Below are 47,857 nucleotides of genomic sequence, written 5' to 3' on the forward strand. Positions count from 1 at the left end.
ACCCATGTGAGAGTAAGTCATCGCCAGCTCATTATTCTAAACACCCCCTTCAATAGAAGGGGGTGTTTTTTTATATCAAAAAATTGAATTTGAAAATAATTTAAGTAGTTATCGCGAAATTTTCGGATTTAATCTAATATTTAATGTACTGCTGAAATTTTCTCTAAAAAATACTTTGTTCTTTCATGTCGCTCTTGTGGCTTATTAAAGAAGTCATCAGTCGGGCAATCTTCTAGAATTTTGCCTTGATCCATAAATATCACTCGATCTGAAACTTTTTTTGCAAATCCCATTTCATGCGTAACACACATCATCGTCATGCCTTCTTTTGCAAGTTGGCTCATGACTTCAAGCACTTCACCGACCATTTCAGGATCTAATGCGGAAGTGGGTTCATCAAAAAGCATACAGACTGGGTCCATACAAAGACCACGTGCAATCGCGACACGTTGTTGTTGACCACCTGATAATTGTCCTGGAAATTTATCTTTGTGTGCTGTCAAACCGACTCGATCCAAATATTGTAAGGCCTTTATTTTAGCTTCTTCAGTTGAGCGATTAAGTACTTTGATTTGTCCTATTGTTAGGTTATCTAACACAGTCATATGAGGAAAAAGTTCAAAATGTTGAAATACCATACCTACTCTAGATCTGAATTTTGCTAGATTCGTTTTAGAGTCTTTTAAAGCGGTACCATCAACGATAATATTTCCTTGTTGAATAGGTTCTAAAGCATTTACTGTCTTAATAAGTGTGGATTTACCTGAGCCAGATGGACCGCATACAACGACAACTTCACCTTTGTTGATAGTGGTTGAGCATTCGCTAAGTACCTGAAAATCTCCATACCATTTGGATACATCTTGAATTTCAATCATTGGCATTTTGATTCTCCTTATCGAATAATGGCTATTTTTTGATGTAAGCGTTTAACTAGTCGTGAAAGTGCAAATGAAATGACAAAATAGACGACAGCAACAACTAGATAGAAAACGGCTTTGGTTTCCGAACCATAGGTATTAGCTAAAGTATTTGCATTGCCTAAGAAATCTGGTGCACTGATGACATAAACCAAAGACACATCTTGAAAAAGAACAATGGATTGCGTCAATATCACGGGTAACATATTTCTAAAAGCTTGGGGTAAAACTACGTATGACATCGTCTGGCGATAATTAAACCCCAAGGCGTAACCTGCATTCACTTGTCCTTTAGAAACTGATTGAATGCCAGAACGGACAATTTCTGAAAAAAAGGCAGCCTCAAAAATGGCGAAGGTTACTACACTTGAAAATAAAGGTCCCCAATAGGTGTGATATTGGAAATCGAAAAACTTAGGAAGTAAAAAGTAAAAGATAAAAATAACTTGAATGAGGGGAACACCTCGAAAAAAGTCGACATAAAATTTTGCAAATCCACTGGCAATTTTATTATTCGATAGACGCATCATCGCGATTGGTGTACCAAGAAGAATTCCACCAATAATCGAAAGAATGGTTACTGTAACTGTAAATTTAAAACCAGCGATCAAACTTGCAACGACATCGGGATGAGTTAGAACACTAAAGTCCATTTTATTTACCTCCCGAACCTAGACCTGGTACAGCCATCCGTTTCTCAATCCATGCCATCAGGTATTTAATTGAATAAGTGATGATGAGGTAAACAGGTGTTGAAAGAATTAAAATGACCACGTCTTGAGAGGTTTCTTCTCGCATTGTTTTGGTATATGCAAAAAAATTCAAAACACTTAAGGCAAAAAGCACGGCTGAATTTTTAAATACATTCATTGCTTCCGATGTTAGTGTTGGCCAAACGATTCGATAAGCCACTGGCAGAATGACATAACGATAACTTTGGTTTAAATTTAAACCGATCGCATAAGCTGCATTTTTTTGACCTTGTGAAACGGTATTAATACCTGCTCGAACCTGCTCAGCAATCCTTGCAGCGGTATATAGACCCAGCGCAAATACACCAATAATTGCTGGATTATTATTTAAAATATTTTGCCACCATCCGCCAGAAACCATTTCACCACTTCCAGTACTCATACTCAATGGTAGAAGTTGAGGGAAAACGAATGCCCAGAAAAATAATTGAACAATTAAGGGTATATTTCTGAATAACTCTACATAACAAGTCCCAATGAATGAAAGTAACTTATTGGGTAATGTACGCATAATGCCAATAAGTGAACCAAGTAAAAATGCGATGAAAAAGGCAATGACAGCAGTCCAGATCATGGTCCAAATACCTGATCCAAGTATTTGTAACCAAGTCGGTGCATCAGCAACAGCTGAATAACTTGAACCTCCAATCGCACTACAGATAGACTCAGCCCAATCTTTTTTATCAACGCCATATTCGTTAGATGCCAAGCAAAATGACGTCCAATTTAAAGAACCAACAGCCATTGAAATTCCCTGCAATGGTTATGAGAAAAAAGGGCTTAAGTGTTTCTATTTAAGCCCTCATAATTTTTGTTATTTAATCCCTGCATCATTCGGAGATGCTTTTAATTTTTTAAATGAGCCACTCATAGGCATGTTTAGATTGATATTGCGTGGTGGAATAGGTGATAAGAACCATTTTTTATAAAGGGTATCCATTTGACCATTTTTCCACATTCCAGTTACCACACGATCTGCAATCGCTTTAAACTTGGCATCCCCTTTAGGCAGCATAATTCCGTAAGGTTCTGACGAAAGGACTGGACCTACAATTTTAAAATCTTGAGGTTTTGATGATTTGGCAATGAGCCCTGCAAGAATATTGTCATCCATAACAAATGCAGCTGCACGTCCCGAAGCGACCATTGCAAAAGAATCAGCATGATCTTTACCATAGACATTGGTAACTTTTATTTTTTCTCCTCGTGCACCCATTTTAATATATTTATCCGAGGTTGTTCCTTGCGTTGTGGCAACGGCTTTACCATTTAAATCACCTAAATCTTTGAAAGGCGCTGAAGCTTTGACTGCCATACGTACTTCAGTGGCAAAGTAATTTGTAGAGAAGTTGACTTGCTGTTGTCGCTGGACAGAGTTGGTTGTCGTCCCGCATTCCATATCAATGTTTCCAGCGAGCATTTCAGGAATTCGCGTGGAGGAAGTAACCGCTTTATATTCAACTTTTAAGTTGGGGAGTTTTAAGTCTTTTTTTAATTCGTTAGCTACGTTATTACAGATATCGATGGCATATCCCATAGGTTTACCACCCACGATATATGAGATTGGATCAGAAGATTCACGATACCCGATGATCACTTTTCCATTTTTTTTGATTTTCGCAATGGTGTCAGTGGCATTGGCTTGACTCATTGTTCCGCCAGCGATGATGAAGCCTAATGCGCTGAGAAGGACTTTACCAGATAGACTTTTCATCAAGAAATCTCCATGTCTTTTAATATATCGTTCTTATAATTTTGACAGTTCTCAAATTTGGTTGAAATCTATTCAAAATAAGCTATTAATTATTTTTATACTTTCTATGAGAATAAGTAAAGAATAAAAAATAATCGAAATTCGAATGAATTTAGATTTTTTGATCAACGTGAAACAAATCATGAGCTTATAAAACCTTGATCATGAGTAAGTGATTTATTTTTAATCAACTATAACTGCAGATAACACTAAAAAATTATTTTTTTAATTTAAACTGAGTGCTCATATTTTTTTTGAATATTAATTAAAAAAAAGTGTTTGAATTATAATGTATTTTATTCTTATTTTTATTAAAAATTAAGACTAATTGCTTAACCTAAGACTTGAAACTTATGTTATAAGAATTGTAGGCATGATTATTGCTTAAATAATAACGATGTTAGGGGGTAATGATTTATGAAATTAGCGTTAGGACTAAAAGTATCCAATTCTTTGTCTTTGACACCCCAGCTCCAACAAGCGATCCGACTTTTACAATTATCCAGCTTAGAGTTGGAGCAAGAAGTTCAATTGCAGTTGGATAGTAACCCTTTACTTGAGAAGGTGGATGATGATTCTCCAATGCAAAGTTTGGAGGACTTGAATCAGGAAAATTCTGCTAGTGATCTTACTCGAGAATTAAATGCAGATCATTTACCAAATGATTTACCTGTAGATACGGAATGGGATGATGTCTATACCCATCAATCATCATCAATGGAATTACCAGAATATGAAGAACGTGAGGATAATCGTTCAATTCAAAATACACTGAAAGATCATATTTTAGAGCAAGTTAATCTTCTAAATTTCTCCCAAACTGATCTTTTGATTGCCTATTGCATCGTAGATGGTTTGGATGAAAAAGGGTTTTTAGATGAGAGTGTTGAAGAAATTCACCACGCAGTGCTGACTTTACTCGCACAGATGGATATTGAAGAAGATGTTGAGATTGATGAAATTTTAGTGGTTTTGAAACATATTCAAAGACTAGAACCGATTGGGGTTGGTTCACGCAATCTTGTGGAATGCTTATATGTTCAGCTTCAAGTATTGCCTAATACAATACCTTGCCGTAATGATGCGTTAGTATTATTGCAGCATTATGAATTATTGATTGCCAATGACCTAAATAAATTACTGAAGCAAACAGGTTTTAAACTTGAACAGTTAAAAGCAGCGATACAACTTTTAAAATCATTACAACCCTATCCAGGGTTAATGTTTGAAAATAAAGAATCTGAATATCAAGTGCCTGATGTAGTGGTGGCAAAGAAAAATGACAGTTGGCATGTGCACTTAAATCCGGATATTTTGCCAAAATTACGCATCAATCCTTATTACGCAAATATGATTCGTCGAGCTGATCAAAGTGCAGATAATCAATACTTACGCAATCAAATGCTTGATGCTAAAAATTTTATTAAAAGTGTAGATGAGCGCCATAAAACGCTTTTAAAAGTGGCGACATGTATTGTTCAGCATCAACGAGATTTTTTAGAGTTGGGTGCTGAGGGAATGAAACCTTTGGTATTGAGAGATGTTGCTGAGGAAGTTGAGTTACATGAATCAACAGTATCTCGTGTAACGACCAATAAATATTTGCTTACTCCGAGAGGGTTGTTTGAACTTAAATATTTTTTCTCAAGTCATGTTGGAACAACGTCAGGTGGTGAAGCGTCTTCAACTGCGATCCGAGCAAAAATTAAAAAGTTGATTGCTGAAGAGAACCCAAGAAAACCATTATCTGATAACAGTTTAGCTAAGTTGTTAAATGAGGATGGTATCGATGTTGCACGTCGTACAGTCGCAAAATATCGCGAATCGTTACATATTCCTGCATCATCCGATCGAAAAGTCTTGATCTGAAATTTGAAGTGTGATTATTCTAGAGGTTCATTATGACGAAATAATGAATCTCTTTTTTTTAGTTACACGAGGTTTAGCCAGCATGATTTCATGACTTAAATTTGCAGAATAATTCTATGTTGAATGTTCTGTCATGCAATCACATGGCTTAACTCAATCAAATCCTTTAGAAGGAGAGGGATAGGATTATGCAAATAACAATTCGTGGACATCATTTAAGTATTACTCCTGCAATAGAAGAGAATATTCGTTGTAAATTCGCCCAAATGACCAAGCACCTTGATCAGGTCAATAGTATGCAGGTGAAACTCACAAAGGATCACCAAGTCGATAAGCGTTCGAAAAAAGGAAGTTCGAATCATATCGCTGAAGCAATCGTGCGTTTACCAGGCGTCGAATTATTTGCTCAGGCATCTGGCGATGATATGTATGCATCAATTAAAAAATTGACTGAGAAAATAAAAAGACAGTTAATGAGATATCGTAAAATGCAAATGGCTTTTCAGCCGCTGCCTATATGACGGTATGTAGCTGAAAATAAAAAAAGAGGTATATTGCCTCTTTTTTTTATAGATAAATTGTATAGCAGATGAATTCATTGAATGAGTTATAGTAAAATAATCCGTTTTTACACAATCGATCGTCCCATGAGAGGTCTTTGCAATGAATAGTGAACAGCTCACTGAAATCTTAAAAGCTGCTTTCCCTTCTGCTGATGTTGCTGTAAGTGGACAAGGTGGGAAATTTGACCTCCGTATTGTAGATGATCTGTTTGAAGGTAAAAGAACAGTTGCTCGTCAACAAGCAGTTTATGCTCCTCTTAACGAATATATTAAAAGTGGCGCAGTTCACGCTGTAACCATACGCGCAATGACAAAAGAAGAATGGCGCAAAGCTAGTCTTTTCGGAGCTTAAGGAATAAATGGATAAATTTCTAATCACTGGTGGTAAAAGACTAGAAGGCGAAGTTCGCATCTCTGGTGCAAAAAATGCTGCATTGCCACTTTTAGCAGCAATGATTCTTGCTGAAACACCAATTACGCTCAGAAATGTACCCAAGCTTAAAGATGTTCATACGCTTGTAAAATTAATTGCAGGTCTTGGGATTACTATGAAGTATGAAAGTGACACTGTTGTCGCTGATACTTCAACCCTTGATAATCAATTTGCACCATATGAACTCGTAAAGACTATGCGAGCGTCTATTTTGGTGCTTGGCCCATTGCTGGCGCGCTATGGTAGTGCAAAAGTATCTTTACCTGGTGGTTGTGCTATTGGCTCACGTCCTGTTGACCAGCATTTAAAAGCATTAGAAGCTTTAGGTGCGGAAATTGAAGTCGAAGCAGGCTATGTCAATGCAAAAGTTGATGGTCGCTTAAAAGGCGGTGAAGTTGTTTTCGATATGGTCACTGTAGGCGGGACAGAAAACATCCTCATGGCTGCTGTTTTAGCAGAAGGTGTTACTACCATCCGTAATGCGGCTCGTGAACCTGAAATCACTGATCTTGCACAAATGCTCATTAAGATGGGTGCGAAGATTGAAGGTTTAGATACGGATACATTAATCGTCACTGGTGTAGAAAGTTTGCATGGTTGTGAGTATTCAGTTGTTGCTGACCGTATTGAAACAGGATCTTATTTAGCGGCTGCTGCTATTACGGGTGGACGAGTTAAAACGACACATACAGATCCATTGCTGATGGAATCAGTGTTGGATAAATTTGAAGAAATGGGTGCAGAAGTTACGCGCGGTGATGATTGGATCGAACTCGATATGATGGGTAAGCGTCCTAAGGCTGTTAGTTTCCGTACATTGCCTCATCCAGATTTTCCAACAGATATGCAAGCACAATTGATGGCGGTCAATGCAATCGGTCGTGGGTTTGCAACAATTTCAGAAACGATTTTTGAAAACCGTTTTATGCATGTACCTGAATTGTCACGTATGGGCGCTAATATTCAGGTTGAAGGTAATGATGCAGTTGTAACAGGAGTTGAAAAACTTTCAGCTGCACCTGTTATGGCAACAGATTTGCGTGCTTCATTTTCTTTAGTTTTGGCTGCTTTAGCTGCTGAAGGAGAGACTTTAATTGACCGTATTTATCACATTGATCGCGGTTATGAAGATGTTGAAGCAAAATTACAAGGTTTAGGTGCCCAAATTAAGCGAGTGAGCGAGTAAGTTAATGAGCGATATGAGAAACGATGATCCTAATTTTGACGTAATGGGCAATTTTGATCATGGTTTAACCTTAGCATTAAGTAAAGGTCGTATTTTAAAAGAGACATTGCCATTGCTAGAGACAGCAGGCATCAATCTTTTAGAAGACCCAGATAAATCGCGTAAATTAATTTTTCCTACGACGCATAAACATGTTCGAATTTTAATTTTACGTGCATCTGATGTACCAACTTATGTAGAAAATGGTGCGGCTGATATTGGTGTTGCAGGTAAAGATGTACTGATGGAACATGGTGCACAAAATGTCTATGAACCATTAGATCTTAAAATTGCAAACTGTAAGTTAATGACAGCGGGCAAAGTGGGTATGGAGCGTCCGAAAGGTCGTTTGAAGATCGCGACCAAGTACGTGAATTTGACGCGTCAATACTATGCGAGCTTAGGCGAGCAAGTAGATGTGATTAAGCTTTACGGTTCGATGGAGCTTGCACCATTGGTTGGTTTGGGTGATTACATCGTCGACGTCGTGGACACAGGTAATACACTTCGCGCGAATGGCTTAGAGCCTCTTGAAGAAATTTGCAAAGTGTCTTCTCGTTTAATCGTGAACAAAGCGAGCTTTAAGCGTAAGCAAGCCTTACTTAATCCGATTCTTGCACAGCTTGAAAAAGCGGTGGAAGAAAGAGAAGCGAAAAAAGCTTAAGCTAGTTTAAAAAAAAACCGCCTTATTAGGCGGTTTTTTTATGCGGTTTAATAATTTTAACTAGTTCTTGAACTAAATCATTAAAAGATTGATCGTAATCTTTTTTGTGCTCTGCAAAAGTTTTATCTGATTCGTTTATTTCTTTTGATAATGGATCGGTGATAGTAACTTTAATATTTTTTGTAGTTATCATTTCATATAATTGATCGCTGAATTCTCTTCGAGCAGCATTTCCGATTATAGGTGGTGAATTTTCGAAATTCGTACCAAAATTATGTAGATCAATGATCTGAGTATTTGGGGTCACCTTAAATGCGTCATTGATGTGTCTGTAATAATTATTTAAATAACTTTCTTCAATATAAGTTATAGATTGATCGAAAAAATGAAAATGCATATAGAACTTCTTGTAGAGCTGTTCATTAATACGATCTTGGTTGTTTAAGATTTTGTTTAATAGTTCTAAGCCTTGTTGAATTAATTCGATCTCATTAATTTGAGACAAGCTTACTCTTTCATGCTCAAGGCTTGGATGATTACAATGCTTTCTTTAACAGAATTAAGTGATTCAATTAATTTGTATTTTTTGTCAATTTTAAAATTCACTTCAATTAAAAGACTTATTAGTTTCTCAGCTTGTGATTTTTCTAAATCATATTGTTTTTCAATCTTCCAATTTAAGAAACCAATAATTGCAACTATTGGCGTCAGTACATATGCGGTTAAAGTTACTATATCTTGGATTCCTTGTTTAGTAACGGCACACATCAAAGACTGTCCCTGACAGTAATAAAAGTATTGAAAAAATCCACAAATAGTTAAAACAACGACATAAATACCTAAATAGTAACCGGCATATTTTTCTATTTCTTTCATCTAAAATCCCCCCGAATAAAATCAAATTATGATAAGAACAGAGCTCAATAGAAAATTCAATTTAATCAAAAGTTATTTTCAATCATTTCTATCTGGGTTGCTTGAATGAAGATGCCCACAAATCAACAGAAAACAGGTAAACTAAAGCTTCCCTTTAATTTCATTGTGGATAAATTGATGCGACGTTTATCGACTCAAGATCAAAATTTTAAGCAAGACTTTGCTGACTTGCTCGCTTTTGAAACCGTGAGTGACCCAGAACTTTTAAAAACAGTAGACCAAATCATTGCCGATGTTCGTCAACATGGTGATGCTCATGTTCTCAAACTCACACAACAGTTCGATCGACATCCAGCGCATCAATTTTCAGATTTAGAACTGACACAAGAGCAACTTAAAGCTGCATTTGATCATTTAACGACTGAAGTTCGAGAAGCTTTAGAGTTAGCTGCAAATCGTGTCCGTGAATTCCATCAGGCACAAAAACAAGATGGTTGGACCTATATTGATGCTTTGGGTAACACCTTAGGTCAAAAAGTAACGCCGCTTGACCGTGTTGGAATTTATGTGCCAGGTGGTTTGGCTTCATACCCATCATCAGTACTCATGAATGCGGTTCCTGCTCACGTCGCAGGAGTACCTGAAATTATTATGGTTGTGCCTGCACCAAATGGTGATTTAAATCCATTGGTGTTGGCAGCTGCGTATTTGGCAGGCGTCACTCGAGTTTTTACGATTGGTGGTGCACAAGCGGTTGCAGCATTGGCCTATGGTACTGAAACTATTCCAGCAGTAGACAAGATCACTGGACCGGGCAATCGTTTTGTTGCAGCAGCAAAACGCGCCGTATTTGGTCAGGTAGGTATTGATATGATTGCAGGTCCTTCAGAAATTTTAGTGTATGCTGAAGGGGAAAATAATGCAGAATGGCTTGCAATGGATCTTCTGTCTCAAGCAGAGCATGATACTGTTGCTCAAGCTGTATTTATTACGCCAGACGAGCAACTGCTTCATGATGTCGCGATTGCAATTGAAGAGCACTTAAAAGCACTTCCTAAAGCAGAAATCGCGCGAACTTCTATTGCTAATCGTGGTGCACTCGTTTTAGTTAAAGACCGTGCCGAAGGTGTGGAATTGATTAACCAAGTTGCCCCTGAACACTTGATGCTATGTTTAGATGAAGCACAAGAAATGGCTGAAGGTATTCGCCATGCAGGTGCTATCTTCATGGGGCGTTATACGCCTGAAGCAATTGGTGATTACTGTGCAGGTCCGAACCATGTATTGCCAACCTCGGGTACGGCACGTTTTTCATCACCACTCGGGGTGTATGATTTCCAAAAGCGTTCAAGCTTAATCATGTGTTCAGAAGATGGCGTGAAAACTTTAGCGAAAACAGCAGATATTCTTGCACAGCAAGAAAACTTAGATGCTCACGCTCGTTCAGCGCGATATCGTTATCAGTAATTTAAACCATAAATTTGGTATGAATATTCCTCTCTAAATCTGTTTTTAAGCATTGCTTGAAATCGAAATGCAAGTGGGGTTGGGTGAGGGTAATTAAAAAATCTCTCCCTAACCTCCTTAGTCAGTGAGGGGAATTTAGAGAATTTAAAAATGAATATTACAGTAGAACAAATGCGTTTTTGGAGTCCAGAAGTACGTGAACTAGAGCCATATGTGCCTGGTGAACAACCCAAAATCCAAAATCTTTTAAAATTGAATACCAACGAGAACCCGTATCCACCATCTCCAAAAGTTGTAGAAGCGGTACAACAAGTTTTAGCAAATGGCGCGGATGTTTTACGTTTGTATCCTGACCCTGACGCATCGGAATTAAAGCAAGCAATTGCGAAACAGCAACATGTTCCAGTGGGACACGTGTTTGTTGGTAATGGTTCTGATGAGGTTTTAGCTCATATTTTTAAGGCATTTTTTGTTCAAGATTTGCCAATTCTTTATCCAGATATTACCTACAGTTTCTATCCTGTTTATAGCCAATTTTTTGGTGTGAAAACTCAAATTTTGCCTTTAAACGAAAAATTTGAAATTGTTGTGGATGACTATAAGCAACCAAATGGCGGCATCATTATCACCAATCCAAATGCCCCTACCAGTATTGCACTTGGTTTGTCTGCAATTGAGGAAGTACTTCAATCGAACCCAAATTCAGTGGTTGTGATTGATGAAGCATATGTAGACTTTGGTGCTGAATCTGCAGTGGCTCTCGTAGAAAAATATGACAACTTGGTGGTCTGTCAAACAACTTCGAAATCACGTTCGCTTGCGGGATTACGGGTCGGGTTTGCGATTGCACAGCCGCATTTAATTGCAGCGTTAGAAGCGGTAAAAAATAGCTTCAATTCATATCCAATGGATCGTTTTGCGATTGCCGCTGCAGTGGCGTCTTTCGAGGATCAAGCCTATTTCGAAGCGCAAAATGCCAAAGTGATTGCCAGTCGTATAAAGTTAGTTGAGCAACTGCAATCTTTAGGATTTGATGTGTTGCCTTCTGCCGCAAATTTTATATTTGCAACTTTACCAAGCAAAGATGCAGGTCAGCTTGCAAATGAATTGCGAGAGCGTGGCATTATCGTAAGATATTTTAATAAACCACGTATTAATCAATATTTGCGTATCACCATTGGTACCGATGAGCAAAATCAACGTTTAGTAGACACCTTGAAGAATGACATTTTAAAAGTGTGATTGCTGCAAATTTTTGTTGTGGAAAAAGCGACCAGATAGGTCGCTTTTTTATGATTCGTACCATTGATTCATCAGTTTTAGCATGGCATCAACCTTATCAAAACATTCTTGATATTCTGCATCGCAATCTGAACTGATTGTGACACCACCACCAGCCCAAATAGACACATCTTGCTGATATTTTTGAATTGTTCGAATCAAAATATTCCAAGAACCAGTACCATCAAAATTAAAATAACCAATAGAGCCACAGTATGCACCGCGTGGGGACTCTTCAAGTTCTTCAATAATTTCCATCGCTCGAATTTTGGGTGCCCCCGTTATTGAACCGCCGGGGAGCGCTGCGTGTAAAACATCTAATTGATGAACATCGGATTTTAACGTCGCTTCAATTTCACTGACCATGTGGTGGACTTGATTAAAGCTTTCAATGTTAAATAATTTTGGTGTCTTGACAGTGCCAGTTTCTGCATAAATGCTTAAATCATTTCTGAGAAGGTCAACAATCATCAGATTTTCGGCCTTATCTTTCTCAGAGTTGATGAGTGTTTGTTTGGATTCTTGGTCTTTTTGAGAATCTTTAAAGCGTGGCATGGTGCCTTTGATCGGTTTAGTGATCATTTTTTTATTGGGTCTAAACTCGATAAATAACTCAGGTGAACAGCTCAAAAGTTCAAGGTTATCAATTTTAAGATAAGCAGCATAAGGAGCATTTGTGAGTGCCCAAAAAGGTTTAGCTATACTCAGTAGCTCACCTTCAGCTTGTGCTACAAATTCTTGAGTTAGGTTAATTTGGTAACAATCCCCAGCAACAATGTAATCTTGTACTCGTTGAAATGCAGTTCGATATTGTTGTTTAGTCCAACGTGCTTGGATGGGTGAACTGAGTTGAAATGATGATGGACTAGATTGCTGAATACAGTCTAATAATCGTGTATAAAGGTGCTTGGCATTATGTTCAGTGCTATAGAAAACCCAATCATTATTTTCATAAATCAAATAGCTTTCATACAAGCCAAAAAACAATTGTGGTTGTTTTTTTACCTTGGTGTTGATTTGAAAATTTGCTGCAAAATTATAATCATAGTATCCAATGTAACCACCTCTGAAATAATGGCGTGCAGAGTCAGAAAGTGGATTTTCACTACACTGAACAAAATCTTTGAGTGAAGAAATTTGACTTTCATACTGATAATTAAAATCAGAGCAACGCACAAATTGACTGAATCCGCCGTTTATATAAACGCAATATTTTTTTGGCAAAAATCCGATAATCGGTAAATCCTGATTTTCAAGATATACCAATCCTGTCAATGAACCAATTTTTTGCAAAAAATCAGCTTTACTTAGTCCTGAAATTTTTAAGTTTTGTTTAAAAAATGAAGCACTTACCATTTGTGACTTGTTACACTCTTTTCAGAAAATTTGCATCACCCATTTAATACTAGTTCACACTTATGCCATTTATCGGGAATAGGTCGAATTTTCTTAACAGATATTGATCATAAGATAACATAAGGTTAACTTAATACTGCAAAGCGAACTGCTCAAGGATGAAGTTTCAGTCGTTAAATTATAAAAACTTCAGAAACACGGAGAGCAGTCAAAAAAATGAAAAAAATGCTCTTGGGAGAGTACATAATGAAATTATTCACAAAATTGGCTTTAGTTTCTTCAATGGCGGTGAGCGTGAATGCTATGGCGATGCAGGCAATGGATGATGCATCACTCAGCGCAACGACTGGTCAAGATGGTATTACTATTGCCATTGATACAACTGCTGGTATCGAAATCGATAAGTTATATATTCATGATAATGATGGTTTTACAAATAGCGCTTTGACATTCGGTGATACGACCATTAATACAGCTGGCACTGCTGATCCAACAATTGGTGCTGGTGCAATCACGGTTAACGGTTTAACGATTTCAAAGGGTACTGGAAATACTCAAAACTTAGCAACGTTGAAAGTTGATGCCGCAGATGTTGGTGGTCAAGCGGTACTTAATGTTCTTGCTGAAACTGGTGCTTTAGACATCAATGTTGGTTCTATTGGGGTTGCAAGCTCTGGCACTTACAGTTCTGATGACAATGTTCGTGGTGTTGTTGAAGGTTCTGAAAAACAAATTATTACAGGTTTAACATTATCATTGGGTGCAACGAAAGCAAACGTTCAATTAGGTAATGCACCTCAAGGCGCTATGATTGTCGTTGATTCTGAAATCACTGGTGGTTTATCTACAAGCTTAACTATTAATGATACATCTACATCGGGTGGTGGTAGCATTGGAATCGAGGGCTTGAAAGTTACAAGTTCAGGCAGTAAAAACCTGAATGCTGACGCCAAAATTGGTGTAACAAAAGATGGATTATATATCAGCCCAGCTCAATCACCATTGAATGCTTACATCCAAAAAGTTTCTTTAGGTGAAGCTAATAAGAGTATCGGTTCAATCGAAGTTCAAGGTTTGAATTTGGGTAGCACTTCAATCAAAATTTCTGGTCACTAAGTTTTTATACAAAAAACGCGTGTTGATCACGCGTTTTTTAAATTTTGCGAATTTGAAATTAAAAAGTAAAAGTACTGTATTTTTAGGATGAAAAAGGTATTCTGAATATAAGAATAAATGTGAGTGCAAACTCCAACTACAGAATCATAAAGGCAAGTACGCCGAACTAGAACAGTTAACATTATGATAGAAATTACTTTAGGCTCTGCAATTATGTATTTTTTTGCGAGTCATGCTCTCGAAATTAAAGAAAAACCACGCGAAGCAGTTTATTACAGTGAGATTGCAGACTCACGACATCTATCTTATACAAAAAATCACCGTGAACCTGTAGCTATCAAGCCGGCTATCGAAAATCAGTTTAGAGGAATAGTTCGTCAAGCGTATGACTATAGTTGTGGTTCTGCGGCGTTGACGACAGTTCTTAATGGTCACGCTGGTCTAAATTTGACAGAACAACAAACCATGGAGGGATTGTTGCGATTTGGCGAGTATGATCGAATCATTGAGCGTAGAAGCTTTTCATTATTGGATATGAAGCGTTTCGTCACTGCTTTAGGTTATGAAAGTGGGGGGTACCGTGGTGAATTCAAAGACCTGATTAAACAGACACAACCTGCTATTGTTCCAATTCACTATGCAGGTTTTAAGCACTTTGTTGTATACAAAGCATATAAAGATGGAAGGGTTTATGTTGCTGACCCTGCATTAGGAAATATCAGTTTTGATGAAGCACGATTTAAAGAAATTTGGGAAAACAATACCTTATTTTTAGTGAACGTTCCTGAATCTCAACAGAAAGATCTATTGGCATTACAAGAAACAGATTTAAGACATGTCGATGATGCAACAATTAACCGTTACGCCTTAGTTGATGCACAATTTTCGTCAGATTATATGAATAAAATCGCAGATAAAGCCTCAACTATGCGTAAAGTATTAGATCTTGATCCCAAATCTCCAACGTATAATCAACCCATTACAACATATATGCGGCTTTACTATAAACGTAAGTAATTTAAATGCAACTAAATTGAATTGAAACAAAATCCAAATAATGAAGAATTGTGGTAGGAAGTAAAATGAATAATCAATGGACGAAAAGAACGCTACTCGCAATCAGTATTCAAATGATTGTCACAGGCGTCTATGCAGCACCCGAAACAGTTGAAGCTCCATCAGAAGAGAATATTTCTCAAGATACTCAAAATAATACTGAAAATAGTTCGGCGACCGAGCTTGAACAAGCACAATCAAGTTATACGGCACAATCTACTGAAAATGTTGATGCAACACCTTCTCTTAAGCCAGGTGTTGAAGGGCAGGCTGCAAATGCACTCCAACAAAAAGAAGGTGATGCGACGCAAGAGACTAACTTGCAGGAAGTTTTTTCCTCTAATGAGCGACAATATTCACTGATTAAGCGTGGTGAGTTTTCAACGTTCTATGATCTTGATTATTCGTACTATCGGGATTCACAAATAAATGCTTCGATCGATGAAGGACAATTGTATCAACTTCGTATTGATGAAGATGCAAATCATACGATTACCAATACCATCACAGCGCAATATGGTTTAAGAGATAACATCACGCTAAACGCTTCAATTCCATTGGTTGCAAAGTCTGATAGTGTCAAAGATACGACCACTGCTGGTTTGGGTGATATTAGTTTAGGGGCGCGTTGGGAGCCATTTCCACTGAAAGAAGGTCGTTTGCCACTTATTTTGTTTGGTAATCTATCGACAAAAACAGGTGATAGCCCCTATGAAATTAATCCTTTGACGGATCTCTCAACAGGTAAGGGGTATTATTCAGTTGGTGTTGGTGCAAGTACAAGAAAATATATTGATCCAGTTGTATTGTTTGCGTCAGTATCAACAAATTATGGTTTTAAAGAATCTGGCTTAAATCAAATCCGAGGGGGAGGAAATACTCAAGGTGAAGGTTTAACCGGGCGTAACCGTGTTTTAGATACTTTTGAACCTGGAGTTACGGCTGGATTCTCGTTCGGGTTTGCATATTCATTTAACTATGATGTCTCCTTGACCATGTCTTATCAGCAATCGATGAACATGGGTACCAAATTTACATATGATACAGGTGAATATTACGAGCCTGCGACTCAGACCAGCTCTATGTTTGCGGTGGCACTCGGTGTACGTGTTAGTCCGAAGACGATTGTCAATGGAACGATAGGTATCGGTTTAACTGAAGACTCTCCAGATGTTTCTCTCGGCCTATCGTTCCCATTAGATATACTTGGCTTCGGTAAGAAAAAAGCAAGCTAAAGGAGTTCGGAAATGAGTCAATTCCGTTTGCATCCTTTAGTTACAGCAATTGTTCTGAGTGGATGTAGTACGCAAGTCTTTGCACACCTTGGGCAGAATTTATCTGTAGATGTACGCTCATTATCAATGGGTAATGCTGTCACTGCAGATCCACCCGGGATTAGTGCAATTCACTTTAACCCTGCGGGTTTAACCAAACTCAAAGGGTTACAAACCGACGTTCAAGGCTTAGTTGCTAATTTTGATATTCAGCGTGAATTTTCCGCGCCATCAGGTTATGACGTCTTTGGATATTCTGATGATCCATTAATCTGTAATGATGCGCTTGATAATCCATCAAACCTCTGTACTGATTTTAAGGATTCTGTGAGAGGTGATGTCGAGTACGCATCCTTATATATTCCTATATTAAAAAAAATGGTGGATTTAGGAGAGGGATGGCCAGTAGCAGCTCCAACTGGAGGAATCTCCTACAACCCACCAGGATCTAAGTTTACTTTCGCTACAGCAGTATATGCACCAATGGTTGCAGGTTTCGGTGCAGAAGATGGTAATCCGGGTAACTTCATGGGGCAGCAAGTTGCCATGGAGCGTATTACATATTTATCACCATCGATTGCATATCAAGTAAATGATGAACTTTCAATTGGTGCTTCAGTGGGCATGTCTTATCAAGCCATTGCCATGAAAACAGATTTACGTTTTCCAAATGAAATGATTGGTCTTCTTCGGATGGTGGATGAGTCTGTCTGTGCCCCTTTCCGTGGAGGGAATGACAATATTGTCACGAATATTTTGTTATTCGGCTTATGTAATACCAATGAGGGCATGAATCCATTTTCAACTTTCGGGAAAATCAATGTTGAAATGGAGCAGAGTTTATCACCAAGCTACAACTTAGGTGTCTTGTGGGAACCCACTGAAGAGTTTGGTTTAGGGCTGGTTTACCAAAGCGGTGCTAAAATGCGCTTGAAGGGTAAATATATTGTAGAAAATGGAAACGCATCCCGAGAATTAATCAAAGGACTAAACTCCTCACCTACGGGGCAAGTTTTGGCAACCATACTTGGTTTTCCAAACTATGTACCTGCGATTGAAACTGGTCTAATGTCTATGGATTTAGAATATCCAGCACATTTCCAAGCGGGGATTAAGTACAAAGTATTCCCGGACTTACAGGTAAATTTCGATGTGGGATGGACTGACTATGCGGCTTGGGATAAGTTTAAATTTGAGTTCGATCGTCAAATTTCTGCTCTGAAGATTGCAAAACTGTTATCTAATGATGTAACAGACTCTTCTTTATCTCTGCCTCTAGGTTTTCAATCTCCATGGAGTTGGGGCGTTGGCGTTGAATATTCTGCCAATGACCGTTTGAAATTCCGTGCTGGTTATGAACCTAGAACAAGTGCGATCCCAGATGGAAAGCGGAATACAATGGTACCGATCAATAATGCACAATTGTTTGGATTGGGTATTGGTTACCGTTTTGATGAAGATACAGATATTGATTTATCAGTCGGGTTCCTTCGTAGCCGCGATAGAATTCCAGCGGGATCAAGTAGCCTAGCCAATCTAGACGCCGTGGATAATTTATTACTTAATCCATATGCAGGCTTAAATGTATCGACAAATACCAAAGTTACGATTTTAGGTATTAATTATAGAACGAGATGGTAATGGACTTAAATCTTGAGCAATTTAAACAAATAAAAACAAGAGTGAGCCAGTCTCTCGGTTGTGTTATATGTGCAGGTTCTTTTTTAGTAAGTCCTACATTGTATGCCCAAGACTTTTACACAATTATAGGTCCAGATGGCAGACCGATTGTCATCGAAAGAGCTGCATCTAATGCTCAAAAAAACAAATCTATTAAAGATCAAAAATCAATTCAAAGAGAAAATGTTCAGCCAAAAAACATTCAAAAAAAACCAGCAGACGAGCCTAAAAAAATACAAGTTGAAATCGTTCAGCCGAGTATTAAAGCTCCTACAGCGAGCAAATCAGTTGAGCATGGTCTAACTAATAATGTTGAACAATCAACTGTAACTGCTGAAAAAAAGACTCAGGATCAAATGAAGAAAATTGATCTTACACAGACTAAAGTCAATACGAAGCATGAGCAGGCATTAACAGAACATAAATCTACACAAGATCAAAATTCTAAAGAAAGCGTTCAACGTGTTGAGCAGATTTCAGATAGCAAAAACGCAGGTGGTTCACTGAAAGCTGAAACAGGAAGTCCTGTAACTGTAATTGATGGTGTTGAATACATTGATCATGAATATCTTGAAGATCGTGAGTTTAATCTGGAAGGAAGAAAACGGTTTTATGTAGTTCCTGATACGCAGGGTGTAGGTGCAGCTCGTTTTGAAACAATTGAGCGACAAAAAGGGATTACCAAAGCCGTTTTATCTCAGTTCCTACAGCCGACAGAGCCTACAGCGAAAGAAGCAATGGCTTTATCGAGTACGTACATGCGTATTGAAGCAAAAGATCTTGCAGAATCTTTGGAACATACATGTTTTCAAGATAAAAAAATTCAGAAAGCTAAGCGTTTGAAGGGTGCTCAAGGTGAAATTGGTTTATGGCCAGTTGCGCCATTGAAAGAACGTTTTGCTTACGAGGTGGTGGAGTTAGATGAATCAATTGATCAGATTCAAATTCAATCATTTGCTTCATCTCAAAATAACCCAACTTTTTATTGGCCGATTGCAGTATTTTTGGATCAGCAAGGTTGCATTTTAGAGGGAGCGACTGGTTTTAAAAGTACAGATACTCAAGCCAACGTCACGACATACTCTGCACTCGAAGGTATATTAAAAAAACCACCTCAAACACGATATTTATTACTAACCCCTTTAGTCGAATCAATTGATATTCAAAATCAAAAACTCGTGAATACTGGTCAGCTAAAGCTTAAGGCCATCAAATAAAAGAGAACTAGAATGAAAAAGTCTAATATTATCCCATTCACGTTTTCCACGCTTTTTTTAGCACTGACTGGATGTGGTGGAGAGAGTGCTAAAATAAATGAAGATCCTAACCGTGGTTCCGTTACAACCTCTAATGGTTGTTTAACCTCAAATGATGCTAATTGTCTTGGATTTGTCTTGGACTATCCTGTAGAGGGACTAAAGTTCGATTGTAGTACTGACAAACTGAATCACTATCGAACTGAACTCGATCCTAATGTTGCAACTGGTTCATGCCAAGTGGGAGACAAAGTTACATTTTATATTCAGGGTGAAGCCAGTGCTCGAAAAATTGAGTTAGGGACGGTCGATCTAGGTTCAATTGTGCCTAAGAAAATGAGCGATGTTTATATTCAGATTGGTGTACAAGATATGGCTCAAGGGCTAACTGGTAAGCCAATTGAAAATTTTAATATGTCCGATCCTACCTATAACGCAATGGTCGGAATTATACGAATTTTGCAAACATTAGGTGTAGATCAAATCAGTAATGTATCTGGTGATATACAGCAAGTTGTGCTGTCAAAAGACAACTTGGATGGTCTTCAAGTGATCAGCCAAAATATAACGGCCAATGAGTTCAAAAATGGCAGTTATGTTCAGATCCTGAAACCATGGTTAGATGTCGATAAGGTATCAATTGATGATGCAGAAAAAGTAGCACAACAGATCATCAGAATGAGAAGTGTGGGTATTTATCAGGCCAATCACTTACTCTTTATTGGACAAAACACTAATTTCGCAGGGTTTCACGGCTCAAGCCTAAACAATAATCAAGCAATTGCTGATATGAGCGTAATTACTACGCGCGAAGGTTATGCGAGTGGTTATCTCTCACAGTGGAGAGGGAAACCAATTGTTACGGGTAGTAATACTTCAGAAGAGTTAGCACGAGTATTATTAATCAATCAAGTACCACCTGAAAAATTAGATGTCGTTTCTAATTCAAAAGATTGGTTGAATAATATCTCACAAAAAATACAAAAACCTTTAGTTTTTAAAAGTATTGAATCTTCAAATGACAAATTAGAAATCTATAAAGGAACTCTGTTTGGTCAATCCATTATTCCTGGTAATCAGTATGCTTATCAAGGATTCTTAGGCAGCAAGGATACACCTACAAGCACTGAGGTATATGGGGAGTGGCGTCAAGATGTCAATTCTGAGCGCTATACAGGTAAGCTTGATATTCTAAAATACAGTCCAGTGAGCTATTTAGATCGTAAAGTGTTCAAAACACGTAAAAATGTTGAAGCTGGGGATCAAATTATTTTCCCATTATACGCAGATTTAGTGTTTAACTTTAATGATAAAACGATTCCATCACAAACAGTGAGTATCGTCATTGATGAAAATGGAGATATACGAACCAATCGTACTGCATCGAGTTTAAAATCTACCACTTGTCCAAGCATTAAGAATACTTCAACCATGACAGATGAATTGGATGTTCAACAATTCATTATTGGTACGACAGGCACAACATATTCAACTGCAAATGATAAATCTCTGACAATACGTATGATTCTAGCGAATCCAATTTTTGGGAACCTAAATGGGGTCAGAGCTGGACTAAATAACAGACCAGACTTTGGAGTCGATTCTAATAGTGAACTTGTGTCATCTGGAGGTGTACGTTTAAATTTACAAAACTTAATCGTAAATAATGACATAAGAGCGGGTATTAATATCACGAGTTGGGATACTAAGGGCTCTACAGCCGCAGCTGAATGGGTGAATACGCATGCGACATACCAACACACGTATAATTCGATTCCAGAGAATAAACCAACGACTGAACAACTTAATCTAGCAAAGCTTAGAACAGGAACAATTGAAATTGCTTTAACACCTTGTTATCAAATAGGTCGAAAAGCTTAATCAAAAAAAAACTCCATCTTATGAGATGGAGTTTTTTTTAACCTGTTTGATCAAGTCGAGTACCTAAGGTCTCTAAGTGTGTAGGAAAATGATTCGATTTTCGGTCTTCAAAATAATGACGAAGCGTTCGTTCAACACTTGGGAAAGCTAAACTATCCCATGGAATCTCGTGTTCTTCAAATAAACGACTTTCGATGGTTTCTTCACCAGCTCCAAATTTACCTTCAACAAGGTGAGATTTAAATAATACGTAAATTTGACCAATACGAGGGATATTGTACATACAGTACAATTGCTCAATTTCCACTTCAGCTTCAGCTTCTTCACGAGTTTCACGAGCTGCACCTTGCTCCATTGTCTCGAAGAGTTCCATATATCCTGCTGGTAGCGTCCAAAGACCATAGCGCGGCTCAATCGCTCTACGACATAAGAGTACTTTATCTTCCCAAATCGCTAAGGCTCCACAAATGACCTTTGGATTCACATAGTGAATGGTCTTACAATGCGTACAGACTTGGCGTACTTTATGATCACCTAAAGGAATCTGTTCGGTCGTCGGTTGCCCACAGGCCGTGCAAAAAGGCATATGCTGTCAAGTAAAAATGAGATGATTCAGCATACCCCAAAAAAATAACTTTCGCATCATTTATAGCCTTATGCACAAAATTTCATATATGATGGGATGAGAATAAAAAAGAGAGATCGAGCTATTCAAGATGATGGATCATTCATTAACATTGCAACTGCAACAACACCTTAGGTTTTCTAAACGCATTCAAAAAGCTGATGCTGCAGTATTACTTGCAATCACCAATGAAGATGATCCTAAAATTCTGCTGACGCGTCGCTCTATTTATATGAATAATCATGCGGGTGAAGTGTCATTCCCAGGAGGAAAAAGAGATCCGAACGACACCAGTAATATTGTCGTTGCACTCCGAGAAGCATGGGAAGAAACGGCTTTGAATCCGTTCGATGTAAAGTTGCTAGGTGATCTGCCTTCAGAGCGCTCAAAAGCGGGTGTTTTAGTAAAACCTGTTGTTGGATTGATACCGCCTAATGTGAAGCTTGTCCCACAACCTACAGAAATCGATCGTATTTTTTTTGCTTCAATACGTGAAATGATGGATGCTCGCCCAACACCTTATGAAGTTCGATTGGCTAAGCAATCAATCTATTTTCCTAGTTTAAGAGTTGAGAATGAGGTGATATGGGGTCTTACAGCAAGGATCCTGATTTCGTTGTTTCAGTATGGCTTAAATTATAAAAAAAACTGGCCCTTTTTGCTCAATTCCCCAAGTTTTAAATCTTCAATTTTCAAACAACATTAAAATATTAAATGCATAGGATTGCTGCATATGATGTACAAATTTCAAGACAAAACCCCTTCAACGACGATTCAACCATGGAATGGATGGATTGCAGAAAATGCCACTGTGATTGGCGATGTTGAACTTGGACAAGAGGTGAGTGTTTGGTTTGGTGCGGTAATACGCGGGGATAACTGCAAAATTCGTATTGGTGATTTCAGTAATATTCAAGAAAATGCCGTCTTACACACGGATCCGGGCATTGAATTGAATGTTGGGCAATATGTCACCATTGGTCATCAAGCAATGTTACATGGTTGTACGATTGGAGATAATAGTTTGATTGGTATCAACGCCGTCATATTAAATAATGCTGTAATCGGTAAAAATTGCATTATTGGCGCGAATGCGTTGATTCCAGAAGGTAAAATCATCCCAGATAATTCATTGGTGATGGGCTCTCCTGGCAAAGTAATTAAAACATTAGATGAGTTTGCAGAAGCTAAACTCAAAATGAGTGCGATGCATTATGCGCATCATTTCAAAAATTTCACTCAGCTTGAAAAATTTGAATTTTAAATATAAGTGTTGAGATTGATACGAGCGTTCAATAATCACTAAATCTGAACAGATCTGCTCTCGCAGGAATAATTCGAGTGGAGTATGATTAGCACCATTTTTAACGATTTATAGGGGCATGCATGAAATTGCTTGCATTAGAAACTGCCAATGAGCAGTGCTCAGTTTCGTTAATTGATGAGAATCAAGTACTTTTTTATCAACTAGATGATCGTGCAAAAGCGCAGACCCAATCTATCCTCCCAATGATTGAAGCAGCTTTTCAGCAAGCTGAAGTACACGTTTCAGATTTGGATGCGATCGCTTTTAGTCGTGGTCCTGGCTCATTCAGCGGTGTGCGTATTAATGCAGCGGTCACTCAGGCGCTTGCATGGTCACATGACGTGCCTGTGATTCCTGTTTCATCCCTTCAAGCTCTGGCACAGGCTGCTTATCGAATGTATCAACTGACAGAAGTTACGGCTGTACTTGATGCAAGAATGAATGAGGTCTACATCGCAAGTTTTCAGTTAAATGCTCAAGGTTTAATGCAGTTGGTGGATGAAGAGCAATTATTAAATTATGAAAATGCTGCAGCCTATCAAAAGTTTCAAATGATTGGTTCGGGAACAAAATGTATTCATCCCGAATTAAATGATTATTCAAATGTCCAAGCAACTGCTGAGGATATAGCGACTATTGCACGTGAACATGCTTTAAAAGAACAATGGCTAAGTGCCGATCTCGCACTACCCGTTTATTTACGTGACAATGCGTGGAAAAAAATTCCAGAACAAGGCAAAGCATAATTAGGAATTTCTATGGATCTTTTACTGTTGCTTAAAGCGGCAATTATGGGTATCGTTGAAGGTATTACTGAGTTTTTACCCATTTCTAGTACAGGCCATTTAATTTTAGCCGCTGAACTCATGAATTTCTGGACCAAGGAAAAAAGTGATGTCTTTGTGATTGCCATTCAAATGGGGGCAATCGCAGCGGTTATTTATGAATATTGGTCGCGCTTATGGGGTGCTGCAACGGGTATGGTCACTGGCGAAGCACAAGGAAGAAGACTCGGATTTGGTTTAATCTTGGCTTCAATCCCAATTGTTGCAATAGGGTTGACCTTTGGGCAAACAGTAAAAGAGCTATTATTTAATAACTACGCGATTGCAATTGGCCTGATTGTCGGTGGTTTAATTATCATTTGGGTAGAAAAAAATCCCCCAAGAATACGTGTCAAAGAAGTTGAAGAGCTCAGTTATAAAGATGCAATTTGGATTGGTTTAATTCAAGTGCTCTCTTTGATCCCAGGTACATCACGTTCTGGTGCTACGATCATCGGGGCAATGTTTTTAGGCGTTTCCCGCAAAGCAGCGACCGAATTTTCATTCTTTCTTGGAATTCCAGTCATTATTGGTGCTGGATTATTAGATTTATATCAAAGCTATGATGTATTCCAGACTGCTGAAGATTGGGCAGTGTTGACAACTGGGTTGATTGTTTCATTTGTCTCAGCTTTATTACTCATTCGAGCTTTGGTTGCCTATGTCGCAAAACGTGATTTTATGATTTTTGCTTGGTATCGAATTGCTTCAGGTTTAGTGATCCTTCTCTTTGCATTTACAGGTTGGAAATTATGGTAAGCGAAATACGCTTATTTGCTGAACGAGATTTTCTTGAGAAAGCACAGCATTTTAATGCTGTGCTTTCTTCTCGTGGGGTACAGTCAACAATCGAAGAGGTTGAAAAATTGAATGCTCGATTTTTCAGACATCATCCTGAACTTGCGCTTTGTGTTGATCAAGATGGGTTGTGGCTGTGCGCACAGGGCATGCGTATGCAACCTGATTGGAAAGCCGAAGTCGGTCGCTTAAAACGTGCTAGCTTGAAATCTGAAATGATTGCAAGGGCATGCCAGTTATCTGAAAAACCCCAGCTCATTGATGCCACCGCAGGGCTTGGACATGACAGTTTACTGATGGCACATTTAGGGGCAAATGTTACATTAGTTGAACGACATCCAATTTTATATACTTTGTTAGAATCTACTCATCAACAAGCGAGTTTTGACCCATTTTTAAAGAGTGTTGTTGCGCGTATTCAGCTAGTTTTTTCAGATTCCGCTGATTATCTTAAGCAATGTGCGAACCAATTCGTCAATGCCGATGTGGTGTATTTAGATCCAATGTTTCCACAGCGCGACCAAAATCAAAATGCCAATAAAAAACAAGCGCAAGTTAAAAAACAAATGCAGCTGTTACATCTTCTGTTGCCTGAAGATGGAGAGATGGATTTAGGTGAAGAATTGTTGGCATTGGCTCAAAGCGTTGCTAAGCGAGTTATTGTAAAGCGACCAAGGCATGCTGTTTATCTCAATGCGCAAAAACCTGATCATCAATGGTTAGGTGATGCATGTCGATTTGATGCCTATTTTCAAACGATTGTTTCTGAGTAGTTTGGTAAATGACTCAAAAATAATCGAAAAATTGTTATATAGTTAAAAGTAGCATTGATAATTATTTAACCGAGCATAAACTTAAAAAAGCTGATCCAAGCACCTACACAGTAATCTTATGATAGACCTTAAACCTTCAATTAACTTTTGGCATGATTTAAAAAGTAACCAGCTTGCAGGGATTTGGTTATTTTTAGGTTCGAGGAAATCACTACAGATTGTAAGGCCATCAATTCTTCAACTTATTTTTTGGGGAATTCTTGGAGGTTCAGCGAGCTCTTTATTTAGCTGGTTGTTATCGAATGGTGCTGGAGAATTTAACTCTCAAGGATTAGTGAGTTATGCGCTCTGGCCATTTATTGCTTTAATTGTTGGGATTTTCCTTTCACAGCGTACTAATAATCCACGTTTGATGTTGGTGCCAGCATTACTTTGGTTAGTACTAGACACACATATTGTTTTGATTCAGTGTCTTATCCAATATTATTTTAATAACTTTGACTATCAACCTAATTTCCTTGTTGATCATTTGCAGCACATATTTTCTTTATTGTTTGTTTGGCAAAGTTTAGCTGTTGTTTGGGTTTTTTCGCGTGAATTAAAATGGCCTTGGTGGGAGCGATTGCTCATCATGATCGCCACATTTTTTACACTTTTTGTGTGGCAGATTTCGTCACAAAGTCAACCAATTTGGAAGGTAGATGAGGCGCCTCCAAGTATTTCAGAACAATCATTTTACGCGCAAAGCAGATTATTAAATCAGGCGCTTGAACAGATTCAATTTGGAGAGTTTGCGAACTCGTATTGGTATTTTATGGGCGTAGCTGGTGCAAGTTATCAAGATGTATTCAAATTGGAAATTCAAAGATTTAAAGATCAATTTGATACGCGTTTCGGAACCTTTGGTCGTTCAATTGCGTTAATTAATAATCCTGCGACTCGCGAAGAATATCCAATTGCGTCAAAGACCAGTATTGATTTGGCATTGCAACGTATTGGCGCTCAGATGAATCGTGAAAGTGATGTCCTGTTTCTTTATATGACTTCCCATGGATTGAGTAACCAATTTCAAATGGAGAATACGCCAATTGATTTGGAAGACATAGATCCAAAATGGTTGCGCCAAACGCTTGATAAATCAGGGATCAGGTGGAGAGTCATTGTGATTTCATCATGTTTCTCTGGTAGTTTTATTCCAGCGTTGCAATCGCCAGATACATTAGTCATTACTGCAGCTGCAGCAGATCGAGAGTCTTTTGGTTGTTCAAATGATGCAGACTCGACTTATTTTGGACGTGCTTTCTTTGATTTAGCGATGCGTGAAAAAAATAGCTTACGTGAAGCCTTTGAAGATGCATCAGTCAATATTGCGCATTGGGAAAATGCACAAGGGTTTATGCCATCAGAGCCACAATGGGTCATTGGTAAGAATATGGAAATTATGTTGCCGCAACTTGAAAAGAGATTATTTCCTCAGGTTGGATTATCAACCGTAAGTAGTGAACACCAGAGTGATAGTGCTCAGTTTACGAATATGCGATGATGTTTTAAAAATTAAATGTGTGAGGCAGTGCAATGGAATTGGTTCAAAAGAATAAATGTTTTGATGGTGAACAACGTGTTTATCAGATCAATTCAAAGTTTTTGAAAAATCCGACTAAATTTTCTGTATTTTTACCTTCACAGGCACTCGAAGGTCAAAAATGTATTGCGTTGTACTATCTTGCAGGTTTGACTTGTACTGAAGAAACTTTTGTCATCAAAGCACACGCACAACGTTTAGCTGCACAATTGGGAATTATATTGATTGCTCCAGATACATCACCTCGTGGTGACGACGTGGCGGTCGGGGATTCTTGGGATATAGGGCAAGGGGCTGGATTCTATTTAAACGCAACTCAAGCACCTTGGGCTGAGCATTATCAGATGGAGTCGTATCTTATACAGGAGCTGTATTCTCTAGTTCTTACATCGTTTCCTGTACAGGATGAGGGGATTGGTATTTTTGGTCACAGCATGGGAGGACACGGTGCACTCACGCTTGCTTGGAAGTATCCAGACTTATTTAAGTCAGTCTCAGCATTTGCACCGATTTGTGCGCCATCAATTTGTCCATGGGGTGAAAAGGCATTTTCAGCTTACCTCGGAGAAGAACGTGAGTTATGGAAAGCACATGATGCGAATGAACTCGTGAAAGAAAAGGGTGCTCTATATCACGAAGTTTTAATTGATCAGGGGGTTGCAGATCAGTTTTATGCTCAACTTAATCCAGCGCTATTTGCTGAATCATGTAAAACCGTAGGTCAAAAGCTCACATTGCGGGAGCATGAGGGTTATGATCATGGATACTTCTTTATCCAAAGTTTTATTGATGATCATCTGCAATTCCATGCTTTACAATTGCAAAATTAATCTCATTTGAATTTTAAGATATTCATACTTAAGTTCGTTATAATGTGTGCGATATCACATTTAAACCATGTTGAATGATGACATCTCTCGGGATGTCATTTTTATAATCAGAGAAAATAATAATGAATTCATCAGAACACTCCGCTGAACAAGCACCCTTACCATTCATCAACGATCCATTTCCATTATCTGATGCAGATGAAAATCGACCGATTTATATGGGGAAAGTATTTAAATTTAAATTTCATGGCAATGCGATGGAGTACTTTGGCATATGGATCGTCAATATTTTATTGACGATTGCGACATTGAGCCTATATGCGCCATGGGCGAAAGTACGTCGTTTAAGATATTTTTATAACAATACCGAATTTTTTCATCGCTTTTTTGATTTTACTGGTTTACCGACTAAAATTTTGATTGGTCGACTGATAGCCATTGGCATTTGGGCAATATTTGCGATTGCCTCATATATGGATATGACGATAGCAGCATTTGGTGGACTGATTATTTATATTGCTCTTCCATGGTTGGTACGAGCCACAATTCGATTTAATGCGCGCAACAGTAAATTTGGGAACAGCCGTTTTTATTTTTCTGGCACGAATAAAGAAGCCTATAAACAATTTTTAATTGCGCTTGCTATCACCATTTTTACATTAGGAATATTTAGCCCTGTCGCAATTTGGATTTATAAAAAATATACGCTTAATCATTTGTACGTTGGACAACTCAAATTTCAATTAAACAATGACTGGCCTAGTTATATGCGAGCAGTATATGTTCCCATGATTCTCTTTGTATTGATTCTTATGCTCATCGGATTTGGTGGTTCGACATTATCAATACTCAGTGGTCATGGAATGGATATGATGCTGATGATGATCTTTGCCGTTTATGCGATTGGAATGTTGTTTATTGGTCCGTTAATACAGGCACGAATTTTTATTACTACGTGGAATAGCACAACACTCAACAGCAGTCAGTTTAAGACCAGTTGTAATCAATGGCGCTATGCATGGATTGTTGCGAGTAATTGGATCGCTAGAATCTTAAGTTTAGGATTATTGTCAGCATGGGCTGCTATTCGCATTTATCGATACCAAGTTGAATCGATGAGCTTAGAATTAAATGATGATCCAAACCTGATGATGAATATTGCGCAAAGTGATCATAGTGCCATCGCGGAAGAAATTAGTGATATTTTTGATATTGATATTTCACTTTAGGAGTTAATTCAATGAATCAACCTCTCACAGTGACATATTATGATGGTGTTCTTTCTAAGCCTTTTACAGCACAGATTCGCCCTGCTAATCAAGACAGTATCGCTGTCAGTTATACAGATAAAGGCGAAGTGAAAACAGTCTACTATCATGCAGATGAAATGGTATTGCTTGGTAAAATTGGTCGACGTAATCCAGCTTTAGAGTTAACACATGACGCTAGGATTGAATTTCATGAGCGTCAGCTTCCTGAATGGTTGCCTGTTGAGCATAAAAATTTTCATCAAAAAGTATGGAAACTTGAACGTACACCATCGTTGATTATTTTTAGTGTTATTTTCGTGGTCGCACTTGGTTTCTCCGTCATTAAATGGGGAATACCGACGGCATCGCACATTGTTGCTTTCCAGCTGCCAGAAAATACGCTGAATCGTTTGGGTGGTCAGGCAGAAGTTTATTTAGCCGAATACACTAAACCTTCTCAGTTATCACAGCAAAGACAGGATCGGATTCTCGCGGATTATCTGAAATATGTTGCTGAGGGTCGTCCCGCTCAGTTGAAATTTAGGGAAGGTACCTCGCTTGGAGCCAATGCACTCGCATTGCCAAACAATACAATTTATCTCACCGATGAATTAGTGAAGCTTGCCAAGAATGATCAGGAAATTATCGGCGTTTTGGCACATGAACAAGCACATTTATTAAAACGTCACAGCTTACAACAAGGTCTTTCGAGCCTAGGATTCAGCGTACTTTATATTGCTATCACTGGTGATGGATCGGATTTAATTGCGACTTTGCCAGTTGCCATGATTGGTGCAGGATATTCACGGAAGTTTGAGTTAGAATCAGATCAGTATGCGCTAGAACTCATGCATAAACATGAAATGGATACAGTGCATTTTGCAAACTTTTTAAAACGTATGAGTGATGATATGGGAGAAGACGAAGATCAATCAAAAATTCTTGATCTCTTTGCAAGTCATCCTGCCACTGAAGAACGAATTCGCCGTGTTACTGAATTTAAACAGCAACAATAATGAAAAGCCGACTTTATGTCGGTTTTTCTTTAACTTTCTCTAGACCATATAACTTGATAGTCAGCTTGAACCATGCGATTGATATGATCAAGCACGACATTTTCTAGTCGTATTAATTCTTCTAAAGATATTTCTTCTTTATTCACAATACTGACATGAAGTTGATCAGGTTGTATTGATAATTCAACTGTCACTTTTGGCATAAAAATTTGATATTGGTCATCGGTATTGGCGACATCAAATTTATGTTTCCAATGATTGCTTAATCGTTTAGCGATACGTAATGCTTCGGAGCTGTCTATCGTTGTGGTTGTTTTCATTATTTACCGTAATGCTTGAAATTTATTGTATCTTAACATTCATCTCACCATAAGGTTGTTCCGAATATGCAACATAGCTTTGCATAAGTCATATTCCGTCCTTGAAGATTTTTTTATCAACGATTAGCATTTTGAGTTGAAATTTAAATAGCAGTAATTTCGAAGGAATGAATAAACGAAGTTTTGCTATAATCAACTTTTGAATTCTAATTTCCCGCCAGGTCCTGACATGTCCAAGCCATTCTTAATTGCTCCATCGATTTTATCTGCTGATTTCGCTCGCTTAGGTGAAGAAGTCGAAAACGTACTTGAAGCAGGTGCAGATGTGGTCCATTTCGATGTAATGGATAATCATTATGTACCAAATTTAACTTTTGGTGCTGGTGTATGTAAGGCACTTAAAAAATATGGTATTCAGGCCCCAATTGACGTTCATCTTATGGTGAAACCAGTCGATCGTATGATCGGAGATTTCTTAGATGCGGGTGCAGATATCATCACTTTTCATCCAGAAGCATCAGACCATATCGACCGTTCATTGCAGCTGATTAAAGCTGGTGGTGCTAAAGCAGGTTTAGTTTTTAACCCTGCAACGCCTTTACATTACCTTGATTATGTACTGGATAAAGTGGATCAAGTCTTATTAATGAGCGTCAACCCTGGCTTCGGTGGACAAAAATTTATCCCAATGACGCTAGATAAACTTCGTAAAGCACGCAAAATTATTGATGCATCTGGTAAAGATATTCGCTTAGAAGTTGATGGTGGTGTTGGTCCAGCAAATATTCGTGAAATCGCTGAAGCTGGTGCAGATATGTTTGTAGCTGGTTCTGCCATTTTTGGAAAGCCAGATTATAAAGCTGTAATTGATGAAATGCGTGCAGAGTTGGCGAAAGTAGGTTCAATTAACGTTTGATCCGAAACATGTATAACACTACACACATCTGTGGATAAGTCTATGGATAACGTGGTGGATATCTATGTTGATAACAGTCTGGATAATTTGATTAGATTATAATCATATTTAGTTCAATGGTTTGTTTATTAGACAATAAATGTATAAAAAGGACTCATTTGAGTCCTTTTTTACAAAAAATGGATCTTCTTATCTTTTCTGTTGTATTGTTTGGGGGAGAAATTTTCGTTGCTCATTATTTGGCTTATCTTCGTGAATAAGTCTTAAAAGAGCGAGATAAAAAATCAATTTAAACATCCCAGACCAGTGATTCTATAGTGCAGTAAAGTGTTTTAATTTAGTGCGGATTTAGTCTTCTATCTGCCAATAGCGATCGCCTTTGTAATGCAATAGCCTAAAAATGCAGAAATAATCTAGAAAAGCTAGTCCGATAATGACCTATTTTTTGTAGGTGTATTTTGGGTCAAAAATTGTAAAATTGCGCCTATTTTGTGCGTGTGTTGATATAATTCAACCATCATTTGGAGGAACGACCTCCCTCATTTCTCTGAGAAAAATCGTCAGGACGGCCTGACTCTTAAATTATTTTAATTGGGAGCAGGCATCATGGCTTGGTTTATTCTTATTCTCGCGGGTTTATTTGAGATCGTTTGGGCATATAGTATGAAAATGTCTGAAGGATTTACTAAATTCACACCGACTGCAATTACTCTATTTTTTATGGTTCTCAGTTTTGGGTTGTTGGCACATGCCATGAAAACATTCCCTCTGGGAACTGCCTATACGATTTGGACGGGGATTGGTGCAGTAGGGTCTTTTTTAGTCGGCATTTTTATTCTGGGTGAGCCTGCGACAGCAATGCGGATGATTGCGGCTATTCTGATTATTTCAGGTTTAGTCATGATGAAATTAGCTTCAGCGTAAGATTTAAGGCAGCGTATCCATACGCTGCTTTTTTTAATTGAGAGAGGGTTTATTTTGGCTTGGTTAGTCTTGATTGTTGCAGGGTTGTTGGAAGTGGTCTGGGCCTATTTTATGAAAGTTTCAGATGGATTCACCAAATTGACACCCAGTATTTTGACGATCGTTTTCATGATCGCAAGTTTTGCTTTACTTTCCTATGCGATGAAAACTTTGCCACTCGGGACAGCTTATACCGTATGGACAGGCATAGGCGCTGTAGGTTCATTTGTGGTTGGGATTTTTATTCTTGGAGAACCTGCAAATGCAATGAGAATGATCGCTGCAGTATTGATTATTTCGGGTTTGGTCTTGATGAAGTTATCATCAACATAGTTAGATGATTCAACTTTCAGGCGATTAAAAAATGACTCAATTTTATTTAAAAAAAATAATGACACCTGTCGGTGAACTTCAATTGGTTGCTCATGATCGAGCATTGATTGTTGTCGCTTGGGAGAATGCACTTCCTCAGTTTATCCGAAATCAAATCGTAATTCAGCGGGATGATCACGAGATTTTATGCATTGCCGAAACACAGCTTCGCGAATATTTTTTAAAACAACGTCAGGTATTTGATTTGCCTATAGAACTTTATGGGACAGAATTCCAACGCTCGGTATGGAATGCGCTGTTAAAAATTCCTTTTGGAGAGTCTAGAACGTATAAGCAAATTGCTGAGGATGTTGGGAATGTAAAAGCGGTTCGAGCGGTAGGCTTGGCCAATGGGAAAAATCCTATCGCGATCATTGTACCTTGTCATCGTGTAATAGGTGTCAATGGCAAGCTGGTCGGATTTTCAGGAGGTGTGGAAAATAAGCTTAAGCTGCTGCAGCTTGAAGATGATAAGTGGTGATGTTATAACAGCATAAACATATGAAATACAAAAATTATGTCTAATGAAAATCCTATAATTACAATTGTTTTTAATCTCATATCGCAGTTATGGTGGTTGATCTTCATTCTAGCAATCATCCCTGTATTCAAAATGTTTGTACCTTATATCAAAGGAAAATTGGGTGAATACATTGTCCAATATCATGCAAAAAATTTTTTGAATGAGGACTATATTTTACTGAATGATCTAACATTTTTGGATCAGGACAATCAGACCACACAGATTGACCATATTTTATTGAGTCCTTATGGAATATTTGTGATTGAGACCAAAAACTATAAAGGTTGGATTTTTGGCTCATCACATCAAAAAATGTGGACTCAAAAAATTTATAAATCTAGCCATAAATTTCAAAATCCATTGCACCAAAACTACAAGCATATAAAGGTTTTAGAGGGATTGTTAAAAGATTTAATCGATTCAAATCTGTCGATACATGGGTTAATAGTTTTCGTGCCTAATTGTGAGTTTAAAACACCAATTCCTGTACATGTTCATTGGGGTAAAAGTTGGATTGAAGAAGTTAAAAGCTACCAAATGAAAGTGATTGATGATCGTAGACTACAGAGAATTAAATATCGTATTGAAAAAGCAGCGCTTCAAAAATCGTGGAAAACCAATAGAGAACATATCCGATCAGTCAAAGAAAGACTAAAAGATTAATAAAAAAAAACCCACAGTCAGTGGGCTTTTTATTTAGAAGCGTTTTGGAATTCTTTGGCCACCTTCAACTGGGATTTCAGCACGTTTTAATACACCAAATAGCCATGTTTCCGCATGGTGAACTGCATTTTTAATTTGATCACCTTGTGCCAACCTTCCTGCAATAAAACTTGCAAGAGAACAGCCTGAACCATGATACTCACCTTCAAGACGAGGACATTTTGTTTCAGAGACCATATCACCATTAATGTAGAGTGCATTTCTAATATAAGTCGGTGTGTCTTCGTGACCACCTTTGACTAATACCGCTTTAGCACCCATTTCAAATAGCTTCTGTGTGGCTTGATCTAAATCTTCACAGCCTGTTAATGCGCGAAGTTCAACGGTATTGGGTGTAAGAATCGTAGCAAGAGGAATCAATTCAACAAAAGCCTTGACCAATGTTGCTTGATTTCCTAATGAGCCACCACTATTGGCAACCAAAACTGGATCGAGTACGTATTGAAAATCAGGATGTGCTCTTAGGAATTCTGCCAAAGCGGCGATATTGTCGGTAGTACCGAGCATGCCAGATTTCACTACTTTGATAGGAAGATCATTCACTACAGCATTCGCTTGAGCCAGCAGTAAATCTTTTGAGGTTGCTTCAAATCCAAAAACTTGTTGAGAGTTTTGAATGGTTAACGCTGTACATGCGATTGCTGCATGAGCACCACTTTGGCCGATCGCTTCAATATCTGCTTGTAAGCCAGCACCACCAGATGGATCTAAACCAGAAAAGCACAATACAGTAGGGCGCACAACAATGTCCTTCATCGATCAATTTGGAGTAGTATAGGCAAGTTTCTGAGAAGTCTCGATAGCATTTCTAAAAAAGGTACAGCATGATTAAAAATATTCTCATTGATTTAGATGGAACGCTAACTGATCCTAAAGTGGGTATTACGACTTCTGCACGCTATGGTTTAGAAAAAGTAGGTCATCTTATCGCGGAGGATGAGAATATTGATTGGATTATTGGACCACCTTTAAAAGCCTCGTTGGCCAAAATTTTGAAGGTTGATGTGAATGATGATTTGGCGGAACAGGCTTTACTTGGTTATCGTGAGCGCTTTGCTGTAAAAGGTTTATTTGAAAATTTATTATTTGAAGATGTAGCGGAGACATTGGCAACACTTAAGAATAAAGGTTACAGATTGTTTTTAGCTACTGCGAAGCCTGAAGTGTATGCTCAGCAAATTCTTGAACATTTCAATCTCACACCGTATTTTGATTATGCCTATGGCAGTGAGTTAAATGGTGACCGCACCAATAAAGCTGAACTTATTGCATATATTTTAGAGCAAGAAAAAATTAAGCCAGAAACCTGTTTGATGGTAGGGGACCGAGAGCATGACATTATCGGTGCTCGAAAAAATGGAATTGAAACGATTGCAGTGGAATACGGTTATGGCAGTGATGCAGAGTTAGCCGCTGCTGCACCCAAAGCCAGAATTCAAGCTTTCCATCAAATTTTAAATTACGTTGATTAATCTAAGCCGACATTCGAGCTAAAGAGCAATTCAAAAGAGATTGCTCTTCGTAGCTTAGCTTAGATCCAAATACAAGGATTCTTTGACCTCTTCCATCACGATGTAACTATGGGAGGATGCAGAGGAGGGAAGCATTTTAAGCAGGTCACCCAGTAGTTGGCGATAAGCACTCATTTCTTTTAGTCTCGCTTTCACCAAGTAATCGAATTCACCTGAAATTAAATGACACTCTAATACCTCAGGTATCTCAACTAAATTCTTGGCGACTTGATCAAAAACATCTCCAGATTTCGCCGATAATTTAATTTCTAGAAAGACGAGTAAATTACGCTCCAATAACTCCGGATTTAAGCGGGCGTAATAGCCCATAATAATGCCATCTCGTTCTAGTCTTTTGACTCTTTCCGAGCAAGGGGTTGTAGAAAGATTGACTTTAGCAGCCAGTTCACTAATGGCGATACGACCGTCCTTTTGTAGAATATCTAAAATCATACGATCAGTGCGATCTAATTTCCGCATGAATAATTTCCTTATTTTTTAATTTTTTTAGGATAAAACCCTTAAATTACCTAAATTATAACGTTTAAAAGAGTGAAAAAAACTATTAAAGCAAAAATATACTAGTGAAATAAACTACACAGTGCTGAGGGATAGTTCATGCGCGTTATTGTATTAGGTAGTGGTGTCATTGGTGTTGCAAGTGCGTATTACCTAGCGCAACAAGGAGCAAGCGTCACTGTATTAGATCGTCAATCAGGTCCTGCCGAAGAAACGAGTTTTGGCAATGCAGGACAGATTTCTCCTGGATATTCTACACCATGGGCTGCACCAGGAATTCCATTTAAAGCGGTTAAATGGATGTTTCAACATCATGCACCATTAGCAATTAACGTTGATGGAAGCTTGTGGCAGCTGAAATGGATGGCTCAAATGTTGAAGAACTGCAATGCGGCACATTACGCCATCAATAAAGAGCGTATGGTACGTGTTGCTGAATACAGTCGAGATTGTTTAAGAGAACTACGCGAAAATATTGGCATATCTTATGAGAATCGTTCAAAAGGAACATTACAAATTTTTCGTAAGGATGCGCAATTAGACGCAGTTCAACGAGACATTGAAGTTTTAAAAGAAACAGGTGTCGGATTTGAGTTATTAGATCGTGAAGGTCTAGGTCGAGTTGAACCTGCATTAGCGGAAGTTAAAGACAAATTAGTCGGTGGTTTACATCTTCCAAATGATGAGACTGGGGATTGCTATATCTTTACCAACGCGCTTGCTGAATATGCAAAAGGTATTGGTGTTGAGTTTAAATTTAATCAAAATGTTGAAAAACTCGTAGTTGAAGGTGACGAAATCAAAGGCGTTGTTGTCGACGGTCAGGTACTTACAGCAGATCGTTATGTACTTGCCTTCGGTAGCTATTCACGAGATTTTATTAAACCATTAGGTCTAGATTTGCCCATTTATCCAGTAAAGGGATATTCATTAACTATACCTATCGTGGATGCGCAATATGCCCCTCAATCAACGGTCTTAGATGAAACCTACAAGATTGCAATAACTCGTTTTGATCAACGAATTCGTGTTGGTGGGATGGCTGAGTTAAGTGGTTTTAATAAAGAGTTAAATGAGGATCGCCGTGGCACCTTAGAGATGGTAACGCGTGATTTGTTCCCAGGTGGAGATATGGCACAAGCCAGCTTCTGGACGGGACTACGACCAATGACGCCAGACAGTACGCCTATTATCGGTGCGACGAAATATAAGAATCTATTTTTAAATACTGGACATGGCACGCTCGGTTGGACTATGGCATGTGGTTCTGGAAAGCTGATTAGTGATTTAGTGCTGAATCGGACTCCAGAGATTAGTACCGATGGACTTTCAATTCAACGTTATAACCACGCAGCCTAAAGGCTGCGTGGTTTGCTATTAAAAAATAAATCATAGGACAAGGAATATGTCTCGCCCAATACAGGCTGTTATTCACTTAAACGCGATCAAGCATAATTTGAAAGTTGCTAAGCAACATGTACCGAATGCCCAAGTTTTTGCTGTTGTTAAAGCTAATGCTTATGGTCATGGGATCGAGCGCATTTATTCAGCCTTAGTGGATGCAGATGGAATTGCACTTCTAGAGCTGAGTGAAGCACAACGAGTTCGAGATTTAGGTTGGAAAGGCCCAATTTTGCTTTTGGAAGGTATCTTTCAAGAAGCAGACTTACAGTTGTGTCACGATTTAGATCTTCAATTTACCGTTCATAACGAGATTCAAGTCGAATGGATTAAGCGGTTTAGTCTTGATGCTCATTTTAATATTTTTTTGAAAATGAACAGTGGCATGAACCGTTTAGGATTCCAACCTCAACGTTACCCTGAAATTTGGAGTCTGTTAACTGAATTGCCGCAAGTGGCATCAATCACTCACATGACACATTTTTCTGATGCTGATGGCGAGCGCTTGAATAACGTTGGGGTTGACTATCAAATTTCAGTATTCAATCAAATCGTCAGCGTTTTAGGTGGTCCTTGTTCACTAAGTAATAGCGCAGCCATTCTTAGACATGCCAATCATGTCCACTCTAACATTGTACGTAGTGGCATTATGTTGTATGGGAGTTCACCGGATTATCCAACCCATACTATTCAAGATTGGGACTTAAAACCAACAATGTCTTTAAGAAGTGAATTGATTGCAATTCAAGAAATTAATCCTCAGCAAAGTATTGGCTATGGATCGACATTTTTTGCAGAACAAGCTATGAAAATTGGCATTGTCGCTTGTGGATATGCAGATGGATATCAACGGATTACTCAATCTGGCACAACAGTGCTTGTGAATGGAAAAAAAACTTCTTTGATTGGTCGTGTAAGTATGGACATGCTAGCTGTTGATATCACGCATATTGAAGATGCAAAAATTGGCAGTGAAGTCGTACTGTGGGGCGTCTCAAAGTACGGAAGTTTGTTACCGATTGATGAGGTCGCTGCAGGAGCGAGTACTGTGGGATATGAGTTAATGTGTGGCGTAACGACGCGGGTTCCATTTGTTCTAGAAATTTAATGTTAAAAATTCAACGATCAACACTAGGATCGATACTGAGTAATCAAGGAATTAATATGCAAAATCAGGATATTCAAAAATTCAATAGTAATGGCGTGATGAGTGCAGTTACAGTCTTTAATCAAGTGGCTTATCTTTCTGGTCAAGTACCTAAGATTACGACGCCTGATATCGCCTTACAAACGAAAGATGTGCTGAATACGATCGACGCTCTTTTGGCTCAAGTAGGCACAGATAAATCTCGTTTATTGTCAGCACAAGTTTTCGTGAAGAATTTGGAAGATTTTCAAATCTTCAATCAAATTTGGATTGAATGGATGGAGGATTCAATACCACCATCACGAGCAACCATTCAGGCTGACCTCGTTAATCCAGAATGGTTAATTGAAATCGCAGTGATTGCTGCATTGAAATAACTGAATATAAGTAAGACTTCACGAGGAAGAGTCATTTATGGCTCCTCTCATAATAACAAAATCTCTCGAATCTCAGTTTGAAGCGGAATTTAGGCTGATCGATTAGATTAGATGGTGTAAAAGGATGTTGAATAATGACAACCACAAATATTGATGAACAATCATCTCCCAATGAATTACAGCGTAAGCTTTCAAATCGACATTTACAACTCATCGCCATCGGTGGAGCGATTGGTACAGGGTTGTTTATGGGCTCAGGAAAAACGATTTCACTTGCAGGACCTTCAATCATCATCATTTATATGATTATTGGTGCTATGTTTTTTTTCTTGATGCGTGCCCTTGGTGAAATTCTTTTATCTAATCTGCACTACAAATCATTTATTGATATGGCACATGATCTCATTGGACCAGGTGCAGGGTATTATATTGGTTGGTCCTATTGGCTGGGATGGATTTTGGTCGGTATTGCTGATTTAGCAGCAATTATCAATTATCTCAGTTTTTGGTTACCTCCAGATCAAATGTTTACCCCAATGGGGCAAGCAGCGATTAGTGCAGGATGTGTCTTATTCATACTCGCAATTAACTTAGTCACTGTAAAACTTTTTGGTGAAATTGAGTTTTGGTTTGCATTAATCAAAATTCTAGCCATTATTGGATTGATCTTGGTTGGTGCCTTCATGGTGTTTACGAGTTTTCAGTCACCAAGTGGTGCTGTTGCAAGCTTCAGTAACATTTGGTCTCATGGTGGAATGTTCCCGAAAGGATCCATGGGCTTTTTGGCAGGCTTTCAAATCGCAATGTTTGCCTTTGTTGGTGTAGAGTTACTCGGGACGATGGCTGCGGAAACCAAAGATCCTGAAAAAAATTTACCAAAAGCGGTTAATGCTATTCCGACACGTATTATTATTTTCTATGTGCTTTCGTTGATCATGATTATGTCTGTGACACCTTGGATCAATATCCCAGCAGATCAAAGTCCATTTGTCACATTATTCTTATTTGCGGGTATTGGTTCAGCTGCTGTGATTATGAACCTAGTGGTTTTGTCTTCTGTGATGTCTTCCATGAACAGTGGTGTCTTTTCTACCAGTCGAATGTTATTTGGATTGGCCCGTGACGGCCAAGCCCCTCAAAAGCTAGCAGAACTTTCAAGTCGTGCCGTACCTGCTAAGGGATTAATCTTTTCATGTACATTTATTATGGCCGGTGCAGCATTTCAGTATTTTGTGCCAAATACGATGGAAGCTTTTACATTAGCAAGTTCGCTGTGTGTGATTCTTTTCATTAGTATTTGGGCGATTATCATGGTGTGCTATATACGCTACCGTAAATTGCGACCTGAGCTACATGAAAAGTCGAATTTTAAAATGCCGGGTGGAGTGGCAATGTCATACGTTGTATTGGCATTTTTGCTATTTGCATTAATCATTTTAAGTTTAGAGCCAGACACGCTTAAAGCTTTGATGATTAGCCCAATCTGGTTAATTCTGTTGGCTGTAACATACCGTGTTCTTTATAAACCACGTATGCGTAAGCGTAACCATAATTAATTTTTAGAGAAAGAAAAAACCTCCACGAATGGAGGTTTTTTTATATTCTTTAGTTAGAATGTAGGTTTGACCACAACTAAAATTACAACTGCGAATAAGATCAATGTGGGCATTTCGTTGAAATAGCGCCAGAACTTATGACTTTTATAGTGTGCATTATCAATGAGTTTTTTACGGTAATATCCACACACTAGGTGGTATATGACCAGTAATCCGACTAAACCAACTTTTAAATAAAACCATAAAGCTTCATGATAATGTCGAGTTGCATCACCCCAGTCCACTAAAAAATGTGCAGTGATCAATGTTGCGATCATCGCAGGCCACATAATGCCACGATAAAGCTTACGTTCCATGACTTCAAAGCGTTGATGACTTATGGCATCGTCACTCATCGCATGATAAACATAAAGCCGTGGTAGATAGAACAAAGCAGCGAACCAACATACCACAGCAATAATATGTAATGCTTTTACCCATAGGAAAGCATCTGAAGGAGCATCCATCTAATCACCCATTATGGGCGGAATTAAATTAGCCTTCCCATTTCTTGAAAATGAGGCAGGCATTTACGCCGCCGAAACCAAAACTGTTACTCATTACAGTATTCAGTTTTGTATCGCGTTTTTCAAGTACGATATCAAATGGTTTTGCACCTTCATCAAGCTCAGTAACGTTGATATTTGGTGCAATAAAGTCATTCTGCATCATGAGAATAGAGTAAATCGCTTCTTGTACACCTGCAGCGCCTAAGCTATGACCTGTCATAGATTTTGTTGAACTTAAAGGTGGTACTTGACCTTCACCGAATGCGCGTTCCATTGCTTTCAATTCAGTCACATCACCAGCTGGTGTAGATGTGCCGTGTGTATTTACATAATCAATTTTTTCAACACCATGCTGTTTTGCTTCATCAAGTGCCATCAAGATGCAACGTGTTGCACCTTCACCTGATGGTGCGACCATATCAGCACCATCAGAGTTGGCTGCATATGCAACGACTTCAGCAAGAATATTTGCACCGCGCGCTTGAGCATGCTCAAGAGATTCAAGTACCACGAAACCACCGCCGCCAGCAATGACAAAACCATCACGATCAGCAGAGTAAGGGCGAGAAGCGGTTTCTGGTGAGTCATTATATTTTGAGCATAAAGCACCCATTGCATCAAATAATAGACTTTGTGACCAATGGTCTTCTTCACCACCACCAGCGAGCATTAGATCCTGTTTGCCAAGTTGAATCAGGTTGTATGCGTAACCAATGGCATCAGCTGAGGTTGCACAAGCACTTGTAATAGAGTGAGCGATACCTTGTAATTTGAATGCCACACCAACGTTAGCTGTAATAGTATTTGACATATTGCGTGGAACAAAGAAAGGGCCAATTTTACGTGCGCCTTTCTCTTCAAGAAGTTCAATCATTTCAGCGACAGAAGCTGTAGAGTTGCCGCCTGAACCACCCGCAATACCATAACGAGGATTGCCCGCAAGATCTTCAGCGGTTAGACCCGCATTTTCAACCGCAGCGACTGCAGCGTTATAGGCATACATCGCACATACACCCATAAAGCGTTTCAGTTTACGGTCAATACCGTCAAAATTTTGTTCTGCTGCAGCACTAACATGACTTTTAAAATTAAGTTCAGCATAAGTTGGGTTAAAACGTGTGCCTGAAATACCATTTTGTAAGGCATGATTTACATCTTCTAATGTATTACCAATGCATGAGTTAATGCCCATACCAGTGATTACAACACGTTTCATTTACAATTCCCTATTATGGTGAAGTCATTTTATGGAAAAATTCACATCGATGATTTGATTGGATGTAAAAATCCATAAGATCTTGTCAAAAATTCGTATCATGATATCAGAATCTATTTTAAATTCTTATGGCAAATCAATATCGCAGCGTTAAAACGCTTATTGGCAGATATGTTCACTATATTGCAACCGAATAAAACACGATAAAGTTGAGATAACTCTTGACTGCGCATAGAATTTTAAACATAAGTGATAAATGCGAAGGAGGGTTGTAAATGGCAAATTCTAATAATAAGCAATCTAGCGGACTGGTATTAAAAGCATTTGGAGTGGCTAAAAAGCTCAGTGCTACTGGATTTGAACTGGCACAACATGTTGCACCAGGATCAATTGCGAAATTGACGCAACAACCTGATCCACAAAAAATTATTGACATAACTTCAGATGAGAGAAAAATGACTGAACAAAAAAAGTACGAAACCCCTCAACAATTATTTCGTGATCATGTCCCTCAAGTTTCTCAAAAAATTTTTGGTCGTCATTACAGTAAATTAAATAATGTTGCTTCTTTTATCTCTCCGGACTTAAACAACAAAGTTGCAGATTATTTTTTTGATAAATTGAATGATTTTGTTTCTGAGTTAAGTTCAGTTGAGCATGTATTAAAGGAAGTTGGTGCAAAAAGCTTGGATGAACTTAAATCAAGCCCTGATCGTGCGAATCGTATCGGTGAAGCATTAGCCAATCAAAATAAGTTGATTGCAGCGGTTCAGGGGGCAGTGTCTGGTGCGACAGGCGTAGTTGGTACGGCCATCGATATTCCTTTCTCGTTGGCATTTACGTTGCGTAGTATTTACCAAGAAGGGCGCGCGCACGGTTTTGAACTTAATCATCGTCAAGAGCAAGAGATCGTTGAGTATGTATTCAAACAAGTCGATTTAGGTGTTATTGCGGAAAAGCAAACACTTTTAGTGGCATTAAGAACAGTCGCAAATTTATTGGAAACACAAGATACTCATCAGCTACAAACCCTATTGGGCTCTAGTAACGACTTCACGGCTTTAAAAAATTGGCTGAGTAATCCTGAAGGTGGTTATAAATGGAATTGGTTGAATCAGATTCCTCAAATTTCAATTTTATCTAAATTAGCACCTGTGGCTGGTGCTGGTATTGGTGCAGTATATAGCTGGCGTTTGGTGGAAGAGGCTCATACTAAAGCTAGAGCTGTTTTTTCAGGAGCACAGAAGTACATTCTCCAACATCCAGATGAGCAGGTATCTGTTCAGGAGGCCTTTGAGCGCGGTACAGAATTATTAAAGCAATCTTCACTCGCATTGAATTCCGCAGTGTCAATCAATAATGAGTTAGTGGTTGAGGTTGAAGAGTTTGTAAAAAAACTTGAAGGAGAAGAGTCTATTCAAGTTGATGAGTCTGCAGTTCATAATGATTCAATTTCAGCAATTAAAATTGAAGCAAAATCTACCGAGTCTGAAAAAGAAGAAGTGGTCAGTGTTGAGGATGGTCTTAAGGCCTTAGCTGAAAAACATGTGGAATCGGCTTCTAATGAAAGTGTTCAAGACGCTGATAAAGACCAGCCTCAAGGCGAACCTATTGTGCAGGTAAAAGTGCCCCCTAAGCGTCGTAATTCAAAAAAGAAAGACGAAGCAGCAAACTCACTACCTACTTCACAGAAAAAACAATAAATTTAGTTATGAATGGTTGATCAAATCATTCTGAAAATTTCGTTGTAAGCACACAATGGTCAATATTTGATGTCATGTTGAATGTTGACCATTTTTACTTCTTGGCTTACAATTGCATGCCCTCAAAAAGTAGTATTTTTTGGGGCTTTTTATTAACGGGAGAATTGCCACATGGCAACAACAAATCAGTTGATCCGTAAGGGTCGTACGACTTTGATTGAAAAATCAAAAGTTCCTGCGTTGAAGGCTTGTCCACAACGTCGTGGTGTTTGTACACGTGTTTACACAACTACACCTAAAAAACCTAACTCAGCAATGCGTAAAGTTTGCCGTGTTCGCTTAACTTCAGGTTTTGAAGTATCTAGCTATATCGGTGGTGAAGGCCATAACCTACAAGAGCACAGTGTTGTTCTTATCCGTGGTGGTCGTGTTAAAGACTTACCAGGTGTACGTTACCATACCGTTCGTGGTTCTTTAGACTGTGCTGGTGTTAAAGATCGTAACCAGTCTCGTTCTAAATACGGTACTAAGCGTCCTAAGAAATAATCTAACTAGATCATTTTCTTAAACGTATAGAACTGCAATCCTTTATCGTCTCGCTTGTCTGATTTCTGCATTTAATTTTGTGAAATTCAAGCGACGTGTAGTAAGGCCAGCGAATAGTACATGACACTTTGTACTGCTGCTGGATAAACCTGAAGTGTCATATTTATAGGTAGTATTAAAATGCCAAGACGTCGCGTAGTCGCTGCTCGTGAAATCCTTCCGGATCCTAAGTTCGGCAGCCAAACAATCGCTAAGTTCATGAACCACGTAATGCAAGATGGTAAAAAATCTATTGCTGAAAGTATCGTTTACGGTGCTTTAGACCGCGTTCAAGAAAAATCTAAAGTAGACCCAGTTGAATTTTTCGAGACTACTCTTGAAAAAGTTCGTCCTATGGTCGAAGTAAAAGCACGCCGTGTTGGTGGTGCTACATACCAAGTTCCTATGGAAGTACGCCCATCCCGTCGTACTGCTTTAGCGATGCGTTGGTTAGTAGATGCTGCTGCTAAGCGTTCTGAAAAAACTATGGCGTTACGCCTTGCTGGTGAGTTGCTTGACGCAGCTGAAGGTAAAGGTTCAGCGATCAAGAAACGTGAAGATGTGCATCGTATGGCTGAAGCCAACAAAGCCTTCTCTCACTACCGTTTCTAAGCGGATAAAACAGCCCCTATTCAGGAGGGTGGTAAGTCGGGTTTCACTGATTTGTCATCGAATCGCTTTAAGCTGCTCAGCAGCTTAAAGCGTCCTGTTTTAAACAACAAAATTTAGGAATGCAAGAAATCATGGCTCGTCAAACCCCAATTTCTCGTTACCGTAACATTGGTATCTCAGCACACATTGATGCTGGTAAAACAACGACTTCTGAACGTATTTTGTTCTACACAGGTGAGAGCCACAAACTAGGTGAAACTCACGAAGGTTCAGCAACAACTGACTGGATGGAACAAGAGCAAGAACGTGGTATTACTATTACTTCAGCAGCAGTAACTTGCTTCTGGAAAGGTATGGGTAACCAGTTCGAACAACACCGTATTAACGTAATTGACACACCGGGACACGTTGACTTCACGATCGAAGTTGAGCGTTCTATGCGTGTTCTTGACGGCGCGTGCATGGTTTACTGTGCTGTAGGTGGTGTACAACCTCAGTCAGAAACTGTATGGCGTCAAGCAAATAAATATAAAGTACCTCGTATTGCGTTCGTTAACAAAATGGACCGTACTGGTGCAAACTTCTTCCGTGCTGTTGAACAAGTAAAAACACGTCTTGGTGGTAATCCAGTGCCAATCGTGATTCCTGTTGGCGCAGAAGAAAACTTCCAAGGTGTAGTAGACCTTATCGAAATGAAAGCGATTATCTGGGATGAAGCATCTCAAGGTATGAAGTTTGAATACGGTGAAATTCCTGCTGACCTTGTTGAGCTTGCTCAAGAATGGCGTACGAACATGGTTGAAGCTGCTGCAGAAGCATCAGAAGAACTCATGGATAAGTACCTAGAAGAAGGTGATTTGACTAAAGAAGAAATCATCGGTGGTCTTCGTGCACGTACATTGTTGAATGAAATTCAACCAATGCTTTGTGGTTCAGCGTTCAAAAACAAAGGTGTTCAACGTATGTTGGATGCTGTTATTGAATTCTTACCAGCACCTACTGACGTTGAAGCAATTAAAGGTATCTTAGACGACAAAGATGAGACAGAAGGTTCTCGTGAAGCGTCTGATGAAGCACCGTTTGCTGCGCTTGCGTTCAAAATTATGAACGACAAATTCGTTGGTAACTTGACATTCGTTCGTGTTTACTCAGGTGTTCTAAAAGCTGGTAGTGCAGTTTATAACCCTGTTAAATCTAAACGTGAACGTGTTGGTCGTATTGTACAGATGCACGCTAATGACCGTCATGACATCGAAGAAATTCGTGCGGGCGATATCGCGGCATGTGTAGGTCTTAAAGATACGACTACAGGTGATACACTTTGTGATGAAAACAACGTGATCACATTGGAGCGTATGGAATTCCCAGAGCCAGTAATTGCACTTGCAGTTGAACCTAAAACTAAAGCTGACCAAGAAAAAATGTCAGTTGCTTTGGGCCGCTTGGCGAAAGAAGATCCATCATTCCGCGTTCGTACTGATGAAGAATCTGGTCAGACTATTATTGCTGGTATGGGTGAGCTTCACCTTGACATCATCGTTGACCGTATGAAGCGTGAATTCGGTGTTGAAGCGAACATTGGTAAACCAATGGTTGCTTACCGCGAAACGATTAAAAAATCTGTTGAGCAAGAAGGTAAGTTTGTTCGTCAAACTGGTGGTAAAGGTAAATTCGGTCACGTATATGTACGTTTAGAGCCAATGGATCCTGAAGCTGGTAAAGACTACGAGTTCGCTGAAGAAGTTGTTGGTGGTGTTGTACCTAAAGAATTCTTTGGTGCTGTAGACAAAGGTATTCAAGAACGTATGAAGAATGGTGTCCTAGCTGGTTACCCAGTTGTTGGCATCAAAGCGACATTGTTCGATGGTTCTTACCATGATGTCGACTCTGACGAATTATCGTTCAAAATGGCGGGTTCTTACGCATTCCGTGATGGTTTCATGAAAGCAGATCCTGTTCTTCTTGAACCTATCATGAAAGTTGAAGTAGAAACTCCAGAAGACTACATGGGCGATATCATGGGTGACTTAAACCGTCGTCGTGGTATGGTTCAAGGTATGGACGATTTACCTGGCGGTACTAAAGCAATCCGTGCTGAAGTTCCACTTTCTGAGATGTTCGGTTACGCAACACACATGCGTTCTATGTCTCAAGGTCGTGCGACTTACTCTATGGAATTTGCTAAATATGCTGAAACTCCACGTAACGTGGCTGAAGGCATCATTGCTAAGTTCCAAGCTGGTGGTAAAAAAGGTGACGACGAGTAATCTTTCGATTACTATAAGCCCAACTAATTCATAGTTTAAAACCAAGTGCTCATGGAGTGATCCTCCATGAGTAGTTTAAAAAGGAAGATCTCATGGCTAAGGCTAAGTTTGAACGTAATAAGCCACACGTTAACGTGGGCACAATCGGTCACGTTGACCATGGTAAAACAAC

General features: G+C 38.7%; 49 protein-coding genes and 1 pseudogene. 37 read left to right on the forward strand and 13 right to left on the reverse strand.

What is annotated here, in order from left to right:
• Positions 1-140: 140 nt before the first annotated feature.
• The 4 genes from AC1M9P_RS13965 to AC1M9P_RS13980 form a co-directional block, all read right to left on the reverse strand.
• Entirely contained in the window at positions 141-884 is a 744-nt protein-coding gene (locus tag AC1M9P_RS13965) for an amino acid ABC transporter ATP-binding protein (protein WP_481588017.1), read from the reverse strand.
• An 11-nt stretch (positions 885-895) separates the two neighbouring features.
• Positions 896-1,573: an amino acid ABC transporter permease gene (locus AC1M9P_RS13970; RefSeq protein ID WP_180028741.1), complete on the reverse strand. Its 678-nt coding sequence runs from the start codon at positions 1,571-1,573 to the stop codon at positions 896-898.
• A gap of 1 nt (position 1,574) precedes the next feature.
• On the reverse strand, positions 1,575-2,417 hold the full coding sequence (locus tag AC1M9P_RS13975; RefSeq protein WP_481588018.1) for an amino acid ABC transporter permease: 843 nt from the start codon (positions 2,415-2,417) through the stop codon (positions 1,575-1,577).
• Between the two features lie 69 nt (positions 2,418-2,486).
• The gene (locus tag AC1M9P_RS13980; RefSeq protein WP_481588019.1) at positions 2,487-3,386 is read right to left on the reverse strand and encodes an amino acid ABC transporter substrate-binding protein; all 900 of its coding nucleotides are present in this window, start codon (positions 3,384-3,386) and stop codon (positions 2,487-2,489) included.
• Positions 3,387-3,842: 456 nt separating this feature from the next.
• Between AC1M9P_RS13980 and AC1M9P_RS13985 the strand changes: the two genes are divergently transcribed.
• The 5 genes from AC1M9P_RS13985 to hisG all read left to right on the forward strand — a co-directional run bounded on the left by AC1M9P_RS13985 (position 3,843) and on the right by hisG (position 8,179).
• Positions 3,843-5,294, forward strand: a complete 1,452-nt coding sequence (locus AC1M9P_RS13985; protein ID WP_481588020.1) for an RNA polymerase factor sigma-54 — start codon at positions 3,843-3,845, stop codon at positions 5,292-5,294.
• A 188-nt stretch (positions 5,295-5,482) separates the two neighbouring features.
• Positions 5,483-5,815: a ribosome hibernation-promoting factor, HPF/YfiA family gene (gene hpf / locus AC1M9P_RS13990; RefSeq protein WP_481588021.1), complete on the forward strand. Its 333-nt coding sequence runs from the start codon at positions 5,483-5,485 to the stop codon at positions 5,813-5,815.
• Positions 5,816-5,957: 142 nt separating this feature from the next.
• Positions 5,958-6,209: a BolA family iron metabolism protein IbaG gene (gene ibaG / locus AC1M9P_RS13995; RefSeq protein ID WP_180000146.1), complete on the forward strand. Its 252-nt coding sequence runs from the start codon at positions 5,958-5,960 to the stop codon at positions 6,207-6,209.
• Positions 6,210-6,216: 7 nt separating this feature from the next.
• Positions 6,217-7,476: a UDP-N-acetylglucosamine 1-carboxyvinyltransferase gene (gene murA, locus AC1M9P_RS14000; protein WP_481588022.1), complete on the forward strand. Its 1,260-nt coding sequence runs from the start codon at positions 6,217-6,219 to the stop codon at positions 7,474-7,476.
• Positions 7,477-7,480: 4 nt separating this feature from the next.
• Entirely contained in the window at positions 7,481-8,179 is a 699-nt protein-coding gene (gene hisG / locus AC1M9P_RS14005) for an ATP phosphoribosyltransferase (RefSeq protein ID WP_180000150.1), read from the forward strand.
• Between the two features lie 25 nt (positions 8,180-8,204).
• On the opposite strand, the gene AC1M9P_RS14010 is transcribed toward hisG, so the two are convergent.
• Positions 8,205-8,684, reverse strand: coding sequence for a hypothetical protein (locus AC1M9P_RS14010; protein ID WP_481588023.1), 480 nt, complete (start codon positions 8,682-8,684; stop codon positions 8,205-8,207).
• 2 nt (positions 8,685-8,686) lie between these two features.
• On the reverse strand, positions 8,687-9,055 hold the full coding sequence (locus tag AC1M9P_RS14015) for a hypothetical protein (RefSeq protein WP_481588024.1): 369 nt from the start codon (positions 9,053-9,055) through the stop codon (positions 8,687-8,689).
• Positions 9,056-9,220: 165 nt separating this feature from the next.
• On the opposite strand from AC1M9P_RS14015, the gene hisD reads away from it, so the two are divergent.
• Together hisD and hisC are read left to right on the forward strand one after the other, a co-directional pair.
• Entirely contained in the window at positions 9,221-10,522 is a 1,302-nt protein-coding gene (gene hisD, locus AC1M9P_RS14020; RefSeq protein ID WP_481588045.1) for a histidinol dehydrogenase, read from the forward strand.
• A gap of 150 nt (positions 10,523-10,672) precedes the next feature.
• Entirely contained in the window at positions 10,673-11,764 is a 1,092-nt protein-coding gene (gene hisC / locus AC1M9P_RS14025) for a histidinol-phosphate transaminase (protein ID WP_481588025.1), read from the forward strand.
• A gap of 48 nt (positions 11,765-11,812) precedes the next feature.
• Here hisC and pabB read toward each other — a convergent pair whose 3' ends face one another.
• Positions 11,813-13,159 carry an aminodeoxychorismate synthase component I gene (gene pabB / locus AC1M9P_RS14030; RefSeq protein WP_481588026.1) on the reverse strand — a complete coding sequence of 449 codons (1,347 nt, stop codon included), beginning with the start codon at positions 13,157-13,159 and terminating at the stop codon, positions 11,813-11,815.
• Between the two features lie 246 nt (positions 13,160-13,405).
• Here pabB and filA point away from each other — a divergent pair, with 246 nt between their 5' ends.
• From filA to filF, 6 genes are all read left to right on the forward strand, one after another.
• Entirely contained in the window at positions 13,406-14,275 is an 870-nt protein-coding gene (gene filA, locus AC1M9P_RS14035) for a putative pilus system protein FilA (RefSeq protein WP_092768589.1), read from the forward strand.
• 183 nt (positions 14,276-14,458) lie between these two features.
• Positions 14,459-15,292 carry a putative pilus system C39 family peptidase FilB gene (gene filB / locus AC1M9P_RS14040; RefSeq protein WP_481588027.1) on the forward strand — a complete coding sequence of 278 codons (834 nt, stop codon included), beginning with the start codon at positions 14,459-14,461 and terminating at the stop codon, positions 15,290-15,292.
• Positions 15,293-15,357: 65 nt separating this feature from the next.
• Positions 15,358-16,566, forward strand: a complete 1,209-nt coding sequence (filC, locus tag AC1M9P_RS14045) for a putative pilus system protein FilC (protein WP_481588028.1) — start codon at positions 15,358-15,360, stop codon at positions 16,564-16,566.
• Positions 16,567-16,578: 12 nt separating this feature from the next.
• Positions 16,579-18,246 carry a putative pilus system OmpP1/FadL family transporter FilD gene (filD, locus tag AC1M9P_RS14050; protein ID WP_180000164.1) on the forward strand — a complete coding sequence of 556 codons (1,668 nt, stop codon included), beginning with the start codon at positions 16,579-16,581 and terminating at the stop codon, positions 18,244-18,246.
• Complete coding sequence (filE, locus tag AC1M9P_RS14055; protein ID WP_481588029.1) at positions 18,246-19,502, forward strand: putative pilus assembly protein FilE; 1,257 nt, start codon at positions 18,246-18,248, stop codon at positions 19,500-19,502. The genes filD and filE overlap by 1 nt, the downstream gene beginning before the upstream one ends.
• 12 nt (positions 19,503-19,514) lie before the next feature.
• Positions 19,515-21,422, forward strand: a complete 1,908-nt coding sequence (gene filF / locus AC1M9P_RS14060; protein WP_481588030.1) for a putative pilus system protein FilF — start codon at positions 19,515-19,517, stop codon at positions 21,420-21,422.
• Positions 21,423-21,459: 37 nt separating this feature from the next.
• Here filF and AC1M9P_RS14065 read toward each other — a convergent pair whose 3' ends face one another.
• Complete coding sequence (locus AC1M9P_RS14065; RefSeq protein WP_035268253.1) at positions 21,460-22,008, reverse strand: NUDIX hydrolase; 549 nt, start codon at positions 22,006-22,008, stop codon at positions 21,460-21,462.
• 130 nt (positions 22,009-22,138) lie between these two features.
• Here AC1M9P_RS14065 and AC1M9P_RS14070 point away from each other — a divergent pair, with 130 nt between their 5' ends.
• The 9 genes from AC1M9P_RS14070 to AC1M9P_RS14110 all read left to right on the forward strand — a co-directional run bounded on the left by AC1M9P_RS14070 (position 22,139) and on the right by AC1M9P_RS14110 (position 30,426).
• Entirely contained in the window at positions 22,139-22,753 is a 615-nt protein-coding gene (locus AC1M9P_RS14070) for a CoA pyrophosphatase (RefSeq protein ID WP_035268255.1), read from the forward strand.
• Between the two features lie 27 nt (positions 22,754-22,780).
• On the forward strand, positions 22,781-23,311 hold the full coding sequence (locus AC1M9P_RS14075) for a gamma carbonic anhydrase family protein (RefSeq protein WP_035268256.1): 531 nt from the start codon (positions 22,781-22,783) through the stop codon (positions 23,309-23,311).
• Between the two features lie 122 nt (positions 23,312-23,433).
• Complete coding sequence (gene tsaB / locus AC1M9P_RS14080; RefSeq protein ID WP_481588031.1) at positions 23,434-24,099, forward strand: tRNA (adenosine(37)-N6)-threonylcarbamoyltransferase complex dimerization subunit type 1 TsaB; 666 nt, start codon at positions 23,434-23,436, stop codon at positions 24,097-24,099.
• 12 nt (positions 24,100-24,111) lie between these two features.
• Positions 24,112-24,936 carry an undecaprenyl-diphosphate phosphatase gene (locus AC1M9P_RS14085; RefSeq protein ID WP_035268259.1) on the forward strand — a complete coding sequence of 275 codons (825 nt, stop codon included), beginning with the start codon at positions 24,112-24,114 and terminating at the stop codon, positions 24,934-24,936.
• On the forward strand, positions 24,930-25,748 hold the full coding sequence (locus AC1M9P_RS14090; RefSeq protein ID WP_481588032.1) for a class I SAM-dependent methyltransferase: 819 nt from the start codon (positions 24,930-24,932) through the stop codon (positions 25,746-25,748). The genes AC1M9P_RS14085 and AC1M9P_RS14090 overlap by 7 nt, the downstream gene beginning before the upstream one ends.
• A 118-nt stretch (positions 25,749-25,866) precedes the next feature.
• Entirely contained in the window at positions 25,867-27,291 is a 1,425-nt protein-coding gene (locus AC1M9P_RS14095) for a C13 family peptidase (RefSeq protein ID WP_481588033.1), read from the forward strand.
• A gap of 32 nt (positions 27,292-27,323) precedes the next feature.
• On the forward strand, positions 27,324-28,160 hold the full coding sequence (fghA, locus tag AC1M9P_RS14100; RefSeq protein WP_481588034.1) for an S-formylglutathione hydrolase: 837 nt from the start codon (positions 27,324-27,326) through the stop codon (positions 28,158-28,160).
• Positions 28,161-28,378: 218 nt separating this feature from the next.
• A complete protein-coding gene (locus AC1M9P_RS14105) occupies positions 28,379-29,389 on the forward strand; it encodes a YjgN family protein (RefSeq protein ID WP_257219954.1) in 1,011 nt (336 codons plus the stop codon).
• An 11-nt stretch (positions 29,390-29,400) separates the two neighbouring features.
• On the forward strand, positions 29,401-30,426 hold the full coding sequence (locus AC1M9P_RS14110; protein ID WP_481588035.1) for a M48 family metallopeptidase: 1,026 nt from the start codon (positions 29,401-29,403) through the stop codon (positions 30,424-30,426).
• A gap of 29 nt (positions 30,427-30,455) precedes the next feature.
• Here the strand turns inward: AC1M9P_RS14110 and AC1M9P_RS14115 are convergent, their stop codons facing one another.
• Positions 30,456-30,746 carry a DUF2218 domain-containing protein gene (locus AC1M9P_RS14115; protein ID WP_481588036.1) on the reverse strand — a complete coding sequence of 97 codons (291 nt, stop codon included), beginning with the start codon at positions 30,744-30,746 and terminating at the stop codon, positions 30,456-30,458.
• Positions 30,747-30,975: 229 nt separating this feature from the next.
• On the opposite strand from AC1M9P_RS14115, the gene rpe reads away from it, so the two are divergent.
• The 5 genes from rpe (at position 30,976) to AC1M9P_RS14140 (ending at position 34,183) form a co-directional block, all read left to right on the forward strand.
• On the forward strand, positions 30,976-31,662 hold the full coding sequence (gene rpe / locus AC1M9P_RS14120; protein ID WP_481588037.1) for a ribulose-phosphate 3-epimerase: 687 nt from the start codon (positions 30,976-30,978) through the stop codon (positions 31,660-31,662).
• A 606-nt stretch (positions 31,663-32,268) separates the two neighbouring features.
• Positions 32,269-32,586 (forward strand): DMT family transporter, encoded by a 318-nt coding sequence (locus AC1M9P_RS14125; RefSeq protein ID WP_481588038.1) that lies wholly within the window; start codon positions 32,269-32,271, stop codon positions 32,584-32,586.
• Between the two features lie 54 nt (positions 32,587-32,640).
• Positions 32,641-32,958 (forward strand): quaternary ammonium compound efflux SMR transporter SugE, encoded by a 318-nt coding sequence (gene sugE, locus AC1M9P_RS14130; RefSeq protein WP_481588039.1) that lies wholly within the window; start codon positions 32,641-32,643, stop codon positions 32,956-32,958.
• Positions 32,959-32,989: 31 nt separating this feature from the next.
• Entirely contained in the window at positions 32,990-33,478 is a 489-nt protein-coding gene (locus tag AC1M9P_RS14135; RefSeq protein ID WP_180028722.1) for a methylated-DNA--[protein]-cysteine S-methyltransferase, read from the forward strand.
• Positions 33,479-33,514: 36 nt separating this feature from the next.
• The gene (locus AC1M9P_RS14140) at positions 33,515-34,183 is read left to right on the forward strand and encodes a nuclease-related domain-containing protein (RefSeq protein WP_481588040.1); all 669 of its coding nucleotides are present in this window, start codon (positions 33,515-33,517) and stop codon (positions 34,181-34,183) included.
• 33 nt (positions 34,184-34,216) lie between these two features.
• Here AC1M9P_RS14140 and AC1M9P_RS14145 read toward each other — a convergent pair whose 3' ends face one another.
• Positions 34,217-34,984: a hydroxymethylpyrimidine/phosphomethylpyrimidine kinase gene (locus AC1M9P_RS14145; RefSeq protein WP_035268321.1), complete on the reverse strand. Its 768-nt coding sequence runs from the start codon at positions 34,982-34,984 to the stop codon at positions 34,217-34,219.
• 83 nt (positions 34,985-35,067) lie between these two features.
• Between AC1M9P_RS14145 and AC1M9P_RS14150 the strand changes: the two genes are divergently transcribed.
• Positions 35,068-35,715, forward strand: a complete 648-nt coding sequence (locus tag AC1M9P_RS14150) for an HAD-IA family hydrolase (RefSeq protein WP_180000196.1) — start codon at positions 35,068-35,070, stop codon at positions 35,713-35,715.
• Positions 35,716-35,769: 54 nt separating this feature from the next.
• Here the strand turns inward: AC1M9P_RS14150 and AC1M9P_RS14155 are convergent, their stop codons facing one another.
• Positions 35,770-36,234 carry a winged helix-turn-helix transcriptional regulator gene (locus tag AC1M9P_RS14155; protein ID WP_092768640.1) on the reverse strand — a complete coding sequence of 155 codons (465 nt, stop codon included), beginning with the start codon at positions 36,232-36,234 and terminating at the stop codon, positions 35,770-35,772.
• 138 nt (positions 36,235-36,372) lie between these two features.
• On the opposite strand from AC1M9P_RS14155, the gene AC1M9P_RS14160 reads away from it, so the two are divergent.
• The 4 genes from AC1M9P_RS14160 (at position 36,373) to AC1M9P_RS14175 (ending at position 40,754) form a co-directional block, all read left to right on the forward strand.
• A complete protein-coding gene (locus AC1M9P_RS14160; RefSeq protein WP_481588041.1) occupies positions 36,373-37,632 on the forward strand; it encodes a D-amino acid dehydrogenase in 1,260 nt (419 codons plus the stop codon).
• Positions 37,633-37,678: 46 nt separating this feature from the next.
• A complete protein-coding gene (gene alr, locus AC1M9P_RS14165; RefSeq protein WP_481588042.1) occupies positions 37,679-38,782 on the forward strand; it encodes an alanine racemase in 1,104 nt (367 codons plus the stop codon).
• Positions 38,783-38,838: 56 nt separating this feature from the next.
• The gene (locus AC1M9P_RS14170) at positions 38,839-39,198 is read left to right on the forward strand and encodes a RidA family protein (protein ID WP_035268302.1); all 360 of its coding nucleotides are present in this window, start codon (positions 38,839-38,841) and stop codon (positions 39,196-39,198) included.
• A 134-nt stretch (positions 39,199-39,332) separates the two neighbouring features.
• On the forward strand, positions 39,333-40,754 hold the full coding sequence (locus AC1M9P_RS14175) for an amino acid permease (RefSeq protein ID WP_035268305.1): 1,422 nt from the start codon (positions 39,333-39,335) through the stop codon (positions 40,752-40,754).
• A gap of 53 nt (positions 40,755-40,807) precedes the next feature.
• Here the strand turns inward: AC1M9P_RS14175 and AC1M9P_RS14180 are convergent, their stop codons facing one another.
• On the reverse strand, positions 40,808-41,260 hold the full coding sequence (locus AC1M9P_RS14180; RefSeq protein WP_481588043.1) for a CopD family protein: 453 nt from the start codon (positions 41,258-41,260) through the stop codon (positions 40,808-40,810).
• Positions 41,261-41,288: 28 nt separating this feature from the next.
• Positions 41,289-42,518, reverse strand: coding sequence for a beta-ketoacyl synthase N-terminal-like domain-containing protein (locus tag AC1M9P_RS14185; RefSeq protein ID WP_035268310.1), 1,230 nt, complete (start codon positions 42,516-42,518; stop codon positions 41,289-41,291).
• A gap of 275 nt (positions 42,519-42,793) precedes the next feature.
• Here AC1M9P_RS14185 and AC1M9P_RS14190 point away from each other — a divergent pair, with 275 nt between their 5' ends.
• From AC1M9P_RS14190 to AC1M9P_RS14210, 5 genes and pseudogenes are all read left to right on the forward strand, one after another.
• On the forward strand, positions 42,794-44,221 hold the full coding sequence (locus tag AC1M9P_RS14190) for an EcsC family protein (protein WP_481588044.1): 1,428 nt from the start codon (positions 42,794-42,796) through the stop codon (positions 44,219-44,221).
• Positions 44,222-44,392: 171 nt separating this feature from the next.
• On the forward strand, positions 44,393-44,767 hold the full coding sequence (gene rpsL, locus AC1M9P_RS14195; RefSeq protein ID WP_004648013.1) for a 30S ribosomal protein S12: 375 nt from the start codon (positions 44,393-44,395) through the stop codon (positions 44,765-44,767).
• Positions 44,768-44,947: 180 nt separating this feature from the next.
• Positions 44,948-45,418 (forward strand): 30S ribosomal protein S7, encoded by a 471-nt coding sequence (rpsG, locus tag AC1M9P_RS14200; protein ID WP_004648014.1) that lies wholly within the window; start codon positions 44,948-44,950, stop codon positions 45,416-45,418.
• 131 nt (positions 45,419-45,549) lie between these two features.
• Positions 45,550-47,685, forward strand: a complete 2,136-nt coding sequence (fusA, locus tag AC1M9P_RS14205; RefSeq protein ID WP_035268315.1) for an elongation factor G — start codon at positions 45,550-45,552, stop codon at positions 47,683-47,685.
• A gap of 92 nt (positions 47,686-47,777) precedes the next feature.
• Positions 47,778-47,857: pseudogene (locus tag AC1M9P_RS14210) on the forward strand (hypothetical protein); the annotation flags it as partial.

Source organism: Acinetobacter sp. 25-47-122, from assembly GCF_056779695.1.

What these genes read in the sequence shown, in the direction of transcription:
- AC1M9P_RS13970 (WP_180028741.1), bottom strand. Translation starts at nt 1,573, where the DNA reads ATGGACTTTAGTGTTCTAACTCATCCCGATGTCGTTGCAAGTTTGATC.
- AC1M9P_RS14175 (WP_035268305.1), top strand. Translation starts at nt 39,333, where the DNA reads ATGACAACCACAAATATTGATGAACAATCATCTCCCAATGAATTACAG.
- AC1M9P_RS13965 (WP_481588017.1), bottom strand. Translation starts at nt 884, where the DNA reads ATGCCAATGATTGAAATTCAAGATGTATCCAAATGGTATGGAGATTTT.
- AC1M9P_RS14015 (WP_481588024.1), bottom strand. Translation starts at nt 9,055, where the DNA reads ATGAAAGAAATAGAAAAATATGCCGGTTACTATTTAGGTATTTATGTC.
- AC1M9P_RS14090 (WP_481588032.1), top strand. Translation starts at nt 24,930, where the DNA reads ATGGTAAGCGAAATACGCTTATTTGCTGAACGAGATTTTCTTGAGAAA.
- AC1M9P_RS14105 (WP_257219954.1), top strand. Translation starts at nt 28,379, where the DNA reads ATGGGGAAAGTATTTAAATTTAAATTTCATGGCAATGCGATGGAGTAC.
- filB (WP_481588027.1), top strand. Translation starts at nt 14,459, where the DNA reads ATGATAGAAATTACTTTAGGCTCTGCAATTATGTATTTTTTTGCGAGT.
- AC1M9P_RS14115 (WP_481588036.1), bottom strand. Translation starts at nt 30,746, where the DNA reads ATGAAAACAACCACAACGATAGACAGCTCCGAAGCATTACGTATCGCT.
- fghA (WP_481588034.1), top strand. Translation starts at nt 27,324, where the DNA reads ATGGAATTGGTTCAAAAGAATAAATGTTTTGATGGTGAACAACGTGTT.
- AC1M9P_RS14185 (WP_035268310.1), bottom strand. Translation starts at nt 42,518, where the DNA reads ATGAAACGTGTTGTAATCACTGGTATGGGCATTAACTCATGCATTGGT.
- hpf (WP_481588021.1), top strand. Translation starts at nt 5,483, where the DNA reads ATGCAAATAACAATTCGTGGACATCATTTAAGTATTACTCCTGCAATA.
- AC1M9P_RS14190 (WP_481588044.1), top strand. Translation starts at nt 42,794, where the DNA reads ATGGCAAATTCTAATAATAAGCAATCTAGCGGACTGGTATTAAAAGCA.
- AC1M9P_RS14135 (WP_180028722.1), top strand. Translation starts at nt 32,990, where the DNA reads ATGACTCAATTTTATTTAAAAAAAATAATGACACCTGTCGGTGAACTT.
- filE (WP_481588029.1), top strand. Translation starts at nt 18,246, where the DNA reads ATGGACTTAAATCTTGAGCAATTTAAACAAATAAAAACAAGAGTGAGC.
- rpsG (WP_004648014.1), top strand. Translation starts at nt 44,948, where the DNA reads ATGCCAAGACGTCGCGTAGTCGCTGCTCGTGAAATCCTTCCGGATCCT.
- filD (WP_180000164.1), top strand. Translation starts at nt 16,579, where the DNA reads ATGAGTCAATTCCGTTTGCATCCTTTAGTTACAGCAATTGTTCTGAGT.
- AC1M9P_RS14140 (WP_481588040.1), top strand. Translation starts at nt 33,515, where the DNA reads ATGTCTAATGAAAATCCTATAATTACAATTGTTTTTAATCTCATATCG.
- filC (WP_481588028.1), top strand. Translation starts at nt 15,358, where the DNA reads ATGAATAATCAATGGACGAAAAGAACGCTACTCGCAATCAGTATTCAA.
- hisC (WP_481588025.1), top strand. Translation starts at nt 10,673, where the DNA reads ATGAATATTACAGTAGAACAAATGCGTTTTTGGAGTCCAGAAGTACGT.
- AC1M9P_RS14075 (WP_035268256.1), top strand. Translation starts at nt 22,781, where the DNA reads ATGATGTACAAATTTCAAGACAAAACCCCTTCAACGACGATTCAACCA.
- AC1M9P_RS14095 (WP_481588033.1), top strand. Translation starts at nt 25,867, where the DNA reads ATGATAGACCTTAAACCTTCAATTAACTTTTGGCATGATTTAAAAAGT.
- murA (WP_481588022.1), top strand. Translation starts at nt 6,217, where the DNA reads ATGGATAAATTTCTAATCACTGGTGGTAAAAGACTAGAAGGCGAAGTT.
- AC1M9P_RS14070 (WP_035268255.1), top strand. Translation starts at nt 22,139, where the DNA reads ATGATGGATCATTCATTAACATTGCAACTGCAACAACACCTTAGGTTT.
- AC1M9P_RS14110 (WP_481588035.1), top strand. Translation starts at nt 29,401, where the DNA reads ATGAATCAACCTCTCACAGTGACATATTATGATGGTGTTCTTTCTAAG.
- AC1M9P_RS14065 (WP_035268253.1), bottom strand. Translation starts at nt 22,008, where the DNA reads ATGCCTTTTTGCACGGCCTGTGGGCAACCGACGACCGAACAGATTCCT.
- filA (WP_092768589.1), top strand. Translation starts at nt 13,406, where the DNA reads ATGAAATTATTCACAAAATTGGCTTTAGTTTCTTCAATGGCGGTGAGC.
- filF (WP_481588030.1), top strand. Translation starts at nt 19,515, where the DNA reads ATGAAAAAGTCTAATATTATCCCATTCACGTTTTCCACGCTTTTTTTA.
- ibaG (WP_180000146.1), top strand. Translation starts at nt 5,958, where the DNA reads ATGAATAGTGAACAGCTCACTGAAATCTTAAAAGCTGCTTTCCCTTCT.
- pabB (WP_481588026.1), bottom strand. Translation starts at nt 13,159, where the DNA reads ATGGTAAGTGCTTCATTTTTTAAACAAAACTTAAAAATTTCAGGACTA.
- fusA (WP_035268315.1), top strand. Translation starts at nt 45,550, where the DNA reads ATGGCTCGTCAAACCCCAATTTCTCGTTACCGTAACATTGGTATCTCA.
- tsaB (WP_481588031.1), top strand. Translation starts at nt 23,434, where the DNA reads ATGAAATTGCTTGCATTAGAAACTGCCAATGAGCAGTGCTCAGTTTCG.
- rpe (WP_481588037.1), top strand. Translation starts at nt 30,976, where the DNA reads ATGTCCAAGCCATTCTTAATTGCTCCATCGATTTTATCTGCTGATTTC.
- AC1M9P_RS14160 (WP_481588041.1), top strand. Translation starts at nt 36,373, where the DNA reads ATGCGCGTTATTGTATTAGGTAGTGGTGTCATTGGTGTTGCAAGTGCG.
- rpsL (WP_004648013.1), top strand. Translation starts at nt 44,393, where the DNA reads ATGGCAACAACAAATCAGTTGATCCGTAAGGGTCGTACGACTTTGATT.
- AC1M9P_RS13985 (WP_481588020.1), top strand. Translation starts at nt 3,843, where the DNA reads ATGAAATTAGCGTTAGGACTAAAAGTATCCAATTCTTTGTCTTTGACA.
- alr (WP_481588042.1), top strand. Translation starts at nt 37,679, where the DNA reads ATGTCTCGCCCAATACAGGCTGTTATTCACTTAAACGCGATCAAGCAT.
- hisG (WP_180000150.1), top strand. Translation starts at nt 7,481, where the DNA reads ATGAGCGATATGAGAAACGATGATCCTAATTTTGACGTAATGGGCAAT.
- AC1M9P_RS14180 (WP_481588043.1), bottom strand. Translation starts at nt 41,260, where the DNA reads ATGGATGCTCCTTCAGATGCTTTCCTATGGGTAAAAGCATTACATATT.
- AC1M9P_RS13975 (WP_481588018.1), bottom strand. Translation starts at nt 2,417, where the DNA reads ATGGCTGTTGGTTCTTTAAATTGGACGTCATTTTGCTTGGCATCTAAC.
- AC1M9P_RS14170 (WP_035268302.1), top strand. Translation starts at nt 38,839, where the DNA reads ATGCAAAATCAGGATATTCAAAAATTCAATAGTAATGGCGTGATGAGT.
- AC1M9P_RS13980 (WP_481588019.1), bottom strand. Translation starts at nt 3,386, where the DNA reads ATGAAAAGTCTATCTGGTAAAGTCCTTCTCAGCGCATTAGGCTTCATC.
- AC1M9P_RS14155 (WP_092768640.1), bottom strand. Translation starts at nt 36,234, where the DNA reads ATGCGGAAATTAGATCGCACTGATCGTATGATTTTAGATATTCTACAA.
- AC1M9P_RS14085 (WP_035268259.1), top strand. Translation starts at nt 24,112, where the DNA reads ATGGATCTTTTACTGTTGCTTAAAGCGGCAATTATGGGTATCGTTGAA.
- AC1M9P_RS14150 (WP_180000196.1), top strand. Translation starts at nt 35,068, where the DNA reads ATGATTAAAAATATTCTCATTGATTTAGATGGAACGCTAACTGATCCT.
- AC1M9P_RS14125 (WP_481588038.1), top strand. Translation starts at nt 32,269, where the DNA reads ATGGCTTGGTTTATTCTTATTCTCGCGGGTTTATTTGAGATCGTTTGG.